We start from the raw sequence: 54,443 nt of genomic DNA, 5'->3' as shown, positions 1-54,443 counted from the left end.
ATCGAAAGCGAACCTGCGCCGTGCAGGGCGAGGATGAAGAGGCCGCCGGCAATTGCGAGGTTCTTCTGAGCCATCATCGCATTCATGCCTTGCGAGAAGTCCATATGGGCAACAAGTGTCGCGCCAATGGTGAAGAGACCGACAATGGCCGCAGCAATGCGGGTCTGAAAGCCAACGAGAATTGCAAGGCCGCCGACAAATTCTATCAGACCGACGATAACGGCCGTAACGGTTGGAACCGGAAGGCCGATTCCCGCGAAATAACCTGCGGTGCCTGAAATGGCGGTCAGTTGGCTGAGGTTGGCGCGCTCCAATACGCAAGGGGTAGAAAATCTTGGCGGTTGGCTGACAACTGTGCTGGCGCGAGTGTGCCTCGACATGCTGCGTCAACGCAAAGCCCGGCGGGAGGAGAGTCTGGACCGTGACGCGCCGGAACCGGTGATGGCAATCGCCAGCATCGACCCACATCAGGAAATGGCCATCGCTGATGCGGTCGGTTTGGCCATGATGGTCGTGCTCGAGAAACTGGGACCGGCAGAGCGTATCGCCTACGTGCTTCACGATATGTTCGACATTTCCTTCGACGATATCGGGACGATCGTCCAACGCTCACCAGTCTCCGCCGGACAATTGGCGAGCCGGGCACGGCGGTGCGTGCAAGGCAACGAGGAAGTCCCCTCGGCCAGTCGGAGTCAACAGCGCAAGGTCGTCGAAGCTTTCTTGGCTGCGTCACGCGGAGGCAACTTCTCCGGCCTGCTCGCCGTGCTTGATCCCAATGTGGTTTTCCATGCCGACGATGCGGCGGCGCGTCTCAATGCTGTGACGGATCTGCGTGGCGCAGAACAGGTTGCCACCGCCTTCAAGGGCCGCGCCCGCAACGCCAGTCCCGCACTCATCAATGGTGCCGTCGGTGTCCTGGTCGCGCCGAAGGGCAAACTGCTGGTCGCATTGGCAATCATTGTCGAACAGGGGTGGATCGTCGGCATCGAAGCCATCGCCGATCCGCAACGGCTCACGACGCTAGATATGGAGGTGCTCGGATCAAGTTAAGACGCCAATCTTCAGCAGTATCTGCGGTGATGTTTGCTTTTGTCTAATGAGCAATTCGTTCTCTCAAAATTGAGCTTCTCAATGTTGAAGATGGTGTGAATTCATGCTGAACTGATGGGGTGGATGCCCCCTCCGGTCGGCATCGGAGTATGATGCCTGCCCAGCGCCATGGTGGCGCTCATGGAGGAAAGGCAGATGACACAGGTGCATATCCTTGCGATCGACCTCGCGAAGCGGAGCTTCCAAGTCTGTGGAACGGATCGCGGCGGGGCGGTTCTATTCAACCGGCTTCTCTCGCGAGCCCGATTACAGCAACTTTTGAACGAGCAGTCGCCGTGTATCGTCGCGATGGAGGCCTGTGCCACCAGCCATTTCTGGGGCCGCTTTGCTCAAGGCTGTGGCCATAATGTACGGCTAATTCCACCGATCTACGTGAAGCCGTTTGTCAAACGGCAGAAGAACGACGCAGCCGATGCAGCGGCGATCGCGGAGGCTGCACAGCGACCGAACATGCATTATGTCGAGGTCAAGAGCGCTGAACATCAGGCGCGTGCGGTGGCGTTTCGAACGCACCAGTGCTTCGTGCGCCAGCGCACCCAGCTCATCAATGCGTTGCGCGGGCACCTCGGCGAATTTGGAATCGTCGTTGCTCAAGGACCAGCCAATCTCACTACGGTGGTAGGTATTCTGGCCGATCAGACAAATGATCTCCCTGATGGAGTCAGAGAGATTGGTCAGCTCTACCTGGACCAGATCGGGCTGCTGACCGAGAAGATCGATGGGCTGATGCTGAAGCTTCGAGAAGCTACCAAGGCGAATGAAGATATGCGTCGACTTTGCACCGTTCCCGGCATCGGCCCCGTAACCGCCGGCGCGATCCTCGCGTTTGCTCCCGATCTTCGTGCATTCAAGAGCGGCCGGAACTTTGCTGCTTGGCTCGGCCTTGTGCCCAGGCAGCACTCAACGGGTGGCAAGACAAGACTGGGCGGTGTCAGCAAGATGGGGCAGGCCGATATCCGAAAGCTCCTCATCGTCGGAGCCATGAGCCTGATCCGCTGGATAGTGCGCAAGGGCGTGTTACCGGACAACTGGCTTGGAGCAATTCTTGGACGAAAGCCTCGGATGGTGGCGGCTGTCGCGCTCGCCAACAAGATGGCGCGTATCATATGGGCAATGATGACCAAGGAGCAGAATTACAGAATGGCGTAATCTGCTGCCTTTCTCGAAAGGTGATGCGGTGATGCCTGGGGCCAAAAGCTCCGGTGGGAAGATCGACTGACGGAACGATGCGGAAAGGACTTCAATGTTCAGAATGGGGTAAACCAGTCCCGGCGCTCGAGCACAAAGCTCTCTGAACTGAACCGATGTGGTCCCTGTTCTTCGAACAGCATCCCGGCCCGTGGCTAATCAGGCCACATCGAGAGGCCTGACACACGACCGATAGAATTCCTCGTTTCGCGGACTACCGTCAAAAAATCTTCTTGCCAAACCGGGGGCATCCACACACGCCCCGCCGCGATCCGTTCCACAGACTTGGAAGCTCCGCTTCGCGAGGTCGATCGCAAGGATATGCACCTGTGTCATCTGCCTTTCCTCCATGAGCGCCACCATGGCGCTGGGCAGGCATCATACTCCGATGCCGACCGGAGGGGGCATCCACCCCATCAGTTCAGACTCTTCCCGGCCGTACCCGGATAGAACTGCGACCAGACGGGCTTTGACTGCGGAGATGGACAGCACTCCTCCAGTTGTTCTGTTCATCTCCTCCAAATCAGGGATAGACTGAGGGCTTTTTCAGTGCCCTCGAACAAATCCAACCTTATTGCGGGACCGGGCTGAGTGCACGGGAGCTCTCCAATGCCTCCTGCAGCGGCAACAGTTTCAATCACCTTCCATTAGAAGCAGAGAGTCGCGGATTCACGATCCAGCGAAGGGCAGCTTTTTCCCAATGTTTCCGCAGTTTTCTAAGAGGAGGCTCTGCAACGTTGCCTATAGCTGCAAATGCAATGATCGACACCTAGCAAAGACCGGCTTGCTCCAATCTCCGTTCGCATCATCGCGAACAACTCCAGTTGGGTACAAAATGAGATCCAACCAACGTCCGGCAATTGCTCAGGCGTTACGCGGAGGCTTTCGAAAGTCGCTTGCCTCAGTCAAGAATTGTTATTATTTCAAATCTTTCTAGTTTCAATGAAAGCTGCGTGAACCTTGCCGGAACAGAATTCGAAAATGGAGACGAAGCCGGCGGTCATTCAGGTGAACGATTTATCTGTTGATTATGACGGTTCGCCTGCGCTGACATCTGTTAGTGCTTCCGTCAGCTCCGGCCGGATAACTGCGATATGTGGCGCCAACGGCTCTGGAAAAAGCACATTGTTGCGTTGCATGGCGCGTCTGCAAAAGCCTTCACGGGGCAAGGTGCTTTTTGAGGGACGTGAAATCAGCGGCATGCGCCGCAACGAACTTGCCAGAAAGGTCGCGGTACTGGGGCAGATGCCTGAAGTTCCTGCGGGTCTTACGGTCGAGGAACTCGTTGAAAATGGTCGCCATCCTCACCGTGGGTTGCTCTCGCGTCTGGGGCAGACAGATCGGGCTATAATCGCGCAGTCGATTACACAGGTCGGCCTCGAAAAACTTCGCCACCGGCAGGTCGCTTCGTTGTCGGGCGGCGAACGGCAGCGCGCCTGGGTGGCTCTTGCTCTGGCGCAAAACCCTTCAGTACTCTTCCTTGATGAGCCGACAAACTTTCTCGATATCCGGCATCAGTCGGAACTGCTTACACTTCTCAAAAAACTCAACACGGAGCGTAACCTCACCATCATAACCGTACTTCACGATCTCAATCAGGTAATTGAGTTGGCTGACGATGTCATTCTGATGCGCAAGGGGCAGCTTATGGCCTTGGGCGAACCGCAAAGTGTCCTGACGAAACAACATCTCAAGGAAGCCTTTGAGTTCGACATGGAGGTTATCGCCCATCCTGTTCTGCCGATCTCCTTCTGTCTGCCACGGTGGATTATCAATGATCACGATCAGGCTGCGATATGACCTCACGGGATGTCGTCGCGGAAGCCGCCAAGCCCAGAACCTATGTTGTCGGTTTGTTTATACTGGCGTCGATGCTTCTGCTGGGGCTGGTTATCGCCGAACTCGTTGTCGGCAGTGGTAACGTCGCTCTGTCCGACGCTTTGCAGGCGCCATCGCGGCCCCAGTCGCTGGCGCAGATCATTATTGAAACCATCCGTCTGCCTCGGGCTTTCGCCGCTGTTCTGGTTGGTGCCGCACTTGCAACTGCGGGCGTGGTCATGCAGACGGTGTTGCGTAATCCTCTTGCCGCACCTGACATACTGGCTGTGACCAGCGGTGCACAACTGGCTCTCATTGTCGTCAGTCTGTTGCTTCCGTTCGCTTTTCCGGGCTTTCTCGCGACCATCCTTGGTGGGGCTATTAGTGGAGGCCTTTGCCTCCTGGTGGGGGGCGGATTGCGTGCACAACCGGTCAGGCTTGCGCTCGCAGGGGTGGCAATCTCATTGGCTTTGTCGGCACTTTCATCGGCGATTGTGTTGATGGCCGACGATCGGGCATCGGGCGTTCTTCTGTGGTCTTCAGGTCTTCTGGAACAGTCCGGTTGGACCAAGATTGTTCCGCTGGCACCCGCGATCATTGGCGGAATACTCCTGCTTACCCTTTTGGGACGGCAATTCGATGTAATGGCGCTCGGAAATGATATGGCCTCGGGACTGGGGCTGGGAAAAGCGCCGGCCATCGTCGGGTTGTTGATTACGGTTGTTCTTTCCGGTGCGGCTGTCTCCATCGCCGGGCCTATTGGATTTATTGGTCTCGCCGTTCCGAATTTCCTGCGGGCTCTGGGCTTCAGCAAACATGGTATTTTGCTACCAACTGCAAGTCTTTTGGGGGCGGTGGCACTTCTCGCGGCGGATGTTGCGGCGCAGTTGTTGAGCAGCAATGGCACGATCATTCCCACCGGAATCCTTCCTGCCTGTTTCGCTGCTCCCGTCTTGATTCTGGTTCTTCGCAGGATCAAGGGCGAAACACGTTCCCGCGCAAATATCGTTTCAGGAAAAGTTCAGTTTCAGCGGAAAGCAGTACTTTATCCGATTCTCGTAGGGTTGATGGTGGTGGCCCTATTGCTTGGTTTGTTCTTCGGTGACGGTGTCGCCGGTTGGCAGACCGATTGGGATACCGTCTATGCGCTGCGTTTGCCGCGCGTGTTGATCGCCATGGGGGCGGGAGCGTTGCTTGCCTGTGCTGGTCTGCTGCTTCAGCTCGTCACGCGCAATCCGCTTTCCGGTCCTGAGACGCTGGGACTGTCGCAAGGGGCCGCGCTTGCCGGGCTTGCGGGACTTTTGATCGGCGTCGTGCCCGGCAGCCCGTTATTCGCTCTTCTTGCGACCCTGGGGGCATGTCTGGTGGTCCTCGTCATTTCGCTGCTCTCGACGCGCATGTCGCCGGAACGTACTGCGCTGACCGGTATTGCCGTTGCCGCCAGTCTCTCCGCCGTAAGCACCGTCATCGTCATTGAAGCCAAATTGCAGGTCGCGGAAGCACTTTCCTGGCTGGCAGGGTCCACGCATGGGCGCAATTGGCAGGATGTGGCGGCGCTTGCTCCCTGGCTCGCTCTCATACCTCTGTTCATGATGCTTGCAAGATGGTTCGATATTTTGGCGATGGGACGGGATGAAGCGGAATCCATCGGTCTCAATACGATGTCCGCCCGGATCTGGACGATGCTTTTGGCCTCGCTGGCGGTGGCCGGTGCAGTGGCGACGGTCGGTGCAATAGGCTTTGTAGGATTGATCGCGCCGCATGCCGCGCGTTTGTGCAGTGGTGCCCGCTATCGTCAGCTCGTGCCGGTTACAGCGCTTATGGGGGCAATTCTCACTGCCTTCGCGGATATGATTGGACGAACGCTTATCGCACCGCACGAAATTCCGGCAGGAATCGTCACTGCTTTCATCGGAGCGCCGTTGTTCATTCTATTGATGCGGCATCAATCGCGATAACTTCGGTTAGGCGGACAAGGCACTTTCCACACGGTCAAGCAGACGCAACATCGACCGTGTGGAGCCGAAGGGCCAGATATCTGGGCCGATTGTGTGCATCTGATTGCTCGCGACCATAGGTAGGACAGGCCAGAGAGCACTTTCCGTCAATTCCCGTGGGAGATCATCGTCAAGAAGGCAGAGATGCGTATCGGGGCTCAGCATGGCGAGATCTTCCAGCCCCATTGTCGTGAAGCCGAAGGACTGCATGCCAAGACCGACAGCTTGTGAAAATCCGGCTTTCGTCAGAGTCGTCATCGCAGCGGAATTGGACGTAAAGATGCGCAAACGGGCGACGCCCGGCAATGGCAGCGCGATGACAATCTTTGTTTCCTGCGAAGAGCGCTTCGCCCGCACGGTGGAAAGACGGCCTTCAAAAGAGGCCCATTCCATACGAGCTTCCGGCTCCCGCCCGACTGCTTTGCCAGCGGTTGAAAGCCCGGCTTCCATGTTGCGATAGAAGTCGGACTTCTCGGAACGCGTATCGAGCAGCATGGTTGGTGCAATTTCATTGAGACGGGCGGCAATGGCGCCATGACGCAATGCGGATGTGACAATAAGGTCGGGCTTCAGCCGCATCAGCGCTTCAAGGCTAGGCTGCTGACGTCCTCCGACATCGACCGCAGCGGACAGCTTATCGTTCTCGATGTTCACCCATTGGCGATATCCCGCCAGATCGGCAACACCCGCTGGGACAATACCGAGAGAGAGAAGAATTTCCGTCGCCGCCCATTCGAGCGTTACTATTTTTGATGGTTCTGCGCGCGCGGCAGTTGTAAGGGTAACCAAGGCTACCCCCACAAGAATATTACGTCGCGAAAAAACTGTTACCATCGAACGCTCGTCGTCGCCACGATGGAACGACCCTGACCATAATAGCACTGGCTGGTGGAATTGCAGCCAGCCACATATTTCTTGTCACCAAGATTATAGGCGTTGACCTGCAAATGATATTTGCCGATGTCGTAACGCAGAAACGCATCCACCAGCGTATAGGACGGCACGTAGAAGGTGTTGAGCGTGTCGCCCGCCGTCTTTCCGATGCGGCGCACGCCACCTCCGACGACAAGATTGCCTTCAATATTGCCCGGCAGCGGCATGTCATAACTCAGGAACAAGGATTGCTGGTTCTTTGGCACCGTATAAGGCAATTTGCCGATCTGGGCAAGATTCTGGCTTTCGCTGACTTCCGGGTCCTGGAAGCTCAATGCACCGGTGATGTTCAGCCTGTCCCAAAGACGTGCGGTTCCTTCAAGCTCAATCCCGCGAACTCGCACTTCGTCAGTCTGGTAATAGACACCGGAGATGCGGTTCACGACATTCTGCTGCTCAGCCTCGAAAGCCGAAACTGTGACAGTGTAATCTTCGCCCTCCGGTGCATATTTCAAACCCACTTCTTTCAATGTGCCGGTAGTAGGTTTGAGTGGCATATCGGCGAGTGTCAATGTCGGCAGGAACGAAGTCGAGTACAAGGCATATGGCACGAAGCCTGAATCGAACAGATAAGCCACGCCGACGCGGCCTGTGAACTTGTCGGGGTCCTGCTCGTAATCCGTGGTCTTTCCCGAGGAAAGTGCGGTCTGCTCAGAACGGATGCTCACGAAATCCTTGCGGCCACCCAGCGTTACGCGCAGCTTGCCGGCTTCGATCTGGTCCTGAACATAAATGCCGGTCTGGTACTGTTTCTGCAAAAGCCGTGTGGTAGGCGACAGCTCGGCGACAGGCTGGTCATAGGTCGGGTTGAAAAGGTCTTGCGATGGGCCGCTTGCCGACGCGGTATAATTGTCGAGACGTTGCCATTGCTGGTCGATGCCCACAAGCAGCGTATGAGCCAACTGTCCCGTATCAAAACGCGACTCCAGTTGCGTATCGAAGGCCATCGCATCGAGTTCGGGCTGGGCCAGATAGTTGGTGCGGGGAATCGTATGTCCATCCCAGCCCTTGGTCGGGATGACGCCGGTGAACAGATTGCGGTAATCTGTCTTCATATGCGAGTAGCGAAAATTCTGGCGCAGAGTGAACGTGTCGTTTAAGCGGTGCTCGAAATCATAGCCCACATAACCGATCTCTTTCTTGTAGATCGCATTGCGCGGGTCGCCATCGGAAAAGTCGCGTGAAATCGTCTGCCCTGTCGGGTTTGGCAATACGCTGCCATAGGCTGGGATTATGACACCGGCCTGTCCCATATTGTCCTTCAGGTAGCCGCCGGAAACCACAAGACTGGTATCCGCATCCGGCCGCCAGGCAAAACTGGGATTGATCGCAATACGATCATTCTTGCCTAGATCGTAGGACGTGTTGCTATCGCGGAAAATTCCGTTCAGACGATAGGTGAAGCGTGGATCGTTGTTGATAGGCCCTGTAATATCGGCACCGAATTCCTTACGCTCAAAGCTTCCACCGCGCAGATAAATCTCGCGCGAAGCTTCGGCCTGCGGCTGCTTGCTGACCATATTGACGATGCCGCCGACATTGCTCTGACCGAACAGGGCAGAACTCGGACCGCGCAGGATTTCCACGCTTTCCAGAGAATAAGGTTCGACGACGAAGCCCGAATAACCACCCGGTTGGCTGGCAATCTGGGGAACGCGCAGGCCGTCCAGGTAAAGATCGGCGGGAAAACCGCGCACGGTAAAATAGTCGGAACGAACATCGGCGCCATAGCGCTGCGCGTTCACGTTGGCGCTGTAGAGCATGGCTTCGCTGACCGACTGCACCGCGCGGTCATTCATATTGTCACGGGTGACGACCGAAATAGATTGGGGCGTCTCGCGGATCGGTGCGTCACTTTTGGTTGCGGCACGGCTGTATTCGGCAACATAGCCTTCTACAGGAGCACGCGGGCTTTTTCCATCCGATGTCTTTATCTCGATCGTGTCGAGCCGGAGGATTCCGGTTTCCTGCGCTGCGGATGGCGCCGCGATTGCGATGGAAGCCACGCCACCAAGAATTGCGGTTTCCAGCAGAGATTTGACGCTCGTGCGTCGTGGGTTCTTTGTGCCTTGTTTGGGCGCAGTACCACTCGTATTCAATTCGGCTCTCCTTGCCGCCCGGCCAGCCAGCGGCATTTTCTCCCGCTGGCTATCATGGCTGCGGGCTATGCAAAGATTTTGGCGTTGCGCAAACTTGAATTTCAGAATAATTCTAATTTGCGCTTATCAATGAACGCGTTACCCAACTGAATATATTTCAGCAACCTTGATGGAGTCAGGCCAAACTCCGTTGCAATTGGGTCGAAATTCTGCAATTTCCGTCAAATATGACAATTTCAGTCAAATTGGGCCAAACGGAAATTTGCATGCGACCGAAACACGCCATCGACTATCAGAATTTACCGCGCCCTCTGGCGGTCATGCGGCGTGAATACAAATCCGGCATGAATTTTGGCTGGCACAGTCATCGGCGCGGACAATTGCTCTATGGGAGTACTGGTTACATGACGGCGCTAACCGAAGAAGGCGCCTTCATGCTACCAAGTGGCTACGCGGTGTTACTGGGGCCCGATCTGCCGCACGCGGTGGAAACGTTCGGCGAAACGGAAATGTACTCGCTCTATGTTGAAGAGAACATTTCGCGCGACCTGTGGGAGGAAACGCGGGTCCTCAAGGTCTCCGCACTGCTCGATGCCAGCATTCAAGCGCTCGCGAAGGAGCCGCTGCTTTATGACGAAGTCGGACGCGGCCTGCATCTTTCCGCTCTCATTCTGGACGAAATCCGCTGCGCCGGCAGACAGCCGCTGACGGTACCGCTTCCAGCAGAAAAACAGCTACGAAAACTGTGTCGGAATCTTCTCGGGAATCCGGGTCTGGACCTTACCATCGACGACTGGGCCGAAGAGGTGGGCATGAGCCGACGGACAATGACCCGCAAGTTTCGCCAGGAAACGGGCATGAGCTTTATCGAATGGCGTCAGCGCCTACGTGCTTCCCATGTCATGCGTCGGCTGGCCGAAGGTGTCCCATTGGCGGCGGCAAGCGTGGACGCGGGCTATCAAAGCGTTTCAACACTGCGCAAAGTCATGAAAAGCCTCAGCCTGATGCAATGAGTTTTAAAGGCCTCTCGTCAAAAGCCGCAACGAAACGCTTCAGCTTGGCATTTTCCTCCGCAGGCCGCATCGTCGAATGCGAGAATCAACTCAAGTGTGAAGAATAATGGAGCAAGATAGAAAAGAACTAAGTCATACTGACAAAGTGTGGCAGCCATATTCTAACGGCCTTAATAGCGAGGAATGGCTCGACGGATTTTCTGGTGTTGTCGTATCGAGTGGCAATGCGTCGGAATTGTAACGTCAAAATCGAACATAAATTGAATTCCATTTGCCATAACGCTCATTCATGTCACGCAAAGGACAGCCAACTGCAGAACATGAAGTATACGGTCGAGGTGACGATAAGCCTTCAATCATAACTCATTCCTGCTCGCTAAAATCGTCGCGCGCCATCCCGCCTCCTAACAGACAGTCTTGAATCATGCTTTCGCTGATTTGGGAATCCACTTCGTCAACAAAGCCTAATTAAGCATAAAGGCATGTCCTGCGCACTCTCCGACATCTCCAAGACTTGCTATCGATTTGGAGAAATAGACCTGGTCAGCCGAATGTATGGCTATTCATGAATTAAAGAGCACTAATCCATATCCGGAATATCGCCATACTGGAACAAAATTGCGGGAGGGCCATATTCTCCAATATCAGGATCTGCTTCGCGGCTCCACGCTACAACCCCAATATGCTTCCCTTCCAATTCTGCCGCCGCGCGTAAAGCGCGGCCCTCTGTTTCAAAGGCCATCGGGTCGAAAGCAGAAACTAAGTCACCGGCATCATTACGATCGAAGGCCGCAACGACAATGAGCCGCGCTTTGGTCATTCAGGTGACCTTCTCTCGTTCCTGAGATCCAGTTCTGGGCTTTTGTCCGATGCGTATTTGCTATTCTTTCCAGAGGCTTTGCCGGTCTTGGGTTCTACAGGACGGTCGGGAGTGCTTGTAAACTTAATCGCCATTAATTTCTTTAAGCCTCTATCGCAAATGTTGCTAAAATGTTCTCTCCGATTGGTATGTCAGATATCCATCATGAAGTCCACCAATTGGTGAGATTGTTGAAATTTCTGACGGTTTGAAAACAAGAGCCCCGCCATCGAACCAATAGGCAGTAAGACTATCACCGACAACTAACACTAGCTGAACGTTACCGCTCGATGTGTCGGTACCAGCCCCTTAGTACCCTTGTATACCTCCGAATGTGTTTCCAGTTTTTCTTGACCGAGTGTTCTCGGAGATGGCTGGCGATTTGCTCCCTGTTCAGTTCCGGGGCTTGTCGTTTAATGCAACGAGCGCTGAACGGTTCGCGCAGTTTCGACTTTCGAACCGTCTCGCCAATATGGGGTGCTTTTATTTGCTTCCTCCGCGCAGGCGGTTGGCGAGGCGGCAGTAAATTAGAAAGCCAATTTCATGTCTGGTTCTTATTGGCTTTTAATTCTGCGCTTTCCAGTAAGGTCAATAGGTCGCACAATAAGCTGGAGTTTGTATCTGAGACAGTGGCGTTTAAAACGAGTCCTTATTACTTCCTCTATGGCTTGGGAAGGAGCGCCCCCACCACCAACGGAACATCCGGCCACGCGTCGCGCTATTTCCCAAAGGTCGTTACGCCATACGCCCTACTTTCAGAATCTGTGATTATTCCAATGACAAATAAACGCAGAAATTTATCATTCTACTGGCCAGCAACTTAAAATTACAAGTTCGCAAAAATTCACGCGAAAATTGACCGCAATGGTGCTATACTCAAAATTCAACGCATAATTATTTGCGTTCGATCGTTGAAGATCGGATACCATCATGAACAAATTTGAATGGTTAAAGCCCGCGCTCGGCGGAGCATTGGTTGGTGCCATTGCTGCAATTGCCATCGGCTTCTCTGTCGGTGGGTGGATCACGCACGGCACTTCTGAGCGCCTGATTGCATCCAACATGTCCGACGGGGTGGCACTTGCCCTAACGCCTTACTGCCTTGAAAAATCAAGAAACGATCCGGCTGTTGTGAACATCCTGGCCGAGTTTAAGGCCGCCCCAGCTTACTCTCGCCGTACTCTTATCGAGAAGTCAGGGTGGGCAACACCGTTGGGAACAGAGCAACCCAACACCGCGCTGGCAACTGCATGCGGCAACGAACTCGCCAAGGCGCTTTAGTATGGCGAGGAAGCCTAATGAGGAGGCTATAATGAAAAAACAACGTAACCGTAACATTGGATGGGAACCTGTTTCTATACGACCACGGCACGATGAGGATACCACGGCCAGCAGAAGCGATCTAAGAAACGCGCATGAACAGATGACTTCGCCATCAAAGGATTGGACGCAGCTGGCGAACATTCTCCGGCGTTCTTGCGGCGGTTTCTCACGTTCCCGGTCGCCACGCCATTCTTTACCGAGGAGTAAACGCAATGGCTGACGACACCACAGCTCTGGAACGAAAGGTTCTTGCGCACGAGCAAATACTTCAGGTTCTCATCGGCCATCTAGCTGAAACTGAACCCAAATTTCTGAATCGACTAAAGGCGGTATTTACGCGCCGTTATACTCTTGGTTCAAATGAACCGAACTATGTTGATACAGCTCAGTATGCCGAACAATTCATTCACGAAATCGAGAAGATGCAAGAGTATAAAGCGACGCGTTGATTTTCGTCGACTCATGATTATCTAATATATTTTTGATCCGATTATTTCTAAATTTGATAACTATCAAATGTCTGCTTGCGCTTTAATCCGAAAAGGCGCACTGTTTATTACCCACAGCAATTGAAACGGGCGCTGTCGTTGGGAGTGAACAATCTCCGGCCCCAAAAGTGAAGGGAGACACACGATGTCTTCCGCTTCCCACCTACCATACTTTGGCCCTCAAGATTTCCCTTCGCTTCGTGCTTTTTTGCAGCGCTCAGGCTATTCACTGGACGGGTGCGAAAAACCGGAGACACGCCTGGAAGCCGCCAAACACCTTTGTGAGATCTTTAGCGACGGCCGCCATGATCCTGTGCAGATGCTGGACATGCTTTTGGCTATTCGCGCCCAACGTTTGTCTCAATCTAATCAAAGAGAACTGGAAGCCTGGGAGAATGAAGGCGGCTACACGGCCCCGCAAGTCACGGCAAAGTCCTCAGTCCTTCGATGGCCTCCTCGAAAGACGCTCCGGTTGAGGTTGGCCCGTGGCTGATATTATACGTTCCCCAATATCACAGGCGTTGAGGTGAGAGAGCAAAGGGCTGAGTTCAGCCGCAAACAGCTCTATCCCGCAATCCGGAATATTGTGCGGATGGAAAACAAGGTCCGCGAACCGTTTAGTGCAAAGTGTTTGGCCCAACACATGCCTTCGACGCATTTGCCTTGGTTGAAAAGCTATTTGAGCTCCAATGCGTCGACTTCTCATCGAGACCGAGAGGCCTATTTCGTGAGAGTATGTCGGGGGTGGTATCGTCTCAATGATAGGTGACAAATCTGGAGTGGAGAAAACGACAGGCCACAAATTTCTGGATAGTAAAATAGGCGTGTATCTGATTGCATTCCTCATAATATGCATCGATATCGGATTGGTAGCATGGGTGCTCGCCTCCTACGTCTGTTAACACCGACGCAGTCATGCAGGGGCTCTAAAACGTATGCTTTCCCACTAGAAAGAAGTCTGCACTTCCATGTATGCCGACGTTTCGTACGTCCACGCTCAGCAAGCCGTCGCCTTTTTCCGATGATAACTGAACAAGCTCGCCTGAATAAGCTTGCCGAAGCATGTCCATGCTCGCCCACATGATCCCTTTTGTAAATGTCTTTTCGCCTTCCGTGAGTATGGAAATGCTGTAGTGAACAGATCCAAGATTCTTTCCTTCGCAAAACAAATCCCCCGTTGAACTAAAAGTAGACGTCGTCATAGAACTATCCTCACACTAGCTGTTTCCAGTAAAAATAAACAATGGTTAAATATACAATGTACGACTATCAATATAAATATAATATTTTCTATAGAAATCATTATATAATTAGTATGAATATTAATAATACTTATTTGGTTTACACCACCAGGTCAAATGCAGCAGTCGAAGCATGTGAAAGGAAGTTCAGGGCAGCCGGGAGTCACATCTTTTATGCGACCGTTTACGCAGGAACACAACAGAAAGCGGATCTTCGGCTCCTTTGTTAGATGAATGACGGCTGGGTGTTTTCTCAGGAGGACCTTGTCGCCCCACCTCGCTTGGTGGAGCGACACAGCTATAACTAATGCCGTTTGGTTTTGATCAAGTCATTGGTAGGAGTAGGAAAACGTCCTGCAACAACTTCCGTTGACGCAACTTTCGATTTCGACTTGTCTTGCTTTGGTTTTCTTGTTTCTCGGTTACTTCTTTTCTGACCACGGGGCATTCTGAAAACTTCCTGTTCTTGAGGAACTAATTAATTCTTGTGTGCCTAACCAATCGGTTGATGGTTCAAATCACGGCTGGAGATCCGTCCACATTCTCAGTTGCATGACGCCGAGAAAGCTTCGATAGTGCTCGCGATGGCGAGCGACCAGATTGGAATTCTTGAATGAGCAACTTTGCTGCGGCCAGGTGGGCGGCTCGGTTATCTGCGGTATCGTAAAGCCGATAGCCAGCGCGCCTCAATATTTCCCGCATCATGCGGAAGTCGGTCGGGCCAAAATATGGTTTGATAATTTTGGAAGACATGATGTCCTCCTTGTATTGGGGCTGGAGTTAACACTCGCAACCGACAGCGCCCGTTTCAATGGCTGTCGAGACATGTACCATGCGCCTTTTATTCGAGCGAAGCAACTGAGGCTGAAATGTGACCGCAGATAGGCTCACCTTTTACTTCAAGATTTGCAGAAGGACTTACTTCATGTCCTCCACAGTGATCCGATAGGAAGTTTGCCGAGTCTGAGAATAAACTTCGCGGGCAACATCGTAGATCAGTTTCCGTGAGGCGTCGAAGGCAGTAAGAAGCGATAATTCTGTCGCTGCGATGACGCCATTTTTCTCCAGTGCGGTTTTATCGATTAGAAACGGAACCGAGGTCATTCCATCGTAGCCGACAAAGCGTACTCCGACCTCAAAATCATCGAAACTTCTGCTAGGGTTTGGAAATGAAAGGGGCATTATTTTTCTCTTTTTACCGCGCCGCCGTCATCATCCCAACGGTCGGCGGCCTTTGCCATTGCTTGATGCTTCTTAATGAATTGTTTCAGGGCGATCTGTAGGCGACCTTCATCATGGGTTCCCTCCTGAAACCGGCGCGCGAGATAGCGTGCAGCATCGGTGCGCAAATCTTGTGTGTCGCCGGGTTTGCGAGCCTCCCTAAGAAGGCGCGAAATCATAGTAATGTTTCTGGAGTTCAAGGCGATGGAAGACATTTTGTCCTCCTTTGTTGCGGGGCTAGGCATTTTAAGCCTGAATGACAGCGCCCGTTCCAAATGCTGTCATGATAATCACCATGCGCTTTATGTAAGGAGAAAGCAAATAAGGCTGCGATGCCACCGCTGTTAGCTCAGACTGGGCTGCGTCGCTAGAAATGGTTCCTTAGTCATATAGGCTGCAGTTTTCAACGGCAGTTCGCGGCTAGCCATATTAACAATGCTGCCAATGCATGGATACCGCTACACCGACTATCAATTGTGGACTTCCCCAACTTCTCCGCAATACGCTTCTGACGGGCCGGAAACGGCCAGTCCGGTTCATCCGAGAACAATGGGTTAGCGGTGATCACTGATTGCCGATCCAACCATTTGATTGCCAGTCAGAGTTTCGCGTATCTCGCGCCCGACCGGATCGCGTCAGTTGTTCCTATATCGAGCACCCCCGCGTCTTCATCGGAACGTGGGACGGTACAACGTGAGACAGTGATCATGCACATAAATGCGGCTAGTCCGGAGCCAATATCTGCCTACGAGTTACATACAGATTCCGATTGAATGCACATAAATATGCGCATATAATTACGGACCAAAGGAGCACATCTTATGCCACAACTGGAATCTGCCCGGACATTCAAGCGCGCAACCAATCTTTCAATCGATAATGAGCTTCTTTCTGAAGCGCGCCGACATAAGATAAATATTTCGCGTGCAGCCGAGAGTGGAATTGCGCAGGCGCTAGCTGCTGCCAAGTCAGCACTTTGGAAAGAAGAAAATCGTCCAGCAATGCAAAGTTCTAATGCTTACGTCGAAGCAAATGGCTTACCTCTGGAACGTTATCGTCAATTCTAATGGCGAGATATGACGTTTACTCCAATCCGAGTGGCGGCTATGTGCTCGACGTACAGGCTGACCTACTGGATGAGCTGAAAACACGTATTGTCATCCCTCTAATTATTAAAGCGCTGGCCCCCATCCCGGCGAAGCGGCTCAATCCGAGCTTCGAGATTGAAGGAGAGGAGCATGTGTTGGTTACACAGTTTATGTCGGCAATTCCGGTGTCCGTATTAAAGAACCCAGTCACAAACCTTTCTGCTTCACATGACGAGATCGTATCCGCGCTCGATATGGCGTTTCACGGGTTTTGAACTCTACCGTTCAGTTATTCAATTGGATAACAACATTGATAACCAGTCTGCACAATTGTATACTTAAACGTTGGATCGGTTGTGCGAAGAATCTTGGCTGCCGCAATATCAGCAAATGTCATGATAACACCACCATGAATAAAGCCACTTCGGTTTTTATGCCCTTCGTCAGGAATAAACCGGAACAACATTTCCCCTTTGTTTATTTCGCTGAAATCGATTGGACCAAGATTAGCCGAGAAACCTAACAACTCCAGCAGGAACCAATTGGTGTTAGCTAGTGACCTCATCAGTGCTCACTCACCGGTACTGCCGCGCTTTCAGGAGCTGCTGAAACACAGTATCCGCATTCAATCACCTTCGACTGGATGGCCTCGCGACGCTCTCGAGCGGAAGTGGGCTTCAAAATTACCTCTGTCGCCTTTAATGTTTCACAACGGGATCGCAGCTTCGTTTTGATCAGGCTGTCAACCCAGTTAAAAAGCTTTGTAGCAACAGCGGTAAACTGGGCGATGGATAACCTCCCTCTTGAACAACCAATGTCTTTGCTGACAACCCGCCCAACTGTTCTCCCATACGTTTAAAACCGTCATCATCAACGTTCATGCAAGCAAAGGGATCAGAAGAAGAAGCATCAAGCCCGAGCGCGACGACTAACACGTCGGGCGAGAAGCTTTGCGCTGCGGTACAGGCAGCGTCAACCGCGGCAAGATATGTTTCACTGTCGCTGTGCAAAGGCACCGGAAAATTCCGGTTAAACCCGATTCCCTGCCCCTTTCCGCCCTCATCCTCATAGCCTGCATAATAGGGATAGAGGTGAGCAGGATCGCCATGCACTGACAACGTCAGAACATCCGATCGCTCGTAAAAAATTGATTGCGTGCCATTGCCGTGATGCACGTCGACATCAATGATTGCGACGCGCAAACCGCGTCGTGCAGCTAGTTCCGCGGCAATGGCAGTGTTATTAAGATAACAGAAGCCGCCGGCCTTATCTGCGTATGCGTGATGGCCGGGCGGTCGGCAAAGCGCGTAAGCCTTATCCTCCCCCTCAAGTACGCGCATCATGGCTTCGATGGCTGTATTGGCGCTGGCATACAATGCCTCCCAGCTACCGTCGAGTAGCACGCAACTAGCATCTGCCTGGTAGTATCCGGCCCGACCCAGAATATCGACGGGTTTGCGATTCATCTGAACCGTTGGATGCACGCTCGCACGCATCTCTGGTCCATTAGCTGGAGAGCTTTTCCATTCGGCAAACCCATTTTGCAAAAAATCCAAATAGTCGTCATCATGGACAGCAGCGATTTTTGAGAGTCCGTGATCCGTTGGAGAAACGGGCTGAACGCCGATTGCTGCCAGCCCTTGTTTCAACAAGTCAATGCGCTCTGGCTGTTCGGGATTTTGTGCAAGTCGTCCACCGGCTAATCTCGTCAAAGGTCTGTGCAAAAACTGACGGTTGTCACAAATGGCAAGCATATTTGTCCTCCCTTTATCAGCTTCAGTCCAGCTTCCCGCCCGAGCGCGTGTAATCATCAAGCGCGTTGTTCAGAGCCCGTTTGAAACGATCCGCAATCTGATCAATCTGTTCTTTTGTGGAGATCAGTGGCGGCGCGAAGGCAATAGCTGTGCCCAGCGAGCGGCAGACGAGACCATTTTCGAATGCGTAGTTCTGAACGCCGATTCCGAATTGCAGGTCCGGTGCAAAAGCTTCGCGCGTCTTCTTGTTGCGCACGAGTTCAACCCCCCACATCAGGCCAACACCGCGCACTTCGCCAACCAGCGGATGGTCGATCAGCGGATGCATCAGCTTGCCCATGTGCGCGCCCAACCGCTTCACGTCATCAATGATGCCGTCTTCCTCATAGATGCGCAGGGTTTCCACGCCAACAGCGCAGGCGACCGGATGAGCACCATAGGTATAGCCATGGCCGAAAACGCCGATCTTTTCGCTTTGCGCTTTCATGCCGTCATAGATTCGTTCTGACAGGAGGATCGCCGACAGTGGCATATAGGCTGATGTCAGTGCCTTGGCGCAGGTGATGATATCGGGCTGCATGTCGTAGGTCTGCGTCCCCCACCAGTTGCCGGTGCGGCCGAACCCCGTGATCACCTCGTCGGCGACCAGAAGAACGTCGTGCTTCTTCAGGACCTTCTGGATTTTCTCGAAATAGGTTTTCGGTGGCAGGACGACGCCACCGGTGCCCATGGCGGGCTCCGCGAAAAACGCGGCCACCGTGTCCGGGCCTTCGGCCAAGATCAGTGCATCCAGTTCCTCAGCAAGGCGTGTTGCGAACTCTTCCTCCGTTTCTTCCGGCAGACCGTCGCGGTAAAAATGCGGGCATGTCACATGCAGGAACCCTTCGAGCGGAAGGTTCCAGTCGCGATGCAGATGCGGCAGACCCGTAATGCTGGCGGAGGCAATCGAAGTACCGTGATAGGCTCGCTTGCGCGCGATAATCTTTTTCTTTTCCGAGCGGCCCTGGGAATGGAAATAATACCAGATGAGTTTGACGGCCGTGTCGTTCGCTTCCGAACCGGAACTCTGGAAGAGGACTTTGGACATCGGCACAGGCGACAGCCGGAGCAGGCGATCCGACAGTTCGATGCCCGGTTCTGTCGCACGATGGGCAAAGTTCTGATAATATGGAAGCGTGTTGAGCTGACGTGTCGCCGCTTCGACGAGACGCTTCTCGCTCATGCCGAGCGCCGCACACCATAGCCCGGACATGCCTTCGATATATTGCTTGCCGTCGTCGTCATAAACATAGGCGCCCTCGCCACGCGCCATGATCGTCGGGCCGACCTTTTCGTGCAGGGCCAGATTGGTCTGCGGATGAATCTGCACGGCGATATCGCGCGCGCGAAGCGAGTTCTGAAGCATGGTTTCCTCCTAAGAACGACCTTCCGGCCTATAACGATGAGCCCGTAGCACTTAGTCCGCGGTTCTCACTTTCGATTTCTTGACGAATTGCGTGCCGATGAGAATGACGATCGAGGCGACGACTAGCATGGACGAGATGGCGGCGACCGTCGGATCGACCTGGTCGCGAATATTGGCGAACATGCGCTTAGTCAGCGTCGAATTGGCGCCGCTGGACACAAACAGCGAAACAATGACTTCGTCAAACGAGGTGATGAAGGCAAACAGCATGCCGGAGAAGATCGAGATCCTGATCTGCGGCACAGTGACCGTGAAAAATGCGCGAGCCGGGGAAGCTCCGAGACTGCGGGCCGCACGCTCCTGATTGAGATCAAAACCCTTCAGGCCATTTGTCACGGCAATCATGACGAAGGGGATGGCCAGCGTCGTGTGGGCCAAGATCAACCCGGTCAGCGTATTGTTCATGCCGAGCTTGGCAAAGACGAAAAACACACCGATGGCTACGAAGATCAATGGCACCATCATCGGCAGGATCAGTACGCTGCGGATCACAAGATTGAATAGATTGGCCGACTTGAAAAGGCCATAACTCGCAAGCGTTCCGAGTATTGTCGCAAGCACCGTCGTTGCGCCTGCGACCTTGAAGGAAACCACGGCAGACTGGCGCCATTCCGGCGAGGAGAAAAAGGCATCGTACCAGCGTAGGCTAAGCACTCGCGGAGGAAATTCGAGATATTGGGAATCCGAAAAGGACATGGGAATGACGATCAAGCATGGAATGATCAGGAAGGCCAGGATGATGCCGACGAAAACATAGAGCCAGAGCCGGTCGCCATGGGTTATCTGGGTGGAAGTGGCTGGAGATTTTAGCATCAGGTGCCTCCCTTGGTAACGCTCGCCGCCCTGAACAGTGCGTTGACAACCCACAGGATCGAGCCGGTAACGATGAGCAGAACGACGCTCAGCGCGCTGGCCGCCCCCCAGTTTGCGAATTTTGCGATCATGTCGGCGATCTGGGTCGACCACATTGCTACCCGCCCGCCGCCAAGCAGTGCCGGCGTCAGGTAAAAGCCAAGGCAGAGCACGAAGATCAGCGCCACGCCGGTCGCAACGCCCGGCAGGGACAGTGGCAGAAACACCTGCCGAAAGGCCTGAACCGGCGACGCGCCGCAGTTAGACGCGGCCCGAAGCAGTATGGGGTCGATTGTCTTCATTGACGCGTAGAGCGGCAGGATGAGGAAGGGCAGCATGATGTGCACCATGCCGATGACCGTGCCGGTGAGATTGTTGACAAGCGGCAGCGGCTCGGAAACCAGCCCGAGATTGATAAGTGACGTATTGATGAGCCCCTGCCTCTGCAGGAGCACGAGCCATGCATAGGTGCGCACCAGAACCGATGTCCAGAACGGCAGAATGATGAAGATCATCAACACCTGTGCCACCTTCTCCGGAAGCTGGCTAAGGAGATAGGCAACCGGGTAGCCCAGAATAACGCAGACAACCGTGACGATTGAGGCCACCTTGAAGGTCGTCAAAAAGCTATCGACATAGGCTGGACGTAGCAACCGCGCGTAATTTTCGGCAGAAAGCGCGCCAGATGCATCATAAAACGACATCCACGCCAACCAGGAAAATGGAATGATCAGCACCAGCATGACCAGCACGAAGGCTGGCAATGACAGGCCGATAAACGCAAGCCCGGTCCTGCGTCGAGACTGTTGCAGCACATCCGTATTGAGTTGTGCGACGGAGAAATTCGCATCCGCCATGGTCATGGCCGCTCTCCTTCGACAATCACACTGGATTCCGGCGTCATCCAAAGCGCCAGCCTGTCGCCAGGTCTGGGTAGCGGCGTGTTCTCCGCACCGGTATGGCGGATCGAGATTTCCGTGTTTTGGGGAAGCTGGAGCGATACCATGTGGCTATCGCCAAGATAGGTGACATCGATGACCTGGCCTTCGATACGGTTGTCCCGTTCGACAGAGCCGTGCCAGCGCAGCCGTTCAGGGCGCACCATAAGATAGATATCGTCGGCGGCTTTCGGTGGCGTCGCTCCAAGCTTGAGCGGCTGGCCGCGCAGTGTGAAATCCGGCCCGTTCTTTTCGATCGGCACGAAGCGCGTATCGCCCATGAAGCCCGCGACGAACTTGCAATTCGGCGCATCATAAATGGCTTTCGGTGTGTCGAGTTGCATGATCCGGCCGCGGTCGAGGACCGCAATACGGTCCGACATCGTCAACGCTTCTTGCTGGTCGTGCGTGACATATACAGTCGTCATGCCGAGCGTGCGATGCAGGCGTTTCAGCTCAATCTGCATATGTTCACGCAGGTTCTTGTCCAGCGCCGAAAGTGGCTCGTCCATTAAGAGCAGGCGGGGCTCGAAGACGATGGCGCGGGCGAGAGCCACACGCTGGCGCTGCCCGCCGGACAATTCGTGTATCCGACGGCTGGCAAGATGGGTCATATGCACGGTTTCCAGCGCCTTCTTGACTTTCGACTTGATGGTCGGAACATCGACCTTTCGTAACTTCAGCGGATAGGCGACGTTGGCGAAGACGTCCATATGCGGAAACAGCGCATAACTTTGAAACACCATGCCGAGATCACGTTTATGCGGTGGCTTGGTGATGAATTCCGCATTGTCGACCCGAAGGCTACCACTGTCTGGTCGCTCGAAGCCGGCAATGACGTTCAGGAGCGTTGTTTTCCCCGAGCCGGAAGGGCCGAGAAGTGTCAGGAACTCGCCTGCGGCGATATCAAGCGATATCCCGTCCAGCGCCGTATAATTCCCGTAGACCTTGTAGATCTGGCGGATTGAGACTGCACCTGATGTCATTGCCGTTCTCCGTATGCGATCGACGTCAGTTCGACATCAGCAGACTATAATCCTCGCGGACGAGGGCGTTATTATCGCGCCACCAGTTGGCGTTCAGGAATATCTGCTTCTTGACGTTCTCGGGCGACATGTTCGACTTTGCCAGAACTTCGGGCGTGAATTTTTTCATCTCGAAGGCACGGCTGTTCGGCGGTCCGTAGTAGGGCATCATTTCAGGGATGCGTGCCTGTACCTCAGGCGAGACGACGCCGGCAATAAATTTCTGTGCCGCTTCGGCGTTCTGCGATCCCTTCAGAATTGCCAGGCATCCGTAACCGAGAATGGCGTCCTGATAGGTGAACTCGACCGGAGCGCCGTCCTTGATGACGTTGGCGACACGGCTGCCCCAGATCGCCATCATGTCGACCTCCTTGTCCTTGATCAATTGCGCCGATTGAGCGCCTGACGACCACCAGACGACAACGTCCTTCTTAATTTTTTCCAAAGAGACGAGCGCACGCTTGGTATCCAGGGGATAGAGCTTATCCTTCTCGACACCGTCGGCCAGAAGCGCGATTTCCATCATTTCCTGCGGATAGGTGCTGAGCGCACGGCGGCCGGGGAAATTCTTGACGTCCCAAAGATCCTTCCAACTTTTCGGCTTCTTGTCCTTGTAGGTATCCGTGCGCCAGGCAAGCACGACCGAATAGGTGTTGGTCGCAATCCAGTTTTCGCCATATGAGAGCTTGTCGAAGCCGTTCGTGTCGATCACCTTATAGTCGAGTTTTTCAAACAGGCCTTCCTTGCCACCGACAGCGCACTCGTCCGCGCCCAGATGTACGACATCCCAGGTAGGCGAACCGGACTGAACCTGCACCCGCACGGCAGCCAGGCCGTCATGGGTCTCCTCACGCAGTTCAATGCCGGCCAAATCTGCCGCCGGCTGCCATATGGTCTTGCGGAGATCTGTTTGCAGATTTCCGCCAAAACCCGCGACAGTCAAGGTTGTATCTGCCGCAAACGTGGGCACTGTCATTAATACAATCATAGCTCCGCCAAGAAGGCAGGCCGCTTTGTACCGCTGTAACATCTTGTTTCTCCTCCGCGAAAAAAGACCCTGTGCCGCCACTCGTTCCCCTGACAGATTGGCACGGTCGACAAGTCGTTAGCTTTAAGCCAAACTGGTTGACGAAGGTAACTATATTGTTCACGTTGTCAACTAATTTGCGATAACATTTTGTCACGCTCGCCATGGCGACCCAAAATCGCATAAAGATAGACGAGAGTGAAAACCCCAAGAGGAAATGACCGTGCAAAACCGCGATCAATTGAAGACGAATTCCGGGGACTATTTCGACAAACGCCATGATAACTCAGATAAGGAGACAGACATTCGGGATCTGTTTTCCTTTCAGCTACAGCGCTTGGCTGGTCTATCCACACGAATAGCGGCGCTTTCGATTCGACCCCAATATGGCGTAACGCCAAGAGAGTGGCGCGTTCTCGCCGTTCTTAATTATCTAGGAGAAGTACCGCTGCAGGAGCTAGCGAAGCATAGTGGCTTAATTAAAAGCCAAATGAGTCGCACAGTCTCGGCAATGATTGATCGGGGCTATATAGCCAAAACTGCCAATCCGGAAGATGGTCGCAGCATCCTTCTCAGACTCAGCCCGGAAGGGCTAGCGCTGTCACGCGCAATCCTTGATGCATCGTTTGAGCGCAATCAGCAAATGCTGGCAACACTTAGCAACGCAGAGCAACAGATACTTATCGAACTCCTGCGGCGCGTTACCCGCACAAGCAGCAGATATTATCACGAATTGCGAAATTCTGCCTCCCAGTCAGACTTGAAAAGCATTGACGAAGAATGCGGGCACGAAACTTTCAATGATAAAAATAGTTGACATTGTGAACGAATAAATTCATCTCTATCGCCAAGCCGAATGGAGGTGAGGCATGGCGAGTGAAATCACAATCTGCGAATGTTTTGCGCGTGACGGAATGCAGCACGAGACAGCTTCGATCTCCACTGCCGAAAAAATTTCTTTGATCGACGAATTTTCGGATGCCGGTTTTCCGCGCATCGAGGCGACGAGCTACAGCAGTCCCACGCACGTCCCGGTCTTCGCGGATGCCTCTCAGGTTCTGGCCGGCATCAGAAAGCAGCGGGGCGCTTATTACAAGGCAACCTGCCCCAACCCCAAGGCAGTGCAGCGTGCGCTTGACGATCTCGACGCCGGCCACGGCGCCGATGAAATCAGCCTTCTCGTGTCTGCCACGGAGTCACACACACAGAAAAACCTTCACGCCACCCGGCAGGCCCAATGGGACAATGTCGCGGAAATGGTGCGGCTTGCCGGTGGTCGGTTCCGCCTGATCGGGGTCATCTCCATGGCTCTCGGCTGCCCCTTCGAAGGCAGAGTCGATCCGGAGAGTATTTTGGCAGACCTCTCTCGCTTTTCCGAGCTTGGTGTGAAGCATGTCTCGGTTTGCGATACGACAGGCCACGGCACACCGGCGACCGTCAAAAGTCTCTTCGAACGCATCGCCCGCGAATTGCCGGACATTGTGCCGATTGCGCATTTTCACGACACGCGCGGAACCGGCCTTGCCAATTGCTACGCGGCCTACGAGGCGGGTTGCCGCTGGTTCGATAGCGCCATCGGCGGTGTCGGCGGCCATCCGACGCAAATAAAATATGGCGATGGGTTTACCGGCAATGTCGCGACGGAAGACCTCGTCAATCTGTTCGAGGCTGAAGGTATCGATACCGGTCTCGACCTCAAAAAACTGCAGGACGCCTCTCGCCGGTGTGAGGCCGTCTTGAAGCGTGAACTCCTGAGCCGGGTCGCGCGTAGCGGCTTTGGCCATCTCGCGGCATAGGATCAGCGCATGACCGACCCATTTTCCGTTCTTCGTGTCGAAAACCGTGATGCAGTTCGCATCATCACAATGAACCGTCCCGACAAGCTCAACGCACTGAATACCGCACTCACTCAAGCAATCCACGATGCATTTCTCGCTGCCGATCAGGACGCGGAAGTTCGCGCCATTGTGCTTGCAGGTCATGGCCGGGCCTTCTGTGCGGGCGCCGATCTTTCGGAATTCGACACGTTGACGCCCGCCAATCAGGATCTGGTCGAAAAGCGAGCCGACCTGACCTGCCGGACGCAGGCAATGATGCAAAGTCTGTCGAAGCCTGTCGTCTCGGCCGTCCAGGGTGCAGCCATCGGCGGCGGTGCGGGCCTCGCCATCGGCTGTGACATGATGGTGGCCGCGAGTAATCTCAAATTCGGCTATCCCGAACTCAAGCATTCCATCGTCCCGGCTCTCGTCATGACCGGGCTTCAGAGGTCGCTCGGACGCAAGGCGGCCTTCGAGATGATCAGCCTCGGTCGCCTGATCGGTGCCCAAGAAGCTCTTGCGCTCGGCCTCTGCAACCGCGTTGCCGCGCCGGAAGAGGTCCTCGAAAAGGCGATCGAGATTGCAGAAGCCTGGGCCGTGGCCAATCCATTCGCCATGGCGGCGGCAAAGACACTCTATTATCAGGTGGCCGACCTTCCCTATGCCGAGGCAATGTCCGCAGGTCGAGATCTCAACGCGAAAATGCGTAGTTTCCGCAAGGAGGCCAAATGAAACCGCTCGAAGGCATTCGTATCCTCGATTTCTCGCGCGTTCTGGCCGGGCCTATGGCGACCCAAATCCTGGCAGAACTCGGTGCTACCGTCACCAAGGTGGAGCGGCCGGGTAGCGGTGACGAATCACGAACATTCGAACCCCGGCTTCCCGGCGGCGAAAGCGCCTATTTCTTCGCTTTCAATCGCGCCAAGCGATCGATGACGCTGAACCTGAAATCGCCGACAGCGCAGAAAATCGCCGCTACGCTGGCTGCCCAGCATGATGTCGTGCTGGAAAATTTCCTGCCTGGTGACATGGAGCGCTTCAATCTTGGCTACACAACCCTTGCGGCGCTCAATCCGAACCTGATCTACGTCTCCAATACTGGCTTCGGCCAGACCGGGCCTTACCGGGAGCGCGCCGGTTACGACACCGTGTTTCAGGCTTTGTCCGGCATCATGCATTTGACCGGCCACGCGGACTCGCCGCCCGCCAAGACTGGCGTGCCGATCGCCGACCTGACGGCCGGCCTCTGGATCGCCATCGCCATTCTTACCGGCCTCGTCGGTCGCGGTCGCAGCGGCAAGGGATGCCATATCGATCTGGCGATGATGGATGTGCAGGCAAGCCTACTCGCACTGTCGGCTGCCCGCCTTTTCGCGTTGGGCGAGGATATCGGCCGCTCCGGTACCGAACATCCCGGTCGCGTCCCTTCCGCGGCCTTCCAGTGCCGCGATGGCGGATGGCTGCACATCAGCGGCAGCGACCAGCATTGGGGCCGGCTATGCGACGTGCTCGGCCTTGACGAACTTGGTGCAGACCCGTCCTTCGCCAAGAACGCGGGGCGATTGGCCAATCGCAAGCGGGTGATGGACGAATTGCGCACTGCAATAGCTGCCCGCGAACGAAAACCGTTGGCCGAAGCGTTGCGCGCGGTCGGGATCCCGGCAGGCGAAATCAATACGACACGCGAAATCCTTGAGGATCCCCACATGCAGGCGCGCGGTGTCGTGGGCACGTTCGAACATCCTGCCGAAGGGCGGTTCAAGGGGCTGCGTACACCGGTCAATTTCGACGGATTCGATGCGCCCGAAATCGGCTGTCCACCGCTACTGGGTGCCGATACCGACACCATTCTCAGCCAAGAAATGAACCTCGACGACGCCGAAATCGCGGCGCTTCGTGAGGAAGGAGTAATCGGATGAGCCTGGACGCCGTCTCAGTCATACGCCAAGGAGCCATTGCGCGCGTCGTGCTCAATCGCCCGCAATCGCGCAACGCCGTCAATCTGGACATGTGCCTTGCGCTACGCGAAACGTTCGAGACACTGGATCGCGATCAGGATCTCCGCGTCATCCTTCTCTCGGCCAATGGCCCGGTTTTCTGCGCCGGCGCGGATTTGAAAGAGCGGACTGGCAAGGACGAAGCCTGGATGATCGCCCGCCGTCAGGCCTCGTTTGCGGCCTATGATGCGATAGGCCGATGCAGCAAGCCGATCGTGGCCCTGACGCAAGGCCCGGTGGTCGGGTCCGGCGGCGAGATTATCATGAGCTGCGATTTCGTCGTCGCCTCCGAAAAAACCACCTTCCGCTTTCCCGAGCCGCAATGGGGCACAGTCGGTGCCACACAACGGCTGCAACGGGCAATCGGACGCATGAACGCGAAAGAACTGCTTTTTACCGGCCGCATCATGGCGGTCGGCGAAGCTTACCAGCGCGGTCTTGTCTCCCGAGTCGTTTCAGCCGATGTGCTCGAGCAGGTCGGCCAGGAAATTGCCGAAAGCATTGCAGCGGTACCGCCGCTTGCCATGGCGCTGACCAAGCAGGCTGTCGATCTCGGACATGAAACCAATCTCGGCAACGGCATCCGTATCGAGATGGCAGCAATCGCGCGCAATCTCGCCGATGGCGGCTGGCGGGCCGGCATCGAGAAGTTTTCCCAGGCCGTTGACGGGAAGGGCAGCAAATGAGCGAGCTCGATCTCAAGGCAATTTGTCCTCTCACCGTTTCGTCCGCCTTGAGCCGATCGGCAGCGATCGCGTCCGATATCGAGGCAATCGTCGCGACGGGTGGAAGATTGACCTTCAGCCAGTTGGAAGAAAAGGTCGCCCTCGCCCGGGCAGCGCTCGCAGCTGCCGGCGTCAGGAAGGGCGATCATGTCGGGCTTTGCCTCGGCAATTGCACGGAGTGGATTGTCATCTTTCTGGCAATCGGCTCTCTCGGCGCGGTCACCGTGCCTATTAACACTCGCTTCGTTGATGCGGAAATGGCCTATGCGCTGAATCAGTCTCGCGTTTCGACGCTTATCACCTGCGATCGTTTCCTAAAGATCGATTTTATCGCTATGCTGCGGGAGATTTGTACCGGTATCGATACCGCCTTGCCGCATGAGGCCCTGCCGGATCTGCAACGGATTCTGGTAATCGGCGATGACGTGCCGGCAGCGGCTCGAAGCTGGGACGATCTATGCGCTTCAAAACTCCAACCCGTTGAGCCTTGCGACGAGCCGGACGACATCTTGTTGATCCAATACACCTCCGGCACCACCTCCTTCCCGAAAGGTGTTCTGCTTCGCCATCGCAACATGCTGCCGAATGCCTTCTTCTCTGGACTTCGGATGGGCCTTCGATCAGGCGACCGGTTCCACAGTGCCCGACCGTTCTTCCATGTTGCCGGCACGACGCTATCAATCCTCTCCTGTCTGCAACATGCGGTCACACTGGTCAGCATGGACCGTTTCGAGCCCGGCGAGGCATTACGGCTGATGGAGGCGGAACGCTGCACACATTTTTCCGGCAACGACACGATGGCGCTAATGCTACTGAATCATCTGGAACGGCCTTCCCGCCAGCTCATTTTGCGTGGCGCATGGCTGGCCGCTTCACCCACCATCGTTCGCCGCGTCATCGATGAACTTGGCGCTCGTGAGTGCGTGGTCGGTTACGGGCTGTCCGAGGCCTCGCCCAACGTCGCGCAATCTTGCTGGTGGGAGCCGGAAGACCTACGCGTCAGCGCCGCCATGCGGGTGCAGACCGGCGTCGAGGTCCGCATTCGCACCGAAGACGGTCGCGACGCCGGCCCGAACGAACCGGGTGAAATCCAGGTGCATGGCTGGAATGTCATGAAAGGCTACTTCGACAAGCCGGAAGAAACCGTTGCCACGCTCTCCACCGACGGCTGGCTTTCGACCGGTGACCTTGGGGCTCTCGATTTATCCGGCCGCTTACGCTTCATGGGCCGGACGAAGGATATCGTGCGTGTCGGCGGCGAAAACGTCTCCCCGGCCGATGTCGAGAACGTCCTGCACCAGAACCGGTTGATCCGTCAGGCTGCGGTTGTCGGCGTCCCGGACGAACGGCTCGTCGAAGTCATCGCCGCGTTCGTCATCCTGAACGAGGGCTGCACGACGACGCCCACGGAAATCATCAATTGGTCGAAGAAGGAGATGGCGGGGTTCAAAGTGCCGCGCCATGTCTGGATCGTGGAAGATTTCGAAGCGATCGGAATGACCGCCAGCTCGAAAATCCAGAAGAAGCAGCTTGCTGCGCATGCGCGCAAGCTGGCGGGAATCGAAGGTTGAATGCTCATGCGTATCGAAACCAATGTCACCAAACTGCTTGGCATTGATCTGCCGATCATCCAGGCAGGCATGTCCTGGGCCTCGTCCAACTCGGCTCTGCCACTGGCTGTCTCCAATGCCGGCGGCCTTGGCGTGTTGGCCGCAGGACCGATGTTTCCGCATCATCTGGAAGAGGCGATCGATGAGATCAAAGCCGGAACGGACAAGCCTTTCGCCGTCAACCTGCCCCTTTATCGCGAAGGCGCCGAGGCGATCATCGACTTGTTGCTGGAAAAGCGCATCCCGGTCCTGATCGCATCGCAAGGCGGCCCGAAGAAATATCTCGACCGCTTCAAGGCTGCCGGCACGATCTGCCTGCATGTCGTATCCGGTGAAGTGCATGCCCGGAAGGCCGCTGACGCCGGCGTCGACGGCCTGATCACCGTCGGCGGCGAGGCCGGCGGGCATCCTCCGCCGGAACTCGTTTCGACCCTGGTGCTCGGCCGCGCCATCGCCAAGGCGGTACCGGACATGCCCTTGATCCTCTCCGGCGGCTTCGCAGACGGTCACGGACTTGCGGCGGCACTTTCGCTCGGCGCAGGCGCTGCGCAATTCGGCTCGCGTTTCATGATGTCACGCGAAGCGCGGCTGCACCCGGCCTATCAGGATCTTCTGGTCAAGGCGGGTGTCAGCGATACGATGGTAGTTGGTCGAGGCTTCGGCGTTATCCGCGTCATTCGCAACCGGTTCGCCGAGGGAATGGCGAAAGCGGAAGTGGAAGGGCTGTCCGACGAAGACCGCAAGGTGCTCTTCACGGCCAGCTCGCTCAAGGCTGCGGCTTTTGACGGCAATGTCGAGGCAGGTAAGGTCGAGGCAGGCCAGAGCGCCGGACTGATTTCCAAAATCCTACCTGCAGCGGAGATCGTGGCCCGCATTGCCCAAGACTATACGCAGGCACTTGCCAACCTGCCTAAACCTGTTTGATCGTACTCTCAAGGAAGCAAATCATGTTGGATAAGCCGCTATTAATAAATGGTACGTGGCGAGCGCCTTCGGGCAGTCGGACTGCGGACGTCAAAAACCCCGCTACCGGTCAAGTCATCGCACAACTGCCGGTCTGCGAACGCGCCGATCTCGACGCCGCTCTCAATGCGGCTGCCAAAGGGTTCGAGGTCTGGCGCAAGACGACCGCGCTGGAGCGCTACCGCATTCTCCTGCGTGCGGCGGCGATCGTGCGCGAACGCGCAGAAGTCATTGCCCAACACATGGTCCGCGAGCAGGGCAAGCCGCTGGCGGAAGCGCGTGGCGAGGCCAACGCCGCGCCGGAACACATTGAATGGCACGCCGAGGAAGCGCGCCGCATCTATGGCCGGGTAATTCCCTCTCGCGTTCCCGGCGCCCGCCAGATGGTCATCAAGGAGCCGGTCGGGCCCGTTGCGGCCTTCTCCCCCTGGAACTTTCCGATCAATCAGCTTGTTCGTAAGGTTTCCGCCGCATTGGCTGCCGGCTGCTCCGTCATCGCCAAACCGCCGGAGGAGACGCCATCTGCCTGTATTGAACTGGCAAAGGCGTTTCAGGATGCTGGCGTACCTAATGGCGTTATTAACATCGTCTTTGGCATTCCAGCCGAAGTGTCGGACTATCTGATTGCCTCGCCTACTATTCAGAAAATCTCGTTCACCGGCTCGGTTCCCGTTGGCAAGGCGCTCGCGGCACGCGCCGCTTCCCATATGAAGCGCTCGACGATGGAATTGGGTGGCCATGCGCCGTATATCGTCGCTGACGACGCTGACGTCGTTGCAGCCGCACAACTTGGAGTTATGCTGAAATACCGCAATGCTGGGCAGGTCTGCGCCTCTCCCACCCGTTTCTATATCCAGGATTCTGTCTACGACAGCTTCAGGGAAAGCTTCGTTGCTGGTGCAAAAGCACTGCAGGTCGGCGACGGCATGAGTGCCGGAACGCGGATGGGGCCGCTCGCCAATCCGCGCCGTCTCGATGCGATGGAAATGTTCGTTGACGACGCTGTTGCCAATGGCGCCAAGTTGGAATGCGGCGGCCGACGCATCGGCAATGCCGGCTTCTTCTTCGAGCCGACCGTCTTGTCCGACGTGCCGGAAGATGCACGCATCATGAACGAGGAGCCCTTCGGCCCGGTAGCAGCGCTGGTCCGCGTCGGTTCCATCGATGAAGCGATCCAGCGCAGCAATCGCCTGCCTTTCGGCCTCGCTGCTTTTGCCTTTACCCGCTCACTGTCCATCTCGGACCGTTTTGCTTCGGAACTTCAAGCCGGTATGGTTTCGATCAACCATTTCGGCATTGCCGCGGCGGAAACACCCTTCGGCGGTATCAAGGATAGCGGTTATGGCAGCGAAGGCGGCACCGAAAGCCTCGATGCCTATCTGACCACAAAATTCGTCAGCCATATCGGTGCCTGACACAGATCGCGGATGCGCTGACCGGAAATGTTGGCGCCCCCCGTTTTCGCGCCATGAAGGATCAGCCAGCGGATGAAGACTTTCGATTACATCGTTGTGGGCGGCGGCTCGTCCGGCTGCGTCGTAACCAACCGGCTGATTAAGGCCGGTAAGAGTGTCCTGTTACTAGAGGAAGGACCGAAGGACAACAGCCCCTTCATCCATATCCCCGCCACCTTCGTACGCGTGCTTGGCAGTAAACGGACGTTCAAGTATCAGACCGAGCCAGAGCCGGGCGCCAATGGTCGAATGCTCGTCGTGCCACAAGGGCGTACTTTGGGCGGCGGTTCTTCCGTTAATGCTATGATTTATATTCGCGGTCAGGCGCAAGATTATGATACGTGGCGCGATCTTGGATGTGATGGCTGGGGGTATGACGAGGTTTTGCCGGTCTTCAAACGCTGCGAAGACAATGAAACGCTCGCCGACGATTTTCATGGCACTGGCGGACCGCTGAAGGTTTCCGAACCGCGCCACCGTCATCCGATTAGTTTGGCATTTGTGCGCGCGGCCCAAGAAGTGGGGCTGCCTTTTTCACACGACTTCAATGGTGCCTCACAGGATGGGGTTGGCTTCTTTCAGACCACCACATCGCAGGCACGCCGCGGTTCGACGGCTGCAACCTATCTGAAAGTTGTCAAAGGTTCACCGCTGCTGACGGTCAGCACCGAAAGTAGCGTTCGCACCATCATCATTGAAAATGGCGCCGCTTCCGGTATAGTTTATCGCACTGCTGATGGCACAGATCACAGCGTGCTGGCAAGGGAGGAGGTCATTCTTTGTGCCGGAGCGCTAGCGACGCCGAAATTGTTGATGTTGTCAGGCATTGGGCCCGGAGCGCACCTAACGTCGCATGGAATCCCAGTCATCCGCGATCTGCCCGGTGTGGGCAATAACTTTCAAGACCATATCACCGCGTCCGTTTATGGTATTACAGATCGCTCGATATCGTTGAAGGGACAGGACCGAGGCTTTCGAGCCGTCGCCAACGGCCTGCAATATCTATTCAATCGCTCGGGCCTTCTTTCGTCGAACGTCGTGGAGACCGGCGGCTTCATCGATACATCCGGCTGCGGTCGCCCCGATATCCAGTTCCACGTTACCCCTGCGCTCGTAGGTGACGCGTCGCGCGGCCAGATGGATGGCCATGGCGTATCTATCAATCCTTGCATTTTAAGACCTGAAGCACGCGGCAAGGTCTCGCTCCGAAGTTCCAAGCTAGATGATCCAATCTTGTTTGTTGGCAACAATCTCACTAAACAAGCCGACATCGATACATTGGTAAGAGGTATAAAACTCGGCCGCAAGATATTGGCCGCACCGGCTATGAAGGCACTCGGCTTTCGCGAGCTGGCTCCCGGAGATGCTACACAAAGCGACGAAGCCATCGAGAAATATGGGCGTTCGATTGCAAAGACCGTCTATCATCCTTCAGGCACGGCGAAGATGGGATGTGATGAAATGGCTGTGGTCGACAGCCAGTTGCGCGTCATCTGCGTACCGCGACTGCGGGTGGCAGACGCCTCGATCATGCCGACGCTGGTTAGTGGCAACACCAACGCGCCGACCATCATGATCGCCGAACGGTGCGCCGATTTTATTCTTTCAAAAATCCAGCCAGAAAGTCGTAGATTACGCTAGTAAGGCGGGTCGTCCCCGATATGAGAAGTCCGCGCTGACACGACCCAGAAAGGACCTCTATGCTGCCGACCGAACCCGATTCCCACCGCCTGGAAATGACGGTTTTGATGACGCCCGACATGGCAAATTTCAGCGGCAAGGTTCACGGCGGCGCTTTGTTGAACTTGCTGGACCGTGTCGCTTTTTCCTGTGCATCGCGCTATTCGAAACAATATGCGGTTACGCTTTCTGTCGATCAGGTCACGTTTAAAGAGCCTATCAATGTTGGTGAACTAGTGACGTTTCGGGCTTCGGTGAACCATACTGGCCGGACGTCTATGGAAATCGGCATTCGCGTGGAAGCGGAGCATATCCGCTCGGGCAAGCGCCGCCACACCAATTCCTGTTATTTTACAATGGTAGCGGTCGATGAGACCGGGCGACCTGTTGCAGTGCCTACCTTGCCCCCCGTCGACGCTTTGGATCGCAGGCGCCACGAAGCAGCCGAACTCCGACGGACGCTCCGACGTGAATTCGCACAGCGGATGGAAATGGTTGCCGCGACCGGGCGAGACATTGTCGACACAACGGAGGTATAACAGCACTTTGGGATACAAAGATCGCGTGGCGGACAGCCGAAATCGCTAATGGTTTTTCATCTTGAAAGGAGATAAACCGCTGGCCCGGCCATTGGGCGATGTGCTGATTGCCAGTCAGTATACTTCCCTCGCCCCGACGCGACCTTCAAAGCCGAAAATTGATAACCGATAAGGTGATCTATCGGGCTGTCATGATCATAGTCAAAGTTCGGCTTTTCTCATGGAAACATGCTGCGTCACATTTAATTGGCGCGATGCTGGTACCACGCCTGGTTATGAGCCGTTCGTTGGAACCATTGGACGGGCCTTTCGTTTTTCCTATTTCTCTGCCTTGATTCTGATGTCTACAGAGAATGGATTGGGTCCAATTCGACCCGAGAGAGCGACAATGAGAGATCTTGAGAAAGCTCGTGTCCAAATGGTGGAGCAACTTGTCCATCGCGGTATCCATGACGCGCACGTGCTGGATGCGATGGGCACGGTGGCTCGTGAGAAATTCATCGATGAAGGCTTTATCGAGTTTGCCTATGAAGACACACCTCTACCAATCAAAAATGGCCAAACGATCTCACAACCATATATGACTGCCTTTATGATTGCATCGGCGCATCTGGGTGGGGCTGAACACGTTCTCGAAATTGGAACAGGCTCCGGCTACGCTGCGGCGATCATAGCACAGATTGCCGGTCAGATATTTACTGTCGAACGGTATTCCACCCTTGCCGAAGCTGCGCAACAACGCTTCGAAGACCTCGGCTGCGATAATATCCATGTGCGCACGGGCGACGGCAGCAATGGTTGGCCAGAAGAAGCTCCTTTCGACGCGATAATTGTTGCAGCAGGTGCTCCGGAGATCCCCTCACCGCTCAAAGAGCAGCTCAAACCAGGCGGGCGGCTCATCATACCGGTCGGCAGTATGGCGGGTGCCCAGCGCCTTTTGTGCATCACCCGTAAATCTACGGAGGAATTCGACGAGGAAGATCTCGGCGGTGTGATGTTCGTACCGCTTGTGGGAGATAAGGCCTGGCCCGACATGAACTGATATGATTTGGGCCGCGAAGAACGGGAGAAGACCATGATCAACAACGGATACGAACTTCACAAAAATGGCGATGGCACCTGGGCGGTGATTGACGCCTTCAAGGGCAATCCGATCACGTTCGAAGGCAAGCTGCAGATCGCATTGAACGAAGACGAGGCAAAGCGAGTTCTCGACTGTCTCAACAGACAGAATCTCGAACGTCACCCCGAAGATGGCAGTGGACGCTTGCCGTAATCCCTAAGCGCGTTCGAAACACGAAGTGATCAAATGGGGATATCTTAAATAGTCAGGAAGCGTATCGTTGATGCTTCCGAAAGGAGAATGAGATGCCGCTCTTCAACGAAGCGAGCCGCATTTATGAGCCAGAAGAAGTGAACTTCATGCGCAGCTGCTTTTCCAACGCCGCGATCATTCTTGAAGAAAGCGATAGGGAATATGCTGCGACTGACCTTTCGTCTACAATCATTATGCTTTACCAGAACGGGCTGAGGGATTTGAACTACATCGCGGAACTGGCGTCGCGACTTGCTCACAAGAGATATATGGAGCGTCACCCTAATACGCCCGTCGCAGCGAATGTGAACGTTCTGCCCGGCTCGAAGGCTCCTTCCTGAATTCCCAGCCGAACTAGGGCTTGCGGGTTAGTTGCAATCAGGAATTCTGCTCAGCATCTATAAACTTGTTAAAGCGGCTATCCTCCGTTTCTTCGTAGAGAAAAGCCAGCTTTCTATCGTCAAAGATGGCGAAGAAATCATCCCAATTGATTTCCTCCAGATTCTGGTCTTTTTCTGCGAAATCGATACGCAATATACCGCCTTCGCTACCGGTTTCCACCATTGCGGGCCGCCCGTTTCGGTCTTCCGCCCACCGGTGGATCTTGTCGTGGTCACGTGTGATCTGAGCCATGGTTCTACCCTTCCGCTTTAAATTTCTTCGCTTCTTCAAGCAATTTTTGCCGATCCCTTCCAAAACGCTCGATCAACTGGCGAGCCTGCAGCGGAGAAATATCCGAGTTCTCGGCCAGGAACTTGATGTCTTTATCATCCGTCAGTGGTGTGGTTGATTTCTCGTTCATGATTGATCCTCATTTCTGGTCCGGGGGCGGGTTCACCGACTGGTCGCCGCCCGTGCCGGTCTGTGGTTGGTCATTTTCCACAGGCGGTTCAGTATTCGGCTGATCGGCGTCAGCCGTAGCGGGTGGTGTCTGGATGCCTTGCTTTTGCGTTACCGATCCACCACCGGTCAGGCTCCAGCCCAGGAAGAGAAGCAGCAGAACCGCCAATATGGCTAATACGAAACGCGGAAAATATCTGAGCGCTCGGGGCGAAGCCTTGCGTTGTTGTTCCTGTTCTTGTTTCGATTGCATGTTTATTGCTACCTCCATGAGATCACAAAACATCCGATGACGATCACGGCGATAATGAACCACCAGACCATTTAGGCTGGGCCTTCACGCATCTGCGTGGTTCTTCCTGCGAATTGCGCATTCTCTTTCAATGCCCATACCCGCCGCAGGCCGGATGCATGGCTGGAAGTATTGCTGTCATCGGGTTTTACCGGGGCCGTTAACGGCCGTGTCCCGTAATCCTAGCAGCTTGAGAGCTGCCGCCAGCCTCTGCATCTGTTTTCATCATATTGGGCCTCCCGGGTTCCAACCATGAAACAGGCCAATTGTTCCGCAGAATTTCATTGCTGCTGTCCGGCTATTTCCCGCTCTCTCACTCGGAGTTCCTTTTCATTCAATGAAACAATCCAAGGTTTGAAAAGTTGGGCTGTCAGTTTCAACAGATGGAGGCTTCCATGAAACGCGACCCGAAAGCCGGCACCACAGATCAGAAGCCGAAATGGGAAGGCCCGCCGGAAAACCGGCCTCGTGGTTACGAGCCTCCCGACGACGACCCGGCAAAGAAACGCGATGCCGCTGGGCACAATCTTGCCGACCCGGACCGCAAGAACCTTTCCGACGCGCTGAGTCAACCGAAACACGCCACGAGAAAGGCAGGTGGTTGAATGACTGTGCCTTCCCTTCCTCCGCTCAAAGCGATCGCGCTCAATGCCACCTTGAAGCGAAGTGTTGACCAGAATCCATCCTCGACCGACAGGATGCTACATTATCTCGATACGCATCTTGTTCCTTATGGCGTGCAGACGGAGCATGTGCGGCTGAGTGAATTCAACATCGAACCTGGCGTCACATCGCGCGAAAGCGAAGACGACGAGTGGCCGACACTCAGAACCAAAATCCTCGACGCGGATATTCTAATTTTCGGCACGCCAATCTGGCTCGGACAACCATCAAGTATCTGCAAACGTGTGCTGGAACGCATGGATGCATTTCTTTCAGAGACTGATGACAACAACCGAATGCCGTCTTACGGGCGTGTAGCCGTGGCGGCAGTGGTTGGGAACGAGGACGGGGCGCATTTCGTGTCATCCCAGCTCTATCAGGCGTTGAACGATGTGGGTTTCACTCTCCCCGCCAACGGCGTAACCTATTGGGTGGGCGAGGCGATGCAATCAACCAATTTCATCGATCTGGAAGAAGTCCCCGCCACCGTCATTTCCGCAACCAGAATGCTGGCCGCCAACTGCGTGCATCTGGCACGATTGTTGAAGACCGCTCCTTATCCCGGTTCAGGCTAACAGGAGAGGGCGCAACGCATTGTCGGCTGGCCCGGATTGACCGGGCCGGGTGAAGGATGTTCAGGTATAGGAAGGGGCGGTATCTGTTCGGGTTCGTCGGGGTTGAACGGCCCCTTATCTGGTTGCGGAATAGTCTCCGGCGGCTCAACCGGAATGCCTTCAGGTTCAATTTCGGGAATTTCAGGCGGGTCGGACGGTGTCCCGGCACCCACAATAAGAGTTCTCCTCCGCCACTCACCCCTTTTGTCGTTCTGGATACTCATTGGTTTCTCCTTTGTTCAGGTAGGGTTAAGCCTGATCAGACTTGCCATAAGCCTTGCGCAATTCCTCTTTGGCGGCTTCCAGCGCTTGCTTGCGCTTTTCCGGCAAATTCTTGCCGGCGCGGTTGATATAGAAGGTCAGCATGGACATGGCCGAGCGAAACGGTTCCGCCTTGCGTTTGTGACTCTTGTCAGCCGAGCGTTTCAGGGAAGCTGCGATTTCCTTCGGATCATCCTGCTCGAACACATGCGGTTCGAGATCTAGCGCGTCGCTGTGTTCGGTCACGTCCGCTGACCATTTCTTTGCCTGAACCATATCAAAACTCCTCTGTTGCAAGTTTCGATAACCGCCGAGGGCAGCTCATGTTCCCTTTCACTTGTCTGCAACCGTGATCCAAGATCCAGTGCCCCCGAGTTTCGCTACTCTTGGTGGAACAATGTGCCTGCAAGCTTGTTCGGAGCGCTGTTAACCACCGGGTCGTCGGAACGGAGAAAGCACAATGTTCAACACTGCACCCTCAAACATCCGTTTACTCTTTTTCAACAAGGATCGCGTCGGAGTGGACGAACCATCCCAGCACGAAACACGGGACCATCAGGCACGCCCGACGCACGAACAGTCCGACGCGCCCGGCAATCCACGTCAGCCTCAACCGGAGGATCCGCAAAAGGACTTCGATTTTGACGACCCCAATGGCGCGCGCCCGAATGATCTTGCCAATCCCAGCGCACGTGAAATGAGACGCGACAACAACGGTCGAGACCGTCCGAACCCTTACAGGAGATGAAGATGCCTGCAAAATCCAAAGCACAGCAACAGGCTGCTGGCGCGGCTTTGGCTGCGAAGCGCGGGGATAAATCAAAAAGCGAGCTCCGTGGAGCATCCAAGGAAATGGCCAAGTCCATGAGCGAGAAGGAACTCGAGAAAATGGCCTCTACCAAACAGAAGACCAAGCCGGAGCATAAATCGAAGACCTGACAGAACGAACTGGAAATAACGATGATTATCCTGAAGTGGCTTGCCGTCATCATGTTTTGCCGTCGCATTGCCCGGGCTGGGAACCCTGTTCATCACATCGGGCAAGGGCGGCGTCTGTCCGGATAGTCCCACCTAGCCGTCCCGCTCCACGGTGCAGCCCTGACCGAACTAAGCTGACCGTCTCGATTTTTTTGCGACAGTGCGAAACAAAATTATTGCTGGCGGGTTGGGTGCACCGTTGTCACAATTTTCAGGGGCACGACAAGAACAGTTCAGAACCATAAGGAGGAGCCGGAAATGGCCAGCACCAAGCAACGTAATCTTAACGATCTTTTCTATGACACGCTCAAGGACATTTATTATGCGGAGCGCAAGATTCTTAAAACGCTTCCCAAAATGTCCCGTGCAGCCACAGATGAAAAGCTGAAGAGCGCGTTCGAAAAACACCGGGAACAGACCGAAGGACACGTGGAACGACTGCAACAATGCTTCGAGATTCTCGGTAAGCGTGCTCAGGGCAAGACCTGTGATGCCATTGAAGGCATTATTGCTGAAGGTGAGGAAATCATCGAAGAATTTGCGAATAGTCCCGCCCTCGACGCCGGTTTGATATCCTCTGCACAGGCGGTCGAACATTACGAAATCACGCGCTATGGCACATTGAAACGCTGGGCTGAAACCCTCGGCCACAACGATGTGGCGAAACTCCTCGACCAGACCCTGCAGGAAGAAGGTCAGACCGATAAGGACCTGACGAAACTCGCCGAGTCCTCTGCCAATCTCCGTGCGGAAGCCGCCTGATCTCAGGCTTTTCAAGACCGGTAGCGAGGTGATGACATGGAAAGTGCCCTATTCCGGGGTGATCCTACGCGAAAAATTCGTGTCGTTTGCCAGTCTTCCGACAGTCCTCACAATGTAGCCAGCGTGGAAGCGCTGGCTGCACGCCTATCTTCGCTGACTGGCAGGCACTTACTGCCCACCCTGCAAAGCTTTGACGAGAACAACGAAACGTTTTTCGTACCGACTTTTGCTCTGGTCCGCCAGGACGGACACCCCGAAATGAGCATTGAGAACTTCTACGGCGGCATCGTTCACCACGGTTTTATGGCAACGAAACTCGTTACCCACCCACACTGGCACGACGATGACAATTTGCCGGAAGGTTGGGCAGGAAAATTTGTAGTTTGTTTGCAGGATTGTGTTCTGCCCGGTTTTTCAGTCTTTTCACATCGCCATGCACTGGATGCCGCTAGTGCCCTGCTGAAAAAGCACAAGGTTCGGTTCAAAAACCCCTACGCTTCCGGCGGCAAAGACCAGACCGTCATAGAAACCGTTCGCGCCCTCGACAGATTTCTGGAAACCGTGTCTGATCGCGAAATTGCAAACGGGCTCGTCGTCGAAGAGGACGTTGACAACTCCACCACCTACTCCGTCGGGCAGGTCCAGATCGAAAATCACATCGGAAGCTATCTTGGCCGTCAATACACATCCCATGACGCGGACGGGAGTGAGGTTTATGCGGGCAGCCGTTTGCGTGTGGTGCGCGGCAGCTGGGACGCTCTGCTTCACCAACTCCAATCCCCCGTCGCACGCAGGGTCGTCGAGAATGCCAGACGCTACGATGAAGCTGCCCGGCAACATCTTGGACTGATTGCGTCGCGCAGAAACTACGACGTTCTTGTCGGGCCGATCACGGAAAATGGCGTCCGCTGCGGCGTGTTGGAACAGTCATGGCGTGTGGGAGGTGCTTCCCCTGCCGAAGTCTTGGCATTGGAAAAACTGGCACAGGACGAAACTGTCAACGCCGTACAGGCAGTATTGCGCGAGAGCTATGGTCCGCCACCTACATTCAACGAGGACGATTTCGTCGTTTACGTCGGTGACGACGATTTCGGACGACCTCTCCACAAATACGCGCGAATAGAGAAAATCTATCATGATCCGTAACGTTACCGCCGTCAGCCTCGACCAGTACGAACTGGCCGCGACTGTCATCTCTCCGGATACCACCATCCCAGGCGTTCTATTTCTGCACGGTTGGGCCGGTAGCCAGGAACGCGATATCGAAAGAGCAGATGCGATATCCTCGCTCGGTTGCGTTTGTCTTACCTTCGACATGCGCGGTCACGGGGAATTGCTGTCCAGCAACAAAACCGTAACGCGCGGTGAAAATCTTGACGATGCCATTGCTGCATATGACCGGCTGGCCAGCCTCAAGATGGTAGAAGAGAGTTCGATTGTTGTCATAGGAAGTAGCTATGGCGGGTATCTCGCAACCTTGCTGACCGAGTTTCGGCCCGTCCGCTGGCTGGCATTAAGAGCCCCCGCACTTTATCGCGACCAGCTTTGGCAAGTCCCTAAAGCAAGGCTCGACCGCAGTGACCTGCAATCCTATCGTTCGACACTCGTAAACTTTGATGACAACCGCGCACTTCGACAGGCCCGAGAATTTCATGGCGATGTACTGCTGGTCGAGTCCGAGCACGATATCATCGTCCCCCACCCGACGGTCGCAAGTTATCAAACTGCCTTCATCAATACCCATTCGTTGACGGTTCGGACGTTGGGCGGCGCGGACCATGCGCTCACCGGAGACCTCCATCAAAAGGCCTATAATCAGCTTCTGACACGCTGGATCAGAGAAATGGTTCTCGGCGCTCGCTGACCCCAAGGGAACATTATACCGGTTCATTGGTTGGAACGGTCCCGCAGAAACAAGGGAGCCAACGATGAAACGGTCTATTCGATATCTCGCAGGCGCAGCCTTCCTGCTACTCACGCCAGCAGCGTTTGCCCAAACCACCCCATCTGAAGAACCTCAGACCCCCGCAGTCACCACGCCCGGAGAGAAAAATCCGAGAGCACCGGTGCCAGGGGAAAACAGTTTTACCGAGGATCAGGCGAAAGAACGCCTGACCGAAGAGGGGTTCACCAACATCATGAATCTTCAACTCGGCGAAGATGGCGTCTGGCGCGCCGAAGCCGCGCGCGACGGTCAGCCTGTCAAAGTTCTTCTCGACTTTCAGGGAAACATCACCACGCAGTGACCGGTTGTAGTCGCAAAACACAATAAAGGAGATGAAAATGGCTTATATCACGGGTCTATTCGACAATCACGACGAAGCCGTCGATGCCGTTAGAGCGCTCGAAGAAGACGGGATTCCGGCTGAAAATATCAGCCTGATTTCGAATAACACAGATGGTCGATATGCAGGCGAGGCCCTGAAGGACGAGGAGGGTGCAGTCACAGGTGCTGAAACCGGCGCCGGTCTTGGTGCAGTAGCAGGCGGTGGTGCCGGGCTGTTGACCGGGCTGGGCCTGCTATCCATACCGGGTGTCGGTCCGGTCGTGGCCGGTGGCTGGCTGACCGCCACGCTGGTCGGGCTGATCGGCGGGGCCACGGTTGGCGGTGTTGCTGGCGGCATTGTCGGTGCACTGATTGAAAGCGGAGTGCCCGAAGAAGAGGCGCAGGCCTATAGCGAAGCCATTCGCCGGGGCAGTACTCTGGTCGCCGTTCGTTGCGATGAGACGGAGCGAGAGAAGGTCGACGCTATTCTTGATGACTGGGCGCGGGTCAATATCGGCCAAAGACGCGATGCTTATATCGAAGAAGGATGGGAGAGCTTCAATGCGTCGGGCGCGCCCTACACCGCGGACGAAATTGAACGCGAACGTCAGCGCCGGGGCTAGGCGGATTGACTATGAAAGAAGTAGATCCGCGCAAGGCCCGTCAAGGTTTGAATGGACGGCGTATTCTCACAATACTGATTTCCAGCCTGATACTGGCCGTGATTGTCTGGGGCGCAGTCGAATTTTACGGAAAAATGCGCCCCGGTCGCGGTTTCATGGATGACAATAGCAAGCCACCTGCATCCGCTGAAACACAGACGCCGCCTTCGGCCACAGGTCGGCAATGAACGTGCCAGCAATCACCCGTCGCCAACATAATCTTGAACAAGTCTGCGTCGAAGCGCGGACTTGTCGGCGTTGCGAACTCTATCAAAATGTAACACAGACGGTTTTCGGCGAAGGGCCTGTCGGCGCCCGAATTTTCTTCGTTGACGAACAACCTGGCGACACGGAGGATATTGGAGGAAGGCCCTTGATTGGCCCTGCAGGTCGGCTCTTCGACACCTGCCTGAACGAAGTCGGTATCAAACGCGAGCGGTGCTATATCACCAATGCGGTAAAACACTTTCGACACACACAGCGCGGTAGACGCCGCCTTCACCAGCGCCCGTCAACCAGCCATATCGAGGCCTGTCGCTGGTGGCTTCAGCGTGAAATTGAACTGGTTGCACCCCCGGCTCATCGTTGCGCTGAGCGCAGTTGCCGCCCGTTCTCTTTTCGGAAAGCCGATGAAAATTGCAGCGATACGCGGCATCCCTCTCGAGTTCAAGAACCACCTTATCCTTGTGACGATCCACCCATCCTACCTGCTACGCTTACGTGCCCAGATCGGTTTTGAGCGCGAACAGGCGATGTTTCTCAAAGAACTAGCCAAAGTCGCGGAGTTCGAGCGCGCCGCCGAAACGTGAAGTTTATTACAGTCGTTTTCCCGGAACATCATTTGCTCTGTCTTGTTAAGCTTATGTCACGCGCGACGAATGCCACTCCCAACAATCAATGGTTTAAAACCACCGAAAGGAAAGAGAATGGCACAGAACCACACGCAAGGTGGCACACACGAACAACACGTGAAAGCCGGCCAGCAGAGCCACAAGAACGATGGAAAGCATGCGAGCAGCGGAGGCGGCGACAAGCAACAGCAGCAGACGTCTTCCCGTGGGGGAGCCCATGAACAGCATGTAAAGGCAGGTCAACAGAACCATGAGAATTCGTAATTCAAAGGGGCGGCCTTGTGCCGCCCCGTTCTCAAACCGGACTTTTGTTCGGAAAGGCTAAGATGATGTCTTTCAAGCCAAATCCCGACTACATGCTGGAGCCGGAACATCTCGTTGAGATGATACCGGCTTTGCGCGCGTTTTCCCGCACATTTTACCGCCAGAAAGAAGATGCTGAGGATCTTGTTCAGGAAACATTGCTGAAAGCACTGGCCAATCGGGAAAAATACGTTCCCTATTCGCCGCTGAAATCCTGGCTTTTCACCATCATGCGCAACACGTTCTGCACGCGTATTCGCATCCAGAAGCGTGAAGCCCCGGGCCTGAGCGAGTGCGTTTCACCCATAGCTTCAGTCAAAGCCTCGCAAGAACTTACGCTCGAGGCGTACGACGTGCAAACAGCAATGGAAACCCTGCCCCACAAATATCGCCGCGTTCTGGCATTGGTAGTGTTGGAGGGCAAAAGCTATGAACGAACGGCCCAGCTTTGCGATTGCTCGATCGGAACGGTTAAAAGCCGTCTGCACCGCGCCCGTCATAAACTTCACGATATCGTGGATGGAGCTTAGATGGTGTTATCCAAGCATCGGCACTCCCGAAATCGTGTCATCGCTCGGAATGTAAATTCTGCACGAGACATCTTGTTATTCGGTAATAGACATGGCCAACTGCTTGTAATGTTTAGTCCTAATGATGATGCTATGCGTCTTTTCGCAGGAAAGCGCATTTTGGTTTTCGAAGATGGATTTCTGCTTTCGGAAGAAGCGGAATCCAGATTGACGAATGCTGGCGCCGTAATACTCGGTCCCGTCACAACGGCCAGCCAGGCGTTGGACTATCTGGAATGTGAAGCCATTGACGCCGTCGTTATGGATGTCGCTCTGGAACCGGAAGCGGTACTTTCACTCATCTCCGAACTGGAGCGAGGCGCCGTACCCTTTATATTCGCCCTGCCGGATAATCCCAGGCTGGATGGCCAGCGCTTCGCTGGCTTTATATTGAGCGCTCGCAACAATGACCTCTCCTCGATAGCGGAAGCACTGTTTCTGCGACGCAACCTGGAACAATAGTCACCCTCATCGCATCGACTGACCTTGGCTTCTTCTCCAGACAGAACTCCGGGAACATGGGGCCAACTTCGCTGTTAGAGCTGCGGGGCCCCAATGAAGGACAAGCCAAGATGGAAAGCCGATATCCCAAACCGCCGTTCGCAACCCAGCACCAGCCGATGCCGGGCATTACCGATAAGATGAACCCAAAGCCGGATCACGGAGAAGCCACCTATAAGGGTTCAGGAAAACTGAAGGGGCTGCGAGCAATCATCACCGGAGGAGACAGCGGCATTGGTCGCGCTGTTGCAATTGCATTTGCGCGGGAAGGTGCGGATGTCTTGATCGCCTATCTGGAAGAAGATGAAGACGCGCTTGAGACCAAAGGACTTATCGAGAAAGAGGGTCGAAAAGCCGTCTTGATGAAATGCGATATCCAGCATGCCCAAACCTGTCGCGACCTGATTGATCGTGCGGTAGGCGAACTAGGCGGAATCGATATTCTGGTGAACAACGCCGCTCATCAGGCGAGTTTCTCCGAACTCGATGATATCAGCGACGAAGAATGGGAGCTGACATTTCGCGTCAATATTCATGCGATGTTTTATCTGACAAAAGCCGCCCTTTCTCATATGATACCCGGCGCTGCGATCATCAATACGGCTTCCATCAATTCAGATATGCCGAATCCAACCCTTTTAGCCTATGCGACGACAAAGGGTGCGATCCAGAATTTTACCGCTGGGTTGGCCCAGCTTCTTGCAGAAAAGGGAATCCGTGCCAATGCGGTCGCGCCCGGTCCGGTTTGGACCCCGCTCATACCGTCAACTCTTCCAGAGGATGCGGTGCGGAATTTTGGCAAACAGACACCGATGAAAAGACTTGCTCAACCGGCGGAACTCGCTTCGGCTTATGTCATGCTGGCGGACCCTCTATCGAGTTTCACATCCGGTGCCACCATAGCAGTCACTGGCGGCAAGCCGATTTTGTGATGTGGCGGCATCCGCTGCGGGCGCCGCCATGCATCATCGCTATTCTGTGGCTCGATCAGCGTCAGACTTGGCATTTTCCTTGATAGTCACGTCGAACGTCGATCGTACCGACGCTCATATCCGTTGGGAACCCGAATCCTGAAGTTCCGGGAAATTTATCTGGAACGAAACCAATTCTGACGAGTTCGGCATGTCAAACAGGAGTTTGGCAAATGACGATGGAAACCCAAGTCGTTTCGATGGAAGACAATGAAGCCTATTCGGTTCAGTTCTTTGACGATGCTGGAACTGCCATTTCTGTCTACTTCCAGAACCCGCAGCATATTCGCTTATCAACTGCCGACGCGGTGAACGAAGCAACGGCACGGATGTCGCGTGTAGTTGAGGGAGCCTTTGGGCAAATCGTCGTAGAAAGGCTTGAAGGATAATATGCCGCTGGAAACCGGACTTCTACGCGGAGACTTACGGCGTGGCTGTATGCATTTGTGCATCGACATGCAGAATCTGTTCGGACCCGCCTCCCCCTGGCATGTACCGTGGATTGAGGCAATATTACCTAATATCGTAAATATCTGCTCCCGACACAGTGCGGAAACGATCTTTACGCGCTTCATACCTCCAAGGACACCTGACGCAGCCGTGGGAGCCTGGAAAGCCTATTACCGCAAATGGGAAACCCTGACCCTCAACCGCATTGATCCGTCGCTCATCGAACTGGTCGACCCGTTGCGAGAATTCTCACCGCCTGCTGCCTTGCTCGACAAGACTGTATACTCCCCTTGGACCGAAGGCTTTCTCCAGAGGTATCTGCACAAAAGGCGTGTTCAAAATTTGATCGTCAGCGGAGCAGAGACGGACCTTTGCGTCCTCGCGACCCTGTTGGGCGCAGTGGACCGCGGATATCGTGTGATCATTGTCCACGACGCAGTGTGCAGTGTTTCCGATCAAACCCACGATGCGATCATTTCCCTTTGTCACCAACGGTTCAGCGAACAGCTTGAACTGGTCTGCACCGATGAGTTGATCGACTCCTGGCGTTAAGATTGGGCGACCACGGAACTTTCAATCCCATGCCAGGTTCACTGCACGAAAGGAGCTATTCATGGAACATCTGCACTGGGATGACGCTGTCGTCATCGAAATAGCGGTAGGCATAACGCAGACAGTGAGAACGGTAGCGGATGCCGAAAATATACTATTGTCTCAATGGAACAGATTCGAATTCGATAGTCTCGGGATCGCGATCAAGGCCTGCCTTCTGTGTACATATGACATTGCGAGTACAGAGGATGCAAGGCTCGCTTTCGAGCGGGCCGCTTCAACGTCCGGGCTTCTGGCTTGATATCGTTCCGATGAGACCTGCGCGGAAAACACCAAGAGGCAATCCGGCTATTGACCGGCTTGTTATCTGTGTACCGTGCCAACGAAAAGCAGCCATTTCAAAGTGCGACGCTCGGCTTCGCTCAACTCCGGGGCTACCAGCCGGATAGTTCCAGCAGCATCAACCTCCGAAGCAAGTTTTCCGGCCAGCCAGTGTTCAGGAATGTCAGGATGTATATAAGACTTCCGGCACACCGCTCTTGTATTACCGAGCCGGTGCGCAACCTTATCGATTTCGCTATTCAGCATCTGCTTTTTAGCCCTGTCACTGTCGGGCAGTTCCAGGCATTGTAGCGCCTCAAGGGCGGTCGCCGTTGCGGCCCATGTCCGGAAATGCTTCGACGTGAAATCGGACTGCATAGTCACCCGCAGATAGTCATTTATATCCTGAGAGGAAACAGGGCAGCGATCATCCTCCTCGTCAATATATTGAAATAACTGCTGCCCAGGCAGTTCCTGTATGGAGCGCACGATACGCGCAATCCGTTTGTCGGAGAGCTTGAGACTCCACATTTTGCCTGATTTGCCAGTAAAGACGAGCCGCAATCCCCTACCATCATCCCGCAGGTGCCGATTGCGAAGGGTAGTAACCCCAAAGCTCTTGTTGTCCCGTGCATAATCGGGATTTCCAACCCGCAGTAACAGCCGATCCATCAGCCAAATGACGGTCGCAATGACCTTTTCACGGCAGAGCGAGCGTCGCCGCATATCAGCATCAAGTGCTTTACGCAGTCGGCTGAGTGCACGAGCGAAGTCTGGCAGACTTGAGAATTTGGTTTCCTCCTGCATCGCCATCCACGCGGAATGGTAACGATATTGCTTTCTTCCGCGCGCATCGCGACCGGTCGCCTGTATGTGTCCGCGCTGATCGCAACATATCCAGACATCGCTCCAAGCAGGCGGAATGGCAAGCTTAGCAATCCTGTTTCGATCCGCGACGGAAATCGCCTTTTTGTCAAACCGAACATAACGAAACCCGGCTCCACAACGCAGGCGTCTAATTCCCGGCGCGGTGTCGCTGACATGGAGTAACCCATGAGCAGCATTGTTTTGTAGCAGCGGGACAGCGGAAGATTTTTCAAGCAATGGGCATCCCCCAGTCGGATTTTCCTTATCGAATAACCACTGCAAACCGCGACAGGTTCCCAGGCTGAACGAATCTGATCGGGAACTATCGGGCGTCAAACAGGTTATCCTGTTCTTCCCGGAGGATCACATCGTGCCCCACAGTTTCTGGAAAGGCTATCTCAAACTTTCGCTTGTCACCTGTGCGGTGGAGCTGACGCCTGCGACCAGTGACAGCGAGAAGGTGCGTTTTCACACCTTGAATGCTGAGACCGGCAACCGGGTGATCAGCCGGTACTTAGATTCGGTTACGCACAAGCCCGTGCGGGATGATGACGAGGTCAAGGGGTTCGAGAAAGGCGACGGCAGCTATGTCACTCTTGAAGAGGATGAGCTGGAGGCTGTGGCACTCGAGAGCACCAGAACTATAAACATCGACAAATTTGTGCCGCGCCACAGCATTGGCTGGATCTGGTACGACAAACCGCATTATCTCGCGCCATCCGACAAGGTAGGCCAGGAAGCCTTTTCCGTCATTCGCGAGGCAATGGAAAAAAGCGCAGTCTTCGGTCTGGCCCGCCTCGTCATGTACCGACGCGAAAGAGCCGTGCTTCTTGAGCCACGCGGACGCGGAATTGTCCTGTGGACGCTGCGCTTCGGCGATGAGGTGCGGAAAGCGACCGACTATTATTCAGATACTGAGGAAGGCAAACCTGATACGAAGCTTCTTTCCATGGTCCGCAAGCTCATCAAGGGCAAGACGGAAGATTGGAATCCCGATTTCCTTCAGGACCCGATGCAGAAGAACCTTCAGTCGATGATTGCTGCAAAGAAGAAAAAGAAACCGGCAACGGGGTCGAAGCCGCGCAAGACTGCACCAGAAACCGAAGGCAATGTTATCAACATCATGGATGCTCTACGAAAAAGCCTCGCCGGTGAAAACAAAAAAAGCTGATGCGAAGAGCTCTACCTATTTCTTCAGCTTAGGCAGCGGCGTTTCTGCGCTGCGAAAATCCTGCCAGGGATCGCTATTCAATGCGGCCAGCCGGGTCGGCGTGTTGAGAATAGTAAAATGGGCGGGGCCTATTGCTGACGTCACTTCCTCCCACCCAAGCGGCATGGAAACTGCGGCACCGGGACGTGCCCGCGGCGAATAGGGTGCTACAGCAGTCATGCCGCGCTGATTGCGCAGATAATCCATAAGAATTTTGCCTTTGCGCTTGGCCTTGGAAATCGTCGAAACATAGCGATCAGGGCTGTCTGCAGCCATCTGGTCGGCAATAGCCCTTGTAAAGCTCTTGAGGGCGTCCCAGTCGACCTTCGGCTTCAATGGCGCGACCACATGCAGTCCCTTGCCGCCGGACGTTTTAACAAACGTCGTCAATCCGAGTTTTTCCAGACGTTCCTTGGTCTCGATTGCGGCTTCGATCACGCGTGACCAGGGAACCCCCTCACCAGGATCGAGATCCATCGTCAATGTATCCGGTAGCTCCCAATTTTTGAGCGTAGAACCCCAGGGGTGAATTTCCAGCGTCGCGGCTTGCACCAGACCGATCAGCCCGTTGAAGTCCCGAATGCTGATATAAGGCTCCTCTTCCTTGTTCTCTGGGTCCTGAACTTCGATAATATGTTCATTCAACCCCTTCCACGCGTGCTTTTGAAAGAAGTGTTCTCCGTCAATTCCGGTTGGACAGCGTAACAATGCCAGGGGGCGGTTGACGATGAAAGGTTCGATGCGAGGCCAGATAGCGGAATAATAATCTGCGAGACCCTGTTTTGTGACACCTTCGCCCGGCCAGTAAACCCGGTCGGGATGTGTGAGCTTCACGTCGATCTCCTCGGGGCCTTTACTGGAAATACGGGGTGACATGGTTTGCTTCTCCCATATGACGTCCTTGGCAGCCTTATCGTCTCGCACCCCCCTGAAGGACGCGTGACGCAATCGCTTATCGGCAGTCCAGGCACGAAATTCGATTTCCGCTACCAGCAGCGGGTTGACGAACCTGACGCCGCGTTTTTCATCTGCCGTCAGCGGGACTGCGAAGGGGCTCTCATTCAGCCGCATGGCTTGCAGCCGTTTGTAAAGTTCTTTTGCAATCCTGACCGAAAATCCTGTTCCTACCCGGCCCACGGGAACCAGCCCCTTTTTATCCTGTACACCCAAAAGGAGCGAACCGATTGCCGCTCGCGTTGCCGTCGAGGGAACATAGCCTGCAATAACGAATTCCCGTCGTCCAATGCATTTCGACTTACGCCAATCGTTGCTGCGACCGCTTCTATAAGATGCCTCCCTGAGCTTCGACACAATACCCTCAAGGCCAAGTCCGCAGGCATTCTTCAGTACCGTAGCCCCATCGGCATCAAAGGCCTCGCTGAAGCGAAGTGTTGACGATAATCCGTAAATTAATTTTTCAAGCAACGTTTTGCGCTCGACCAGAGGAGTCTGGCGGAGATCTTCACCATCAACATGTAGAAGATCGAAGAGGTAATAAACGAACCGATCGGAACGTCCCTCGCTTAGATCCTCTTGCAAAGCTGAAAAGTCGGACAGTCCCGACTGGTTTTCGACAACGATCTCCCCATCAAATATGGCTTCGTTCACACCCGTACCAACAAGATCGCTGGCGATCTGCGGGCCAAATTTTTCAGTCCAATCCAATCCCCCACGCGAATAAAGGGCGACCTTGCCCCCCGCAATATGAGCCTGGATGCGATAACCGTCGAACTTAATCTCGTGAAGCCAGCGGTTTCCATCTGGAGCAGATGACACGAGCGTAGCGAGCTCAGGTTTGACGAAATTCGGCATCGGTCGCTTCTTCGCATTTTTGATATTTGCGCCCCCACCCTTCTCTTGAGCAGTCGACTTCTTGTTGATCGGACCCGTTTTCGACGACCAACCTGGCGCTTCGTGTTCGACATCGGCGATGGCGCGGCCGGTTTTTACTGATTTCGGCATCTCTTCAAGAATGTCAGGTTCATCAGGATTTCTGGAAAAATCGTCCTCACCCTTGATGAGGAGCCAATTCTCTCGCTTCTCGTCTGGCTTTCCATGCATCCGGACCAAATGCCAGCGACCTTTGAGTTTTCCACCTGTGAGCTCGAACTCAAGATGCCCTTTCTTGTATTGCTTATGTGCATCACCAGTGGATTTCCAACGCCCTGTATCCCAGACGATAACTGTACCACCACCGTACTCACCTTTAGGAATCGTGCCTTCAAAATCCGCATATTCAAGCGGATGGTCCTCCACATGCACGGCCAGTCGCTTTTCGCCAGAAACAAGGCTTGGACCTCGCGTCACGGCCCAGCTTTTCAGCACGCCATCCATCTCAAGGCGAAAATCATAATGCAGTCTGCGAGCATCATGTTTTTGCACGACAAAGAGCTCGCCTTTGGTGCGTGAAGACTTACCGCGCGGCTCGTTGGTCAGGGTAAAATCGCGTTTCCTACGATAGGTTTCGAGTGGCTGTCCCATGATCAGCCAGCCCTTTTTCTAGACTTTGTTCCAGATGCCGCCCCGGACTTGGCTTTGCCTTTTGTTGCTTTGGTCGGCGCCTGCCCGGCCCGGCCCAGGTTTGCACTCTTGCGAAGAGCTTCCTTGAGATTGATAACCTTGGCAGTCTTCGGCGCGACCGGCTTGTTTAGCGGTCTCCCCTCAATCTTCGCCTTTATCAAATCTTCCAGTGCTGCATCGTACCGGTCATCGAAGCCTGCGGGGTCGAAACTTCCCATCTTGGTGTCGATAATATGCTTCGCCAGGTCGAGCATTTCTTGATCGAACTTGAAAGTACCCAAGTCGGCAAATGCCTCCGCTGCCGCTCGTACCTCATATTCGAAATTAAGCGTCGTGGCTATCAGACCATCATCGTCGGCACGGATCAGAACCTGTCGCGCACGTCGGAAAAGAACAGCCTCTGCGATTGCGGCCACGTTTTCGGCTTTCATGCCCTCACGAACGAGTACGAAACTATCGCTGTCTCCAACAGGGGCGAGATAATATGGCCGGTCGAGATAGACATCATCAATCTCGTCGCATTTGATAAAACGCGTGACATTCAGTGTTTTATCGCTTTCGGGAATGGCCGAAGCAACTTCCTCTTCGTCAAAACTCAAATAGGTGCCAGACGATACTTCATAGCCCTTGAGCTGGTTTTCGCGCGGTACTGGTTTGCCTGTATCACTGTCCACGAATTCCCGGTTGAGGCGATTTCCGGTCTTGCGATTAATCAGATGAAATGAAACACGCTCAGAAGTCGACGCCGCCGTGAACAGTGCAACGGGGCACAAAAGCTGATCAATCTTCAGCTGGCCCTTCCAGTTTGCGCGGGGTGCCATCGATTTATCCCTGCTTTCGTTAAGCACCGTCTTCGCCCGAGCTCGTACCACCTGTACGCTTCAGATAGTGCGCGTATGCAAATCCGCCGATGAGAAGCGCGGGCAAACCAAGGAGAACAATCCAGAACAACAATTCTCCCATCTCGCCCTCCTCCATACTGGCGCCGAAACATACATTTTTATACGGAGACAAACTCATGAAACGCCGAAATTGTTCCGATAATGTTGAGCTCCGCGTCAATATCGGAAAGCAGAGATCTACTGAACTGGTTGGTAGCTCCTCATATAGAAAGCATGACGACGCATCGACATCTGGTTGAATGACAAGACCAAGCACAGCAGTGCGACCGGTCTGCTGCCATTCTCTGGCCAGAAGTTACAGTGAGCTTCTTTCTGAAGCACGTCGCCACAAGATAGATATTTCGCCTGCAGCCCAGATTGGGATTGCGCAAGCGTTGGCTGCTGCCAAGTCAGCACTTTGGAAAGAAAATAATCGCGTGACGATGCGCAGCTCAAATGCATCGTTCAAAGCAAATGGCTTCCTCTCAAACGTTATCGTCAATTCTAACGGCGAGATGTGACACGCGATTGATATGGCTTTTCATGGATTTTGAAACGTAACAGCTTAGTTATATCATCCGTGTGGTTACTTCTGTAAAACTGTTCTGACCCGCATCTGGTGCTTTGTCCTCGTGGGTCGTCGGCGTTGCCGAAGGAGGTGCATTGGCGTTCGGAGCCGGAGCGTTCATAGAGGGTGTGTTGGATGTGGTAGAATCCTGTGCGCTGGAGTTCAACACCGGTCATCTCCAAATGCGTAGACCGATACGAGATGCGTCTTCTTCGTCAAGATCATGACTCCGGACTACGCGTGCGTTGCAACGGAGCGAGTTGATCTTGCCGCCCAATCCAAGAACGACAGAAAGAGTTAGATTGTCGGCAAAACGCAGATTGTGCAATCAGGCAAGCGCTTTTGCATTTATTGAATAATACTTACTTGACGGGCTTCAAAAGATAGTGCCCGACGCCCCAGATGTCGCCATTTTCGTGGCCAAAAAGACCAGACGTTGCGAGAAAGAAGAGCCGCCAGCGCCGTTCCCAAAGACCAGCATCTTGCGCATAAACCTGATGCAGAATTGGCCTGATCTGATCAATCGATGTGTCGAAGTTGTGCAACCAGTCCAAGGCTGTTTGCTGGTAATGCCTGCCCGACCAACGCCAGTCCTGCTCGACAGTGAAAATATCACCGAAGCGATGTGGAAGGTCGAAGGCAGGCATGATGCCGCCCGTGAAGAAGTAATGGGCAATCCAGTCGGCCGGATTTTCATGATTGAAGCGATAGGAGCGATCGCGATGGGTGAAGACATGGATGAACAGCCTACCATCCGCATGAAGCCATCCGCGCACGCGTTCTAACAATGATTGCCAGTTCGACATATGTTCAAACATCTCAACCGAAACCACACGATCAAAGCGCTGGTCGATGGAAAAATCGTTCATATCTGCTGTGATGACCGTGAGGTTTTTAAGACCACGCGTCGCTGCCTGAGCCTCGATTGTCCGACATCAGGGCCTTTGAGACAAAACTGGTTTAATTAAGAAGAGAGGATTTTCGGCTCATCATAGCTTTATC

At 54.6% G+C, this 54,443-nt stretch carries 66 protein-coding genes and 2 pseudogenes; 43 read left to right on the top strand and 25 right to left on the bottom strand.

Annotation, left to right across the window (positions count from 1 at the left end):
• The coding region (locus tag FIB18_RS22415; RefSeq protein ID WP_140022904.1) for a DoxX family protein at positions 1-380 on the bottom strand (380 nt) is incomplete at its 3' end.
• On the opposite strand from FIB18_RS22415, the gene FIB18_RS22410 reads away from it, so the two are divergent.
• The 4 genes from FIB18_RS22410 (at position 379) to FIB18_RS22395 (ending at position 6,074) form a co-directional block, all read left to right on the top strand.
• Positions 379-1,050 (top strand): sigma-70 family RNA polymerase sigma factor family protein, encoded by a 672-nt coding sequence (locus FIB18_RS22410; RefSeq protein ID WP_140022902.1) that lies wholly within the window; start codon positions 379-381, stop codon positions 1,048-1,050. The genes FIB18_RS22415 and FIB18_RS22410 overlap by 2 nt on opposite strands.
• A gap of 195 nt (positions 1,051-1,245) precedes the next feature.
• The gene (locus FIB18_RS22405) at positions 1,246-2,259 is read left to right on the top strand and encodes an IS110 family RNA-guided transposase (protein ID WP_140022900.1); all 1,014 of its coding nucleotides are present in this window, start codon (positions 1,246-1,248) and stop codon (positions 2,257-2,259) included.
• A 1,020-nt stretch (positions 2,260-3,279) separates the two neighbouring features.
• Positions 3,280-4,098, top strand: coding sequence for an ABC transporter ATP-binding protein (locus FIB18_RS22400; RefSeq protein WP_140022898.1), 819 nt, complete (start codon positions 3,280-3,282; stop codon positions 4,096-4,098).
• The gene (locus FIB18_RS22395) at positions 4,095-6,074 is read left to right on the top strand and encodes an iron ABC transporter permease (protein WP_140022896.1); all 1,980 of its coding nucleotides are present in this window, start codon (positions 4,095-4,097) and stop codon (positions 6,072-6,074) included. The genes FIB18_RS22400 and FIB18_RS22395 overlap by 4 nt, the downstream gene beginning before the upstream one ends.
• A 6-nt stretch (positions 6,075-6,080) precedes the next feature.
• Here FIB18_RS22395 and FIB18_RS22390 read toward each other — a convergent pair whose 3' ends face one another.
• Both FIB18_RS22390 and FIB18_RS22385 read right to left on the bottom strand, forming a co-directional pair.
• Positions 6,081-6,902 carry an ABC transporter substrate-binding protein gene (locus FIB18_RS22390; protein WP_235894952.1) on the bottom strand — a complete coding sequence of 274 codons (822 nt, stop codon included), beginning with the start codon at positions 6,900-6,902 and terminating at the stop codon, positions 6,081-6,083.
• A 38-nt stretch (positions 6,903-6,940) separates the two neighbouring features.
• Positions 6,941-9,181, bottom strand: coding sequence for a TonB-dependent siderophore receptor (locus FIB18_RS22385; RefSeq protein ID WP_140022892.1), 2,241 nt, complete (start codon positions 9,179-9,181; stop codon positions 6,941-6,943).
• 230 nt (positions 9,182-9,411) lie between these two features.
• On the opposite strand from FIB18_RS22385, the gene FIB18_RS22380 reads away from it, so the two are divergent.
• Positions 9,412-10,158, top strand: coding sequence for an AraC family transcriptional regulator (locus FIB18_RS22380; protein WP_140022890.1), 747 nt, complete (start codon positions 9,412-9,414; stop codon positions 10,156-10,158).
• A gap of 580 nt (positions 10,159-10,738) precedes the next feature.
• Here FIB18_RS22380 and FIB18_RS22375 read toward each other — a convergent pair.
• Positions 10,739-10,978 (bottom strand): hypothetical protein, encoded by a 240-nt coding sequence (locus tag FIB18_RS22375; RefSeq protein ID WP_140022888.1) that lies wholly within the window; start codon positions 10,976-10,978, stop codon positions 10,739-10,741.
• 969 nt (positions 10,979-11,947) lie between these two features.
• Here FIB18_RS22375 and FIB18_RS22370 point away from each other — a divergent pair.
• The gene (locus FIB18_RS22370) at positions 11,948-12,298 is read left to right on the top strand and encodes a hypothetical protein (RefSeq protein ID WP_140022885.1); all 351 of its coding nucleotides are present in this window, start codon (positions 11,948-11,950) and stop codon (positions 12,296-12,298) included.
• Between the two features lie 254 nt (positions 12,299-12,552).
• A complete protein-coding gene (locus FIB18_RS22360) occupies positions 12,553-12,789 on the top strand; it encodes a hypothetical protein (protein WP_140022881.1) in 237 nt (78 codons plus the stop codon).
• Positions 12,790-13,754: 965 nt separating this feature from the next.
• Here the strand turns inward: FIB18_RS22360 and FIB18_RS22355 are convergent.
• From FIB18_RS22355 to FIB18_RS22340, 4 genes are all read right to left on the bottom strand, one after another.
• Positions 13,755-14,030, bottom strand: a complete 276-nt coding sequence (locus FIB18_RS22355) for a hypothetical protein (protein ID WP_140022879.1) — start codon at positions 14,028-14,030, stop codon at positions 13,755-13,757.
• Positions 14,031-14,582: 552 nt separating this feature from the next.
• Complete coding sequence (locus tag FIB18_RS22350; protein ID WP_140022877.1) at positions 14,583-14,822, bottom strand: hypothetical protein; 240 nt, start codon at positions 14,820-14,822, stop codon at positions 14,583-14,585.
• Between the two features lie 165 nt (positions 14,823-14,987).
• On the bottom strand, positions 14,988-15,251 hold the full coding sequence (locus tag FIB18_RS22345) for a DUF1488 family protein (protein WP_140022875.1): 264 nt from the start codon (positions 15,249-15,251) through the stop codon (positions 14,988-14,990).
• On the bottom strand, positions 15,251-15,505 hold the full coding sequence (locus tag FIB18_RS22340) for a hypothetical protein (protein WP_140022873.1): 255 nt from the start codon (positions 15,503-15,505) through the stop codon (positions 15,251-15,253). Before FIB18_RS22340 ends, FIB18_RS22345 begins: the two co-directional genes overlap by 1 nt.
• Before the next feature lie 606 nt (positions 15,506-16,111).
• Here FIB18_RS22340 and FIB18_RS22335 point away from each other — a divergent pair.
• Positions 16,112-16,357: a type II toxin-antitoxin system CcdA family antitoxin gene (locus FIB18_RS22335; protein ID WP_140022871.1), complete on the top strand. Its 246-nt coding sequence runs from the start codon at positions 16,112-16,114 to the stop codon at positions 16,355-16,357.
• Positions 16,357-16,653 (top strand): CcdB family protein, encoded by a 297-nt coding sequence (locus FIB18_RS22330; RefSeq protein WP_140022870.1) that lies wholly within the window; start codon positions 16,357-16,359, stop codon positions 16,651-16,653. The genes FIB18_RS22335 and FIB18_RS22330 overlap by 1 nt, the downstream gene beginning before the upstream one ends.
• A gap of 14 nt (positions 16,654-16,667) precedes the next feature.
• Here FIB18_RS22330 and FIB18_RS22325 read toward each other — a convergent pair whose 3' ends face one another.
• From FIB18_RS22325 to FIB18_RS22295, 7 genes are all read right to left on the bottom strand, one after another.
• Complete coding sequence (locus FIB18_RS22325) at positions 16,668-16,943, bottom strand: PaaI family thioesterase (RefSeq protein WP_140022868.1); 276 nt, start codon at positions 16,941-16,943, stop codon at positions 16,668-16,670.
• A 169-nt stretch (positions 16,944-17,112) separates the two neighbouring features.
• A complete protein-coding gene (locus tag FIB18_RS22320; protein ID WP_140022866.1) occupies positions 17,113-18,132 on the bottom strand; it encodes a histone deacetylase family protein in 1,020 nt (339 codons plus the stop codon).
• 22 nt (positions 18,133-18,154) lie between these two features.
• Positions 18,155-19,537: an aspartate aminotransferase family protein gene (locus FIB18_RS22315; RefSeq protein WP_140022864.1), complete on the bottom strand. Its 1,383-nt coding sequence runs from the start codon at positions 19,535-19,537 to the stop codon at positions 18,155-18,157.
• Positions 19,538-19,588: 51 nt separating this feature from the next.
• A complete protein-coding gene (locus FIB18_RS22310) occupies positions 19,589-20,410 on the bottom strand; it encodes an ABC transporter permease (RefSeq protein WP_140022862.1) in 822 nt (273 codons plus the stop codon).
• Positions 20,410-21,312 (bottom strand): ABC transporter permease, encoded by a 903-nt coding sequence (locus FIB18_RS22305; RefSeq protein ID WP_140022860.1) that lies wholly within the window; start codon positions 21,310-21,312, stop codon positions 20,410-20,412. Before FIB18_RS22305 ends, FIB18_RS22310 begins: the two co-directional genes overlap by 1 nt.
• Positions 21,309-22,373 carry an ABC transporter ATP-binding protein gene (locus FIB18_RS22300; protein ID WP_140022858.1) on the bottom strand — a complete coding sequence of 355 codons (1,065 nt, stop codon included), beginning with the start codon at positions 22,371-22,373 and terminating at the stop codon, positions 21,309-21,311. Before FIB18_RS22300 ends, FIB18_RS22305 begins: the two co-directional genes overlap by 4 nt.
• Before the next feature lie 25 nt (positions 22,374-22,398).
• Positions 22,399-23,388, bottom strand: coding sequence for an ABC transporter substrate-binding protein (locus FIB18_RS22295; RefSeq protein ID WP_158295730.1), 990 nt, complete (start codon positions 23,386-23,388; stop codon positions 22,399-22,401).
• 274 nt (positions 23,389-23,662) lie between these two features.
• Between FIB18_RS22295 and FIB18_RS22290 the strand changes: the two genes are divergently transcribed.
• The 13 genes from FIB18_RS22290 to FIB18_RS22230 all read left to right on the top strand — a co-directional run bounded on the left by FIB18_RS22290 (position 23,663) and on the right by FIB18_RS22230 (position 35,880).
• Positions 23,663-24,256, top strand: a complete 594-nt coding sequence (locus tag FIB18_RS22290; protein WP_158295729.1) for a MarR family winged helix-turn-helix transcriptional regulator — start codon at positions 23,663-23,665, stop codon at positions 24,254-24,256.
• A gap of 52 nt (positions 24,257-24,308) precedes the next feature.
• On the top strand, positions 24,309-25,235 hold the full coding sequence (locus FIB18_RS22285; protein ID WP_140022852.1) for a hydroxymethylglutaryl-CoA lyase: 927 nt from the start codon (positions 24,309-24,311) through the stop codon (positions 25,233-25,235).
• A 9-nt stretch (positions 25,236-25,244) separates the two neighbouring features.
• Entirely contained in the window at positions 25,245-25,988 is a 744-nt protein-coding gene (locus tag FIB18_RS22280) for an enoyl-CoA hydratase/isomerase family protein (protein ID WP_140022850.1), read from the top strand.
• Positions 25,985-27,175 (top strand): CaiB/BaiF CoA transferase family protein, encoded by a 1,191-nt coding sequence (locus FIB18_RS22275; RefSeq protein ID WP_140022848.1) that lies wholly within the window; start codon positions 25,985-25,987, stop codon positions 27,173-27,175. Before FIB18_RS22280 ends, FIB18_RS22275 begins: the two co-directional genes overlap by 4 nt.
• Positions 27,172-27,939, top strand: coding sequence for an enoyl-CoA hydratase/isomerase family protein (locus FIB18_RS22270; protein WP_140022846.1), 768 nt, complete (start codon positions 27,172-27,174; stop codon positions 27,937-27,939). Before FIB18_RS22275 ends, FIB18_RS22270 begins: the two co-directional genes overlap by 4 nt.
• Positions 27,936-29,549 carry an AMP-binding protein gene (locus tag FIB18_RS22265; protein ID WP_140022844.1) on the top strand — a complete coding sequence of 538 codons (1,614 nt, stop codon included), beginning with the start codon at positions 27,936-27,938 and terminating at the stop codon, positions 29,547-29,549. The genes FIB18_RS22270 and FIB18_RS22265 overlap by 4 nt, the downstream gene beginning before the upstream one ends.
• A 6-nt stretch (positions 29,550-29,555) precedes the next feature.
• Positions 29,556-30,512: an NAD(P)H-dependent flavin oxidoreductase gene (locus FIB18_RS22260; protein ID WP_140022842.1), complete on the top strand. Its 957-nt coding sequence runs from the start codon at positions 29,556-29,558 to the stop codon at positions 30,510-30,512.
• Between the two features lie 23 nt (positions 30,513-30,535).
• Positions 30,536-31,966: an NAD-dependent succinate-semialdehyde dehydrogenase gene (locus FIB18_RS22255; protein WP_140022840.1), complete on the top strand. Its 1,431-nt coding sequence runs from the start codon at positions 30,536-30,538 to the stop codon at positions 31,964-31,966.
• A 72-nt stretch (positions 31,967-32,038) separates the two neighbouring features.
• The gene (locus FIB18_RS22250) at positions 32,039-33,646 is read left to right on the top strand and encodes a GMC family oxidoreductase (protein WP_140022833.1); all 1,608 of its coding nucleotides are present in this window, start codon (positions 32,039-32,041) and stop codon (positions 33,644-33,646) included.
• A 59-nt stretch (positions 33,647-33,705) separates the two neighbouring features.
• Positions 33,706-34,224, top strand: coding sequence for an acyl-CoA thioesterase (locus tag FIB18_RS22245; RefSeq protein WP_168436670.1), 519 nt, complete (start codon positions 33,706-33,708; stop codon positions 34,222-34,224).
• A 388-nt stretch (positions 34,225-34,612) separates the two neighbouring features.
• A complete protein-coding gene (locus FIB18_RS22240) occupies positions 34,613-35,266 on the top strand; it encodes a protein-L-isoaspartate(D-aspartate) O-methyltransferase (RefSeq protein WP_140022831.1) in 654 nt (217 codons plus the stop codon).
• 33 nt (positions 35,267-35,299) lie between these two features.
• Positions 35,300-35,500, top strand: coding sequence for a hypothetical protein (locus tag FIB18_RS22235; RefSeq protein ID WP_140022829.1), 201 nt, complete (start codon positions 35,300-35,302; stop codon positions 35,498-35,500).
• 92 nt (positions 35,501-35,592) lie between these two features.
• Positions 35,593-35,880 (top strand): hypothetical protein, encoded by a 288-nt coding sequence (locus FIB18_RS22230; protein ID WP_140022827.1) that lies wholly within the window; start codon positions 35,593-35,595, stop codon positions 35,878-35,880.
• 37 nt (positions 35,881-35,917) lie between these two features.
• On the opposite strand, the gene FIB18_RS22225 is transcribed toward FIB18_RS22230, so the two are convergent.
• Genes FIB18_RS22225 through FIB18_RS22220 form a run of 3 tightly spaced genes read right to left on the bottom strand, consistent with a single transcriptional unit; the run spans position 35,918 to position 36,632 of the window.
• Positions 35,918-36,172, bottom strand: coding sequence for a hypothetical protein (locus FIB18_RS22225; protein ID WP_140022825.1), 255 nt, complete (start codon positions 36,170-36,172; stop codon positions 35,918-35,920).
• A 4-nt stretch (positions 36,173-36,176) separates the two neighbouring features.
• Positions 36,177-36,341, bottom strand: coding sequence for a hypothetical protein (locus tag FIB18_RS25040; protein WP_168436671.1), 165 nt, complete (start codon positions 36,339-36,341; stop codon positions 36,177-36,179).
• 9 nt (positions 36,342-36,350) lie between these two features.
• Positions 36,351-36,632, bottom strand: a complete 282-nt coding sequence (locus FIB18_RS22220; RefSeq protein WP_140022823.1) for a hypothetical protein — start codon at positions 36,630-36,632, stop codon at positions 36,351-36,353.
• Between the two features lie 434 nt (positions 36,633-37,066).
• On the opposite strand from FIB18_RS22220, the gene FIB18_RS22215 reads away from it, so the two are divergent.
• Both FIB18_RS22215 and FIB18_RS22210 read left to right on the top strand, forming a co-directional pair.
• Positions 37,067-37,276, top strand: a complete 210-nt coding sequence (locus tag FIB18_RS22215) for a hypothetical protein (RefSeq protein ID WP_140022821.1) — start codon at positions 37,067-37,069, stop codon at positions 37,274-37,276.
• The gene (locus FIB18_RS22210) at positions 37,277-37,909 is read left to right on the top strand and encodes a flavodoxin family protein (protein ID WP_140022819.1); all 633 of its coding nucleotides are present in this window, start codon (positions 37,277-37,279) and stop codon (positions 37,907-37,909) included. It abuts the gene before it with no gap.
• Here the strand turns inward: FIB18_RS22210 and FIB18_RS22205 are convergent.
• A complete protein-coding gene (locus tag FIB18_RS22205) occupies positions 37,906-38,172 on the bottom strand; it encodes a chitin-binding protein (RefSeq protein WP_140022817.1) in 267 nt (88 codons plus the stop codon). The two genes, FIB18_RS22210 and FIB18_RS22205, sit on opposite strands and share 4 nt — an antisense overlap.
• Before the next feature lie 25 nt (positions 38,173-38,197).
• A complete protein-coding gene (locus tag FIB18_RS22200; protein WP_140022815.1) occupies positions 38,198-38,485 on the bottom strand; it encodes a DUF3175 domain-containing protein in 288 nt (95 codons plus the stop codon).
• Between the two features lie 244 nt (positions 38,486-38,729).
• Between FIB18_RS22200 and FIB18_RS22195 the strand changes: the two genes are divergently transcribed.
• The 17 genes and pseudogenes from FIB18_RS22195 (at position 38,730) to FIB18_RS22120 (ending at position 47,375) form a co-directional block, all read left to right on the top strand.
• The gene (locus FIB18_RS22195) at positions 38,730-38,957 is read left to right on the top strand and encodes a hypothetical protein (protein WP_235894951.1); all 228 of its coding nucleotides are present in this window, start codon (positions 38,730-38,732) and stop codon (positions 38,955-38,957) included.
• Between the two features lie 2 nt (positions 38,958-38,959).
• Positions 38,960-39,148 (top strand): DUF3008 family protein, encoded by a 189-nt coding sequence (locus FIB18_RS22190; RefSeq protein WP_140022811.1) that lies wholly within the window; start codon positions 38,960-38,962, stop codon positions 39,146-39,148.
• A gap of 297 nt (positions 39,149-39,445) precedes the next feature.
• Positions 39,446-39,949: a YciE/YciF ferroxidase family protein gene (locus tag FIB18_RS22185; RefSeq protein WP_140022809.1), complete on the top strand. Its 504-nt coding sequence runs from the start codon at positions 39,446-39,448 to the stop codon at positions 39,947-39,949.
• A gap of 36 nt (positions 39,950-39,985) precedes the next feature.
• On the top strand, positions 39,986-41,095 hold the full coding sequence (locus tag FIB18_RS22180; protein ID WP_140022807.1) for a DUF3182 family protein: 1,110 nt from the start codon (positions 39,986-39,988) through the stop codon (positions 41,093-41,095).
• On the top strand, positions 41,085-41,813 hold the full coding sequence (locus tag FIB18_RS22175) for an alpha/beta hydrolase family protein (protein ID WP_140022806.1): 729 nt from the start codon (positions 41,085-41,087) through the stop codon (positions 41,811-41,813). Before FIB18_RS22180 ends, FIB18_RS22175 begins: the two co-directional genes overlap by 11 nt.
• 64 nt (positions 41,814-41,877) lie before the next feature.
• Positions 41,878-42,195 (top strand): PepSY domain-containing protein, encoded by a 318-nt coding sequence (locus FIB18_RS22170; RefSeq protein WP_140022804.1) that lies wholly within the window; start codon positions 41,878-41,880, stop codon positions 42,193-42,195.
• Positions 42,196-42,232: 37 nt separating this feature from the next.
• Positions 42,233-42,838, top strand: coding sequence for a hypothetical protein (locus tag FIB18_RS22165; RefSeq protein WP_140022802.1), 606 nt, complete (start codon positions 42,233-42,235; stop codon positions 42,836-42,838).
• A gap of 11 nt (positions 42,839-42,849) precedes the next feature.
• Positions 42,850-43,065, top strand: a complete 216-nt coding sequence (locus FIB18_RS22160) for a hypothetical protein (protein ID WP_140022800.1) — start codon at positions 42,850-42,852, stop codon at positions 43,063-43,065.
• Positions 43,062-43,391 (top strand): annotated as a pseudogene (locus FIB18_RS25260) (uracil-DNA glycosylase family protein); the annotation flags it as partial. The gene FIB18_RS22160 and the pseudogene FIB18_RS25260, both read left to right, overlap by 4 nt.
• Before the next feature lie 115 nt (positions 43,392-43,506).
• The gene (locus FIB18_RS25255) at positions 43,507-43,686 is read left to right on the top strand and encodes a hypothetical protein (RefSeq protein ID WP_328596263.1); all 180 of its coding nucleotides are present in this window, start codon (positions 43,507-43,509) and stop codon (positions 43,684-43,686) included.
• A gap of 117 nt (positions 43,687-43,803) precedes the next feature.
• A complete protein-coding gene (locus tag FIB18_RS22150) occupies positions 43,804-43,992 on the top strand; it encodes a hypothetical protein (protein WP_140022798.1) in 189 nt (62 codons plus the stop codon).
• 65 nt (positions 43,993-44,057) lie between these two features.
• On the top strand, positions 44,058-44,561 hold the full coding sequence (locus FIB18_RS22145; protein ID WP_140022906.1) for an RNA polymerase sigma factor: 504 nt from the start codon (positions 44,058-44,060) through the stop codon (positions 44,559-44,561).
• Between the two features lie 132 nt (positions 44,562-44,693).
• Complete coding sequence (locus tag FIB18_RS22140) at positions 44,694-45,062, top strand: response regulator (RefSeq protein WP_140022796.1); 369 nt, start codon at positions 44,694-44,696, stop codon at positions 45,060-45,062.
• Between the two features lie 110 nt (positions 45,063-45,172).
• Positions 45,173-46,033, top strand: a complete 861-nt coding sequence (locus FIB18_RS22135) for an SDR family oxidoreductase (protein WP_140022794.1) — start codon at positions 45,173-45,175, stop codon at positions 46,031-46,033.
• Between the two features lie 212 nt (positions 46,034-46,245).
• A complete protein-coding gene (locus FIB18_RS22130) occupies positions 46,246-46,461 on the top strand; it encodes a hypothetical protein (RefSeq protein WP_140022792.1) in 216 nt (71 codons plus the stop codon).
• A 1-nt stretch (position 46,462) separates the two neighbouring features.
• Positions 46,463-47,074 (top strand): cysteine hydrolase family protein, encoded by a 612-nt coding sequence (locus FIB18_RS22125; protein ID WP_140022790.1) that lies wholly within the window; start codon positions 46,463-46,465, stop codon positions 47,072-47,074.
• A gap of 61 nt (positions 47,075-47,135) precedes the next feature.
• Positions 47,136-47,375, top strand: coding sequence for a DUF982 domain-containing protein (locus FIB18_RS22120; protein WP_140022788.1), 240 nt, complete (start codon positions 47,136-47,138; stop codon positions 47,373-47,375).
• Positions 47,376-47,437: 62 nt separating this feature from the next.
• Here FIB18_RS22120 and FIB18_RS22115 read toward each other — a convergent pair whose 3' ends face one another.
• On the bottom strand, positions 47,438-48,499 hold the full coding sequence (locus FIB18_RS22115) for a DNA topoisomerase IB (protein WP_140022787.1): 1,062 nt from the start codon (positions 48,497-48,499) through the stop codon (positions 47,438-47,440).
• A 133-nt stretch (positions 48,500-48,632) separates the two neighbouring features.
• On the opposite strand from FIB18_RS22115, the gene ku (FIB18_RS22110) reads away from it, so the two are divergent.
• Positions 48,633-49,433: a non-homologous end joining protein Ku gene (gene ku, locus FIB18_RS22110; RefSeq protein WP_140022785.1), complete on the top strand. Its 801-nt coding sequence runs from the start codon at positions 48,633-48,635 to the stop codon at positions 49,431-49,433.
• Between the two features lie 15 nt (positions 49,434-49,448).
• Here ku (FIB18_RS22110) and ligD read toward each other — a convergent pair whose 3' ends face one another.
• The 3 genes from ligD to FIB18_RS25375 are packed head-to-tail and all read right to left on the bottom strand — an operon-like array spanning position 49,449 to position 52,955.
• Positions 49,449-51,953, bottom strand: coding sequence for a DNA ligase D (gene ligD, locus FIB18_RS22105; protein WP_140022783.1), 2,505 nt, complete (start codon positions 51,951-51,953; stop codon positions 49,449-49,451).
• A gap of 2 nt (positions 51,954-51,955) precedes the next feature.
• Entirely contained in the window at positions 51,956-52,813 is an 858-nt protein-coding gene (ku, locus tag FIB18_RS22100) for a non-homologous end joining protein Ku (RefSeq protein WP_140022781.1), read from the bottom strand.
• Between the two features lie 19 nt (positions 52,814-52,832).
• Positions 52,833-52,955, bottom strand: coding sequence for a hypothetical protein (locus tag FIB18_RS25375; protein WP_255414847.1), 123 nt, complete (start codon positions 52,953-52,955; stop codon positions 52,833-52,835).
• 178 nt (positions 52,956-53,133) lie between these two features.
• Between FIB18_RS25375 and FIB18_RS22095 the strand changes: the two genes are divergently transcribed.
• Complete coding sequence (locus tag FIB18_RS22095; RefSeq protein ID WP_235894949.1) at positions 53,134-53,394, top strand: type II toxin-antitoxin system CcdA family antitoxin; 261 nt, start codon at positions 53,134-53,136, stop codon at positions 53,392-53,394.
• Between the two features lie 409 nt (positions 53,395-53,803).
• On the opposite strand, the pseudogene FIB18_RS22090 reads toward FIB18_RS22095, so the two are convergent.
• A pseudogene (locus tag FIB18_RS22090) lies at positions 53,804-54,355 on the bottom strand (class I SAM-dependent methyltransferase); the annotation flags it as partial.
• Positions 54,356-54,443: the final 88 nt, after the last annotated feature.

Origin of the sequence: Brucella pecoris (assembly GCF_006376675.1) — a bacterium.
Lineage (GTDB): Bacteria > Pseudomonadota > Alphaproteobacteria > Rhizobiales > Rhizobiaceae > Brucella > Brucella pecoris.
This window is presented reverse-complemented; position numbering and strand designations above follow the sequence as displayed.

Bases quoted from the DNA above. Each gene is read 5' to 3' on its own strand.
- FIB18_RS22410 (WP_140022902.1), top strand. From the start codon at position 379: ATGCTGCGTCAACGCAAAGCCCGGCGGGAGGAGAGTCTGGACCGTGAC.
- FIB18_RS22405 (WP_140022900.1), top strand. From the start codon at position 1,246: ATGACACAGGTGCATATCCTTGCGATCGACCTCGCGAAGCGGAGCTTC.
- FIB18_RS22400 (WP_140022898.1), top strand. From the start codon at position 3,280: ATGGAGACGAAGCCGGCGGTCATTCAGGTGAACGATTTATCTGTTGAT.
- FIB18_RS22395 (WP_140022896.1), top strand. From the start codon at position 4,095: ATGACCTCACGGGATGTCGTCGCGGAAGCCGCCAAGCCCAGAACCTAT.
- FIB18_RS22385 (WP_140022892.1), bottom strand. From the start codon at position 9,181: ATGCCGCTGGCTGGCCGGGCGGCAAGGAGAGCCGAATTGAATACGAGT.
- FIB18_RS22380 (WP_140022890.1), top strand. From the start codon at position 9,412: ATGCGACCGAAACACGCCATCGACTATCAGAATTTACCGCGCCCTCTG.
- FIB18_RS22375 (WP_140022888.1), bottom strand. From the start codon at position 10,978: ATGACCAAAGCGCGGCTCATTGTCGTTGCGGCCTTCGATCGTAATGAT.
- FIB18_RS22370 (WP_140022885.1), top strand. From the start codon at position 11,948: ATGAACAAATTTGAATGGTTAAAGCCCGCGCTCGGCGGAGCATTGGTT.
- FIB18_RS22360 (WP_140022881.1), top strand. From the start codon at position 12,553: ATGGCTGACGACACCACAGCTCTGGAACGAAAGGTTCTTGCGCACGAG.
- FIB18_RS22355 (WP_140022879.1), bottom strand. From the start codon at position 14,030: ATGACGACGTCTACTTTTAGTTCAACGGGGGATTTGTTTTGCGAAGGA.
- FIB18_RS22350 (WP_140022877.1), bottom strand. From the start codon at position 14,822: ATGTCTTCCAAAATTATCAAACCATATTTTGGCCCGACCGACTTCCGC.
- FIB18_RS22345 (WP_140022875.1), bottom strand. From the start codon at position 15,251: ATGCCCCTTTCATTTCCAAACCCTAGCAGAAGTTTCGATGATTTTGAG.
- FIB18_RS22340 (WP_140022873.1), bottom strand. From the start codon at position 15,505: ATGTCTTCCATCGCCTTGAACTCCAGAAACATTACTATGATTTCGCGC.
- FIB18_RS22335 (WP_140022871.1), top strand. From the start codon at position 16,112: ATGCCACAACTGGAATCTGCCCGGACATTCAAGCGCGCAACCAATCTT.
- FIB18_RS22330 (WP_140022870.1), top strand. From the start codon at position 16,357: ATGGCGAGATATGACGTTTACTCCAATCCGAGTGGCGGCTATGTGCTC.
- FIB18_RS22325 (WP_140022868.1), bottom strand. From the start codon at position 16,943: ATGAGGTCACTAGCTAACACCAATTGGTTCCTGCTGGAGTTGTTAGGT.
- FIB18_RS22320 (WP_140022866.1), bottom strand. From the start codon at position 18,132: ATGCTTGCCATTTGTGACAACCGTCAGTTTTTGCACAGACCTTTGACG.
- FIB18_RS22315 (WP_140022864.1), bottom strand. From the start codon at position 19,537: ATGCTTCAGAACTCGCTTCGCGCGCGCGATATCGCCGTGCAGATTCAT.
- FIB18_RS22310 (WP_140022862.1), bottom strand. From the start codon at position 20,410: ATGCTAAAATCTCCAGCCACTTCCACCCAGATAACCCATGGCGACCGG.
- FIB18_RS22305 (WP_140022860.1), bottom strand. From the start codon at position 21,312: ATGACCATGGCGGATGCGAATTTCTCCGTCGCACAACTCAATACGGAT.
- FIB18_RS22300 (WP_140022858.1), bottom strand. From the start codon at position 22,373: ATGACATCAGGTGCAGTCTCAATCCGCCAGATCTACAAGGTCTACGGG.
- FIB18_RS22295 (WP_158295730.1), bottom strand. From the start codon at position 23,388: ATGACAGTGCCCACGTTTGCGGCAGATACAACCTTGACTGTCGCGGGT.
- FIB18_RS22285 (WP_140022852.1), top strand. From the start codon at position 24,309: ATGGCGAGTGAAATCACAATCTGCGAATGTTTTGCGCGTGACGGAATG.
- FIB18_RS22280 (WP_140022850.1), top strand. From the start codon at position 25,245: ATGACCGACCCATTTTCCGTTCTTCGTGTCGAAAACCGTGATGCAGTT.
- FIB18_RS22275 (WP_140022848.1), top strand. From the start codon at position 25,985: ATGAAACCGCTCGAAGGCATTCGTATCCTCGATTTCTCGCGCGTTCTG.
- FIB18_RS22270 (WP_140022846.1), top strand. From the start codon at position 27,172: ATGAGCCTGGACGCCGTCTCAGTCATACGCCAAGGAGCCATTGCGCGC.
- FIB18_RS22265 (WP_140022844.1), top strand. From the start codon at position 27,936: ATGAGCGAGCTCGATCTCAAGGCAATTTGTCCTCTCACCGTTTCGTCC.
- FIB18_RS22260 (WP_140022842.1), top strand. From the start codon at position 29,556: ATGCGTATCGAAACCAATGTCACCAAACTGCTTGGCATTGATCTGCCG.
- FIB18_RS22255 (WP_140022840.1), top strand. From the start codon at position 30,536: ATGTTGGATAAGCCGCTATTAATAAATGGTACGTGGCGAGCGCCTTCG.
- FIB18_RS22250 (WP_140022833.1), top strand. From the start codon at position 32,039: ATGAAGACTTTCGATTACATCGTTGTGGGCGGCGGCTCGTCCGGCTGC.
- FIB18_RS22245 (WP_168436670.1), top strand. From the start codon at position 33,706: ATGCTGCCGACCGAACCCGATTCCCACCGCCTGGAAATGACGGTTTTG.
- FIB18_RS22240 (WP_140022831.1), top strand. From the start codon at position 34,613: ATGAGAGATCTTGAGAAAGCTCGTGTCCAAATGGTGGAGCAACTTGTC.
- FIB18_RS22235 (WP_140022829.1), top strand. From the start codon at position 35,300: ATGATCAACAACGGATACGAACTTCACAAAAATGGCGATGGCACCTGG.
- FIB18_RS22230 (WP_140022827.1), top strand. From the start codon at position 35,593: ATGCCGCTCTTCAACGAAGCGAGCCGCATTTATGAGCCAGAAGAAGTG.
- FIB18_RS22225 (WP_140022825.1), bottom strand. From the start codon at position 36,172: ATGGCTCAGATCACACGTGACCACGACAAGATCCACCGGTGGGCGGAA.
- FIB18_RS25040 (WP_168436671.1), bottom strand. From the start codon at position 36,341: ATGAACGAGAAATCAACCACACCACTGACGGATGATAAAGACATCAAG.
- FIB18_RS22220 (WP_140022823.1), bottom strand. From the start codon at position 36,632: ATGCAATCGAAACAAGAACAGGAACAACAACGCAAGGCTTCGCCCCGA.
- FIB18_RS22215 (WP_140022821.1), top strand. From the start codon at position 37,067: ATGAAACGCGACCCGAAAGCCGGCACCACAGATCAGAAGCCGAAATGG.
- FIB18_RS22210 (WP_140022819.1), top strand. From the start codon at position 37,277: ATGACTGTGCCTTCCCTTCCTCCGCTCAAAGCGATCGCGCTCAATGCC.
- FIB18_RS22205 (WP_140022817.1), bottom strand. From the start codon at position 38,172: ATGAGTATCCAGAACGACAAAAGGGGTGAGTGGCGGAGGAGAACTCTT.
- FIB18_RS22200 (WP_140022815.1), bottom strand. From the start codon at position 38,485: ATGGTTCAGGCAAAGAAATGGTCAGCGGACGTGACCGAACACAGCGAC.
- FIB18_RS22190 (WP_140022811.1), top strand. From the start codon at position 38,960: ATGCCTGCAAAATCCAAAGCACAGCAACAGGCTGCTGGCGCGGCTTTG.
- FIB18_RS22185 (WP_140022809.1), top strand. From the start codon at position 39,446: ATGGCCAGCACCAAGCAACGTAATCTTAACGATCTTTTCTATGACACG.
- FIB18_RS22180 (WP_140022807.1), top strand. From the start codon at position 39,986: ATGGAAAGTGCCCTATTCCGGGGTGATCCTACGCGAAAAATTCGTGTC.
- FIB18_RS22175 (WP_140022806.1), top strand. From the start codon at position 41,085: ATGATCCGTAACGTTACCGCCGTCAGCCTCGACCAGTACGAACTGGCC.
- FIB18_RS22170 (WP_140022804.1), top strand. From the start codon at position 41,878: ATGAAACGGTCTATTCGATATCTCGCAGGCGCAGCCTTCCTGCTACTC.
- FIB18_RS22165 (WP_140022802.1), top strand. From the start codon at position 42,233: ATGGCTTATATCACGGGTCTATTCGACAATCACGACGAAGCCGTCGAT.
- FIB18_RS22160 (WP_140022800.1), top strand. From the start codon at position 42,850: ATGAAAGAAGTAGATCCGCGCAAGGCCCGTCAAGGTTTGAATGGACGG.
- FIB18_RS25255 (WP_328596263.1), top strand. From the start codon at position 43,507: ATGAAAATTGCAGCGATACGCGGCATCCCTCTCGAGTTCAAGAACCAC.
- FIB18_RS22150 (WP_140022798.1), top strand. From the start codon at position 43,804: ATGGCACAGAACCACACGCAAGGTGGCACACACGAACAACACGTGAAA.
- FIB18_RS22145 (WP_140022906.1), top strand. From the start codon at position 44,058: ATGTCTTTCAAGCCAAATCCCGACTACATGCTGGAGCCGGAACATCTC.
- FIB18_RS22140 (WP_140022796.1), top strand. From the start codon at position 44,694: ATGCGTCTTTTCGCAGGAAAGCGCATTTTGGTTTTCGAAGATGGATTT.
- FIB18_RS22135 (WP_140022794.1), top strand. From the start codon at position 45,173: ATGGAAAGCCGATATCCCAAACCGCCGTTCGCAACCCAGCACCAGCCG.
- FIB18_RS22130 (WP_140022792.1), top strand. From the start codon at position 46,246: ATGACGATGGAAACCCAAGTCGTTTCGATGGAAGACAATGAAGCCTAT.
- FIB18_RS22125 (WP_140022790.1), top strand. From the start codon at position 46,463: ATGCCGCTGGAAACCGGACTTCTACGCGGAGACTTACGGCGTGGCTGT.
- FIB18_RS22120 (WP_140022788.1), top strand. From the start codon at position 47,136: ATGGAACATCTGCACTGGGATGACGCTGTCGTCATCGAAATAGCGGTA.
- ligD (WP_140022783.1), bottom strand. From the start codon at position 51,953: ATGGGACAGCCACTCGAAACCTATCGTAGGAAACGCGATTTTACCCTG.
- ku (WP_140022781.1), bottom strand. From the start codon at position 52,813: ATGGCACCCCGCGCAAACTGGAAGGGCCAGCTGAAGATTGATCAGCTT.
- FIB18_RS25375 (WP_255414847.1), bottom strand. From the start codon at position 52,955: ATGGGAGAATTGTTGTTCTGGATTGTTCTCCTTGGTTTGCCCGCGCTT.
- FIB18_RS22095 (WP_235894949.1), top strand. From the start codon at position 53,134: ATGACAAGACCAAGCACAGCAGTGCGACCGGTCTGCTGCCATTCTCTG.